The organism is Saccharicrinis aurantiacus (genome assembly GCF_001660705.2).
Lineage (GTDB): Bacteria > Bacteroidota > Bacteroidia > Bacteroidales > Marinilabiliaceae > Saccharicrinis > Saccharicrinis aurantiacus.
Window position 1 is genome coordinate 115,343 of the sequence record NZ_LYBV02000031.1, and the last position, 57,671, is coordinate 173,013.

Below are 57,671 nucleotides of genomic sequence, written 5' to 3' on the forward strand. Positions count from 1 at the left end.
CTTCTAATTATGGTAGGGCACATTATTTTGCTCCATATAAATTCTTCATGGGCGTTCGGATATCAACACCTTTGTTTAATGTGATAATTATTTGGTTGAGTACTTTGTTATTATACTTCACGCTTTATGCTGATCTTTTAAGTAGAGTAATACGTCATTTCGAGAAGTTCAAGTTACGTAAGGCATTCCGCAAAAATGTGGATAGAGTTTAAGAAAGGATAATGGACTTTTGGTATAATAAAATAAAATAAGATTACTTTTGCCAAAAATAGAGTATTCATGAAGGTTTATTCCGATCCAAATAAGTATAACAATACAAGTACGGTTGTAACATTAGGTATGTTTGATGGTGTTCACTTAGGGCACAAACAGTTACTTTCTAAAGTTGTAACTACTGCACGTAATATCGATGCACGATCTGTTGTTGTTACCTTTTGGCCACACCCAAGGTTAGTACTCGGAAAGGATGCTGAAGACTTAAAATTTATTACTACTCTAGATGAAAAAATAGCGCTTTTAGAGAAGGAAGGAATTGACGATTTAATACTGCTCCCATTTAATTTAGAACTTGCAGCACTTAGCGCAAAAGAATTTATAGAGCAAGTATTGATGGCTAAGTTTGGAATGCAACACCTTATTATGGGTTATAATCATCGTTTTGGAAAAGATAGAATCGATGATTATTCAGTATATCAGAGTATCGCCAATGAGAATCAATTTGGGATATCCAAAGTTGAAGCTGTAAAAGTTGGTTCAGTTAATGTAAGTTCAACAGTAGTAAGAAATGCCATTGAAACTGGCGATGTTGTTCTAGCTAAGGCATTATTATCATATACATTTTCATTAACAGGGAATGTGGTAAGTGGCCAACAGTTAGGCCGTACCATTGGGTTTCCAACGGCTAATATTGAGCCAAATGACTCCCATAAAATAATACCTCAAACTGGCGTATATGCCTGTAAGCTTCTTGTAAAAGGGAATAAATATGATGGAATGCTTAATGTAGGAATTAAGCCTACTGTTTCAAGTAAAACAAAACAAACCATTGAAGTACATATATTCAATTTTTCGGATGATATATATTCTGAAGAAGTAGTAATTGAATTTGTAGATAGAGTGCGTAACGAACAAAAATTCGAAAGTGTAGATGCACTCAAGGCTCAACTCAAAATTGATGAGCAAACTGTAAAAAAACTATTGAGTTAGTCATTTTTTGTGTAAACTGTTTATTGCAAATAGCTTAGAAGATTACGTAAAAAAACTACCTTTGCAAAAAATAATTAAAAGCATATTAGTATGTCAGAGAATTTAGTTGACAACCTTCCTTATAAAATTGCCGATATCACATTGGCTGATTTCGGAAGAAAAGAGTTGGATTTAGCAGAAATTGAAATGCCTGGTTTAATGGCATTGCGCGAAGAATATAAAGGCAAAAAACCTTTGGCAGGAGCTAAAATTATGGGTTCTCTGCATATGACAGTACAAACTGCCATATTAATTGAAACTTTAGTTGAATTAGGTGCCGATGTACGTTGGGTTTCTTGTAATATTTTCTCTACTCAAGATCACGCTGCTGCTGCAGTTGTTGTTGGTAAAGAAGGTACAGAGGAGGCTCCTAAAGGTATTCCGGTTTACGCTTGGAAAGGCGAAACTTTAGAGGAATATTGGTGGTGTACAGCTCAGGCTTTAACTTGGCCTGATGGTTCTGGTCCGAATCTTATTTTAGATGACGGTGGTGATGCTACAATGCTTGTGGTAAAAGGTGCTGAATTTGAAGCTGCGGGTGAAGTTCCTGCTTTTGATGAAAATGTACATTCAGAAGAAGAAGGGGTGTTTTTAGAGCTTTGCAGAAAAACATTAAAAGAAAACCCTACTTGTTGGGCTACAAAAAGAGAAGCCATTCGTGGTGTTTCTGAGGAAACTACAACAGGTGTACACCGTTTATATCAATTAGCTGAGCAAGGTAAATTACCTTTCCCTGCAATTAATGTAAACGATTCTGTTACTAAATCGAAGTTTGATAACTTATACGGATGTCGTCACTCACTTACCGATGGTATTATGCGTGCTTCAGATGTTATGTTGGCTGGTAAAGTAGCTGTTGTATGTGGTTATGGTGATGTTGGTAAGGGTTGTGCACAATCTTTAAAAGGTCAAGGAGCTCGTGTAATTATCACAGAAATTGATCCTATTTGTGCTTTACAAGCAGCAATGGAAGGTTACCAAGTATTACCAGTTGAGGATACTTTATCGTACGCTGATTTATTTGTAACAACTACAGGTAATAAAGATATTATTACTGCAGACCATATGTCTAAAATGAAGAATATGGCTATTGTAGGTAACATTGGTCACTTTGATAACGAAATTCAAATGGCTGAGTTATACAAAGTAGAAGGTATTGTTCGTACTAACATTAAACCTCAGTACGATAAATGGACTTTTGCTGATGGACATTCTGTTCTTATTCTTGCTGAAGGTCGTTTATTAAACTTAGGTTGTGCAACAGGTCACCCAAGTTTTGTGATGTCTGCATCATTTACTAACCAAGTATTGGCGCAAATTGAGTTACATTTAGATGCTGATAAATACGAAAATCAAGTGTACACATTACCTAAAGCATTAGACGAAAAGGTAGCGCGTTTACACCTTGATAAATTAGGCGTTAAATTAACTACATTATCACAAGAGCAAGCGGATTATTTAGGGATACCTGTTGAGGGTCCATATAAACCAGAACATTACAGATACTAATATTTGTAAAGTGATATATGAAAGCCTGATACTTTTTGTGTCAGGCTTTTTTTATTTATAAATCTAGTAAGGACTCTTTGGGAGAAAGGTCGAGAATAGTTGTAATAGGGTAATGATCAGAATAACCAACTTTGGTTCGTTCAAAATTATAGGCTTTAAATATCTTATCATGAAAAATAAAATCTATCCTGAAGGATGGCAATTTTCCGTGATAGGTACCGCCAAATCCACTGCCCGACTCTACAAAAGCATCTTGTAATTTACCTCTAACAGTTCTGTAAACATACGAAACCGGTGTATCATTAAAATCGCCACAAACTATAGCCGGAAATGGTGAGTTTTCAACATGTCGGCCAATACTCTCAGCCTGAAACGATCGGCTATCAAAAGCCTCATTCATTTTGGTAAATATAGCTTTAACCCCTTCTCTACGTTCTGTTTCATTAAGGTAAGTAATGCTATCTATAAAATGATAATTTTCGGCTTTAAGCCGGATAGACTCTAAATGATTATTAAAAACTCTCACTTTAGTTCCATTAATAACTATATCGGTTTGGATACTAAAGTTACTTGTGTTTTTAAAATATAAAGGTTGTTTTCGAGTAATCGGAAATTTTGAAAATGTAGCTAGTCCGAACTTACGACCAGTTTTAGTTTCAACATTATACTCAATGTGCTTGTATCTGTATTGCTTAAATTTTGATAAGATATTGGCCTCGGAATAGTGTGGGATCTTATTATTAACAAAGAACTCTTGCACACATAAAATATCAGGATTCTCATCTTTAAAAAACTGATATACTTTATTGGGTGTTTCTTTATCTCCAGTCCAGTTGTAACGATCAAACATCCTAACATTATACGACATAATGCTTACTGGCATGGTAAGGCTTGTTTTATCGGTAACCTTAACTGATTGAAGTTGGAAAACATCTTCCCACTGCGACCAGGATATGAGTAAGGCTAAAATAGAGAAAATTACACGTTTGCGTAATTTGGCAAGCCATAAAAAGCCAAATAGCGCATTGGCTATAAATAGCAAGGGAAATGCAAAGCCAATAAACGAAAGAAAACTAGAATGAACAGGTGATACTTTAGAGCCTAAAACACTTAATAAAAGTAGGGTAACTATAATTACATTTACTAAAAATACTATGTTTCGGAGTAGCTTTCTCAAAATAAGGATGGTTTAGTTTTTATCGCTTGCGTCGAATAATGTTCTTTTCTCTTCGTCAGATAAGCTGTCATATCCCTTACTCTTAATTTTATCTAGGATACGATCTACATTATGTTGGTTGTTATTTTTACGTGAGTTATATTCCATATCCGACATTGGACGCTTCTTGCTGGAATGGGTAACCTTCATATGGTTTTTTCGAGAGAATAAGGTTACCACCTTATCCATCCATCTATTGAATCTCAATGTCGTATCCTTTCCCTTTTGCAGTCTTGAGGCATAAAATACACCAAATAGAGCACCTCCAATATGTGCCAAATGCCCACCAGTGTTCGACATGCTCGAAATACTAATTAAATCGAGAATAAATAAAACTAGTGCTATATGCATTAATTTTACTGGCCCTAAAAACATTAAATGTACTTTTACATTAGGTGCGTATCGGGCTGTAGCAAACAGAATAGCCATTACAGAAGCAGAAGCACCCATCATTACCGCACTTGGTGCTACACTATTTAAACCAGGAAAAATATTATATGACAGAATGTAAAGAGCAGCACCAGCTATACCTCCCATAAAATAAACGCCTAATAGTTGGCGAGGATTAAAATAGTTGAGAAATAAGCGACCAAACCAGTATAGGTAAAGCATATTAAATAATATATGCAGAAAATCGTAGTGCAAAAACATGTAAGTAATAATTGTCCATGGTCTGAACAATAGTGCACTAGGATGTGCAGGAACTGATAACCAAGAAATGATTAAATCACCTAAGTCACCACCACCCATTAAGGCTAGTATGGCATAAATAACTCTGATAACCACAAAAACACCAAGATTAATATAAATTAATCGGGTTAGTGCACCACCTTGTTTAAACGACTCTTTTATTTCATCAACTATCGACATATCAGTAAAACTAATAATATTAAGAAGAGTTTAAAATACTTAGAAACTGGTTTTTCGCCAATGTCTAATTAAGAAGAACCCAAATAACATTCCACCTAAGTGCGCCAAGTGCGCCACGTTATCTCCGGGTTGGTTCATAATGCTATAATACAACTCTAATGCACCGTAACCAATAACAAACCATTTCGCTTTAAGCGGAATAAGCATATATAAGTATATTTTTTCTTCAGGAAATAGCATACCGAAGGCCAATAATAGTCCGAATATTGATCCAGACGCACCAACCATTGGTATGTTTATCAATTCGTTTAATGTCGCTAAAGATGCATCAACATAGTTCTGATTCCCCAATAAAATACTTTGTCCTTTTTGGTAAACTTCAGCAACAGCTTCAGGAGGTAAATCAGCGCTTACCATTTTTACTCTTATAAACGACATCACTACATTGATTAGACCTGCCCCTATTCCAGTAACAAAATAATAGAATAAAAACTTTTGTGGTCCCCATACTTGTTCTAAAATCCGCCCAAACATGAACAAGGCAAACATATTAAAGAAAATATGTGTCATGCTGCCATGCATAAACATGTAGGTGATGTATTGGAAAAAGTGAAAGTGCTCACTGCCCGGTGTGTATAGACCCAGAATCTTATTTAAGTCTAAACGAATAAAACCTAGCCCAGGTAAATTAATGCCTTGTTTCATTAAAAACATGGCAAAAAATGCAAGTGCATTAATAATTAAGAGATTCTTAACGACTGGAGGTATATTACCAAACAATGATCTTTGCTGAAACATAATCTTTATTTTTTACCAAGTGTACAAGCATCAAGCCAAAATGAATTGATGCCATTGTGTCATTGTATTCTGTGCTTCATTTATTTAAAGCGCGTTTCTATTTCGTCGGTAGTTAAAATAGAAATGATAGTTTTGCCATCGGGCGAAAAGTTGGGAACTTGGCATGTGAAAAGCTGTCCCACTATTTCATCCATTTCATCTATTGATAAAACCTGACCCGATTGTATTGCAGATTGCTTCGCTATAGAACGTGCAATTCTGTCTTTTAAGTCAGCTTCTAAATCAACTTCGCTGGTTTTAAAACTCTCTAAAATACCATCAATTAAGGCCTTCATGCTTATGTTTTGCATATCGGCAGGTGTGCCTTTAACCTCAAAGTTATCATTATCATCCACACTAAGGTCTAAACCAAAAGCTAAAAGTTCTGGCATCAGTTCCTTAACAACCATAGTATCTTCAGCATTGAAGTTCAGTTGTTCAGGATATAAGCATTGCTGTGTCATGGCTTTGCCTACGTTAATAGAAGCCATTAACTGTTCGTATAAGATACGCTCATGTGCCCTTCTTTGGTCAATCATCATTAAACCTGATTTACCCGAAGTAAGGATATATCTATTTTTTAATTGAAAGCATGAAGATGTTGCTGCAACACTGCCTTCTGACATCTGCATGGTTTGTTGAACCGGTTCAGCACTTGCTATTGTAGTGGTTTCAACTCCCGTTTCAAACGGATTAAATGGAGCTTGTTCTGCAGGGGCACTATTTTGTGTAGCAACTTGCGATTCAGCTTCAAAACCTTCGTAGAGTTTCTCCCAACCTTGCGTACTTTGCTTTTCTTGTGGCGTATACGATCCTCCGCTACCCGCAGAAGAACCACTACTTTGAGAAACGCTCTGACTTGGTTCAAAGGGATTAAAGAAAGGGTTTACCTCTACTTTAGGAGCTTCCTTTGATGACTCATCTATGCCTGTAGGTATTTCTGGTCTACCAGCAGTATCAAAATCAATAGTCGGAATCATATTATGCTTTCCGAGGCTCTCACGAATGGTTGCATTCATAATCTGCCAAATGGCACGTTCATCCTCAAACTTGATTTCAGTTTTGGTAGGATGAATATTGATATCTATAATTTTAGGATCAACCTCAAGAAATAAAAAGTAAGCGGGTATTGCTCCTGTAGCCACTAAATTTTCATAAGGCTCCGTAACTGCTTTGTGCAGATAAGGGTGTTTCATGAAACGTTGGTTCACAAAAAAGAATTGATCACCAGCTGATTTGCGAGCAGATGCAGGCTTGCCGATAAAACCATGAATCTTAATTAGTACAGTTGAAGTTTCAACAGATACCAATTGCGATAGCATATTTTTACCAACCATATTAACAATTCGCTGCTTTATGTTGGTAACGGGCAAGCTAAACATTGGCATGTCGTTGTGAGTTAAATGAAAACTCACATCAGGGTTAGCCAAAACAATCCGCTGAAACTCGTTAATAATATGGCGGAGTTCAGTGCTATCCTTTTTTAGGAATTTGCGTCGGGCCGGAACATTGAAAAATAAATTTTTAACAGAAAAGTTACTTCCTTCAGGACAAGAAATGGCTTCTTGATTATCTACATGTGATCCTGCCAAAGAAATTAATGTACCAAGCTCATCGCCCGTTTTACGGGTTTTTAATTCCACTTGCGCAACAGCGGCAATAGATGCCAAAGCTTCACCTCTAAAGCCCATTGTTCGTATGGCATATAGGTCGTTGGCTTCTCTAATTTTTGAAGTAGCATGTCGCTCAAAAGATAAACGGGCATCGGTGGCTGACATTCCGCAGCCATTATCCACTATTTGAATAAGTGTTCTTCCGGCATCTTTAACTACTATTTTTATATCGGTACTACCCGCATCAATTGCATTTTCAACCAATTCTTTAACTACCGAAGCAGGACGTTGAATAACTTCTCCTGCTGCTATTTGGTTGGCAACAGAATCGGGCAATAATTGAATTATATCTGACATAAATGAATTCTATTTGCGAAGCACGAAATTTACAATCGCATTCTTTAAACGAAATTTTGTAGATGAAGTGTTAGTTGAAATTATAAGTATTCTAAGATCCATTCAGAACTACTATATAAAAGGTAATAAAAGAACATAAGAAGTATGGCAATAATCACAACAATACGGAGTGTTGATTTACGTTTCTCTTTACGAGATACATCAAAGGTAGTTTGTTGCATACGGCGGTTCATTTTACCTTTAATTCTATCTGCATGCGTAGACCCATCATCTTCTATATCTAAGCCCAACTCCTCGCGAACAGCACGCTTGCGCTCATCTAACTCTTCTTTAGCCTCATCGTAAAAAACAGGCTTATAGTTAAAAACCCTATGTTGCTGATTTTTTATAAAAGTAAACTTCATCTTTATTCTATGTGTGTTCCCTTTCAAATTTATTGAAAGAGTAATTGTGTAACAAAGATACAAGTAATTACTGAGTCTTAAAATACAGAGGCTAGTTTAACTATAGTTTAACAGCTTAAGTTATAATTATCAGTTTAATAAGTTATCAACAATGGTTAGTAATACCTTAGATTTTAGCTAAGGATAGCCGAATTGTTATTCAAAAGTTTTTGCAGAATCAGAAACCAAACGGTTAATTTCTTTGAGCTCTTTTTTTGTAATATTTCGCCATTTGCCAACGGGTACATCTAACTCAATGTTCATAATTCGGGTACGTTTCAATTTTGTTACATTGTAACCGAGGTATTCACTCATTCTTCTAATTTGTCGATTAAGGCCTTGAGTAAGAATGATCCTGAATTCAAACTTACCTGTTTGTTCAACAAAACACTTGCGTGTTACTGTATCTAAAATAGGAACTCCGGCACCCATCTTTTTAATAAATCCAGCGTTAATTGGCTTATCTACTGAAACGATATATTCTTTCTCGTGATTGTTTCGAGCGCGTAATATTTTATTCACAATATCGCCATCGTTGGTTAAAAAGATAAGACCTTCACTTGGTTTATCTAATCTTCCGATAGGAAATATACGTGTTGGATATTTAATGAAATCAATGATGTTATTTTTCTCCACTTTCGTGTCGGTAGTACAAACAATGCCTACGGGTTTGTTAAAAGCAATATAAACCGGCTTTTCTTTTTGTTGACCAACTAATTTTCCTTTTACACGAACCTCGTCGCCATCTTGCACTTTAGTACCCATTTCAGGAACCTTACCATTAATGGTTACTTTTTTAGCATCAATTAATTTATCGGCCTCTCTGCGAGAGCAGTATCCAATTTCACTTAGGTATTTATTAATTCTAACAGGCTGTTCTAACTTCATAAAATAACAAAATTACAGATGCATATAGCAAGTAATAATTCAATAATATGCAAAAGTACACTACTTTTGCCAATAAAAGAATTATGCAATTATATAAGATTGAAACCGGCAATTTTATGGCCGATGGAGGTGCGTTGTTTGGTGTTGTACCCAAAGTAATATGGGAAAAAAGATACCCGTGTAACGATCAGAATTATTGTAACCTAAGCATGCGATGTTTGCTTATAAAAACTGAAGGTAGAGTAATTTTAATTGATACAGGTGTAGGTAATAAACAATCAGAACAGTTTTTTTCGTATCAACATTTGAATGGAGATGATAGTTTACATCAATCGTTTGCTAATGTGGAGGTTGGACTTCACGAAGTGACTGATGTTGTTTTAACTCATCTACATTTCGATCATTGTGGAGGAGCTGTTGAAAAGGACGAAAAAGGTGTATTAAAAGCAACTTTTCCCAATGCAAAATATTGGGCCGCACAATCGCAATGGGATAATTATTTGAGTTCGAATGTTAGAGAAGGTTCGGTATATTTTAAGGAAAATATGATGCCTATATTTGAATCAGGAAACCTTGAGTTGATTGATGAAAATACTGAATTATGCCCAGGCATTGAGCTAAGAATATTTAATGGGCATACCAAAGGACAAGTTATTCCTTTTATCAAATATAAAAATACCACTATAGTTTACACCGGTGATTTAATACCGGTTATGGCTAGTTTACCAACTGCATGGGTTTCGGCCTATGATACAGATCCGATTACATCAATGGAAGAGAAAACCGCGTTTTTAAGTGAAGCGGCGGATAATAATTATACCTTATTTTTTGAGCACGATTTATACAATGAGTGCTGCACTTTGTTGAAAACCGAGAGGGGAATAAAGAGTAAAGAATCCTTCAAATTAGAAGAAATTGATAACTATTTATAAAGGAGTATTCTCTTATTCTGATAGGGAGTTTATTCGAAACTGGGTCGCATTAAACTCAAACTAAACTCATACCAAATTCAATTTAAACTCATATTAAATTCGATATTTATCGAGTTTAGTATGTATTAAGTGTGTTTTTAGTTTGGATGAATTCCGAAGCAGGTACCACTGTGTTGCGAAGATGAGCCTTTAATGCTTGGTTTATTTAAAGGCATAAAAACAAAGCTTAGAGTGCATTGTTTTATTTTAAAATTGATGCGATGTTAAGAGATTTATCCAAAATAAGAAAGGACTTTGATAAAGCCAAACTTGATGAAAATGATATTGGTGCTTCGCCAATAGATACTTTTAAAATGTGGTTGAGTGATGCAATAGAAAATGCCTGTGTTGAACCAACTGCAATGACTCTTTCAACAGTTTCTAAAGATGGTATCCCATCTTCAAGAATTCTGTTATTAAAGAATATCAGTGATAGTGGCGATTTTTGGTTTTATACCAATTATGGTAGTCGGAAGGGTAATGAATTAAAGGATAAACCTTATGCTGCACTAAACTTTTTTTGGCCGCAATTAGAACGTCAGGTTCGAATTGTTGGAATGGCCTCTAAGTTAAAGGAGAAGGAAAGTGATGATTATTTTAATTCTCGTCCAAAGGATAGTCAGCTTAGTGCGATAATATCTCCGCAGAGCCAGGTTGTTGAAAGTAGAGAGCAGTTAGAAAAGTGGTATGAAGAGGCTATGGAGTCCAATAAAAGTATTAAGCGTCCGAGTAATTGGGGAGGTTATAAATTGATTCCTACTGAAATAGAATTTTGGCAAGGAAGAGTTGGGCGTTTGCACGATAGAATAAGGTTTAAACTAAATCAAGGAGATTGGCTTAAGGAGAGGTTAGCGCCTTGATAACAATATAGTTAAAAAAGTAAACGCCCTGAATTAAGTATCCAGAGCGTTTGTTTTTCTATATCTTTTTTAAGAATTTCTGTATTGTTGATTTTATATTGGGAGTGCCTAATTCTTGAAATTGCGACCTAACTTTCACAATGGGTTTATTAATTCTTAGGGCTTTATTCATATTAAAAGGAGTATCCATAAGTACTAAATCACAATTTGCTTGGTTTAAGTAATCTTGCAATTTATTGAGCTCGCTAGTTTCAAACTTTGTAACAGGGTATATCTTCGAATTCTCATACATTAGTACATCAGATGCTCCGTACTTATCCGCAGCAATGCAGGTTGAAAATTGAGTTTTCGACTTGTTTGTAAATTCTACCAAAGCTACTTTTTTCTCCCAAATTAGTTCAAAGTCATCTGCTTCAATTGGTGATGCAGCTTCAATTATTACCGCTTTGTTATTTAATTCGAGTACTTTCTTTCGTAATTTAAGAATTGTAGAAGGTTCAGCTATGCATACCTTATCTATAATAACTACATCTGAAAGACTAATATTAACATCTATGGGTTGATTAAAAGAACCATCAATTAGTTTATCAGGATTAATTATAGTTATCAACAAGTCTGGTTTAAAAAAAGGCATGTCTTCATTGGCATTTTCCCAAACTATAATGTCGCAATCAGCAGAATCTTTATCAATTTTATTTAAAACATCATGGTAATCAATGCCTGTATAAACATTGGTTCCATTGGCAATTTGTTGTTTTATTTCTTCTTTCTCAATGCTCGAATACGGAGAGTACTCCAAGTCAGATAGCTTTGAGAAGCTTTGCGTAATTTTTTCTTTTATGTCGCCTTCAGGTACTGGGTGTTTAACTACTACACTTTTTAGTCCTGCTAGTTTTAATTGCTCTACTACTTTACAGGATACTTGAGTTTTAGTAGCATCTGATCCGCAAACTGCAATTACAGGTTTCAAGTGTTTTAACATGGTAGTATTAGCCCCTAAAATTTTAAAGTCGGCTCCGGCAGCTTGTATTTCTGTGGCTAAAGTAATTATTTGTTTTTGAGAGTAATTGCTTTTGGCAATAACACATTCTTCAATGTCATACCTTTTAATTACCGAGTGTAATTCATCTTCTTTATAGATAGGAATACCTAAAGGATACGCCTTTCCTGTGAGTTGAATTGGGTAGTTCTGGTTTAATATAAGGTTTGCTTGATCTGATAAAAAAGCAATAACTTTATAATTAGGGTTATTCTTAAAATAAACGTTAAAACTATGAAATGCTCTCCCTAAATCACCAATAATTAATACGTTCCTCATGAGGTTTATTTTACAAATTAATTTGTACTTTGAAGTAGCAATAATGCAGGCTTCTGAACAACTTTAATCAGCCGTAGTTTTACTATTACATACGGCTATCAGCGTCGGAATAAAAATACTCAATAATTAAGGGAACAAACTAACCATAAGTAAGGTATAAGTATCCTTTTATCAAAAAACAGTTTTGCTCAATGAATTTTCTGGCCCATATATATTTATCAGGTAATAATCAGCAAATAATGTTGGGTAACTTTATTGCCGATTATGTAAAAGGTAATCAATATGAGAAGTATGCACCTGAGGTTCAGAAGGGGATATTACTGCACCGAAAAATTGATGGCTTTACAGATAAACACCCTATTGTTAAGCAAAGTGCTCAGCGATTTAAAGAAAGCTACGGACGATACTCATCTGTAGTAATTGATGTGGTTTATGATCATTATTTAGCTAATGCTTGGCCGAATTATTCTTCGGTTCCTCTTGGTGAGTTTGTAAGTAAAACCCATCAATATTTAATGAAGAATTACTTTATGCTTCCTGCTAGAGTAAAAGGGTTTTTACCATTTTTAATTAAAAGTCGGAGGCTTGAAAATTATAAGAACTTGCAAGATATAGAGCGGTCGCTAGCCATAATGGCAAAAAACACTTCGCTTCCTGATAAATCAGAAGAAGCCATTGAAGTAATGAGTAATCATTATCCTCTATTTGAAGATGAATTTGCCTTATTTTTTAGTGAGATGCGTCAGATGGTGTATGCTGAACTAAACCCATAACTCAGCATAATTCCAATATACGATATGGTTAAATTAGGTATTGAAATAAATCGGGTCTCTCATTCAGGTATTCCGCAACAAAACCATTTTCAAGCATTCTTTCCTGTAATCCTTCAAAATCATCTTTGTGCTGTAACTCTATACCAATTAAGGCAGGACCACGTTCTCGACTTGTTTTTTTACGGTATTCAAAATGGGTAATATCATCAGTAGGCCCTAATACACGATCAACAAAATCGCGCAAAGCACCAGAACGTTGTGGGAAACGAACAATAAAATAGTGTTTTAGGCCTTCGTAAAGTAGCGAGCGTTCCTTAATTTCTTCGGTACGCGTAATGTCGTTATTACTTCCGCTAACAATACAAATTACATTTTTGCCTTTTATTTCTTTCTCATAAAACTTAAGAGCAGCAATACTCAATGCACCCGCAGGTTCAACCACAATGGCATCGTAGTTATACAGTTCTAATATTTTAGTGCATATCTTACCTTCAGGAACTAAAACAATATCATCCACTACCTTTTTGCATATATCAAAGGTAATCTCTCCTACTCTTTGCACGGCTGCACCATCAACAAACTTATCAATATTTTCGAGGGTAACCAGTTCGCCTGCAGCAATAGAATCCTTCATGGCAGGTGCTCCGGCAGGTTCAACGCCAATAATTTTTGTTTCAGGATGAATTTGTTTCATATAACTTCCCAAACCAGAAATTAAACCACCACCACCAATGGGAGCAAAAATATAATCAATTGGCTTATCGGTTTGCATGTCAATTTCAAGACCAACCGTGGCTTGCCCCTCAATTATTTTTGCATCATCAAATGGATGGATAAATGTTTTACCACTTTGAGTACATTCTGCCATGGCCGATTTGTAAGCATCGTCAAAAGTATCTCCGGTAAGTACCACTTTAGCAAAATCCTGACCGAACATACGTACCTGATTTACTTTCTGTTTAGGCGTAGTAGTTGGCATATAAATAACCCCATGTATACCAAGTTTGTGACACGAATAGGCAACACCCTGAGCATGGTTTCCGGCGCTGGCACATACAATACCGGCCTTTGATTGATTCTCAGAAAGGCTTTTCATTTTATTATAAGCACCTCTAATCTTATAGGATCTAACCACATGCAAGTCTTCGCGCTTTAGCATTATGTTAGAATCAAACTTTAGCGATAGCTGCCTATTTTCCATTAAAGGTGTATTTTCTATTACATCATTTAATGTTGATTTAGCAGCAATGATTTCTTCTATACGCGGAAAATATGTAGTCATCTTATTATAATAAAATTTAAAGCAATGTAGCTTTTTAATGGAGATAGGTATTAGCAGTTATTTATAATAATATGGAAAACCATCGAGCAATATCTTGATCTAATTGGCCTCAGCTTAAAATCAATTTGTCACTCTCGTAATTCCTCTAAAATCATAAATAACTTGTTGCAAATATAGGCATTTAGCTAAGATGCAGCTTTAAATTCTGTTAATTTGGTGAAATGCTTCAAGCAAGAATAGTACATTAAAATGACAAGCACAGCTTCAGTTATTTTGTATGGTTTGTTTCTTTCTGCTATTTTAGTCCTCCATTCAAAAAAGAGTTAAAGCCGTCTATGATATCAGCATCTGTAAAAAAAATAAGTCTTGTGTTAGGTTTGTTCTTAACCTGCTGTATGGCTTCTATTTATGCACAGCAAAATAGTAGTGCCCTTATTTTTTCTGATGATTTATACCACATGGCTAAACATGTGGATGGACTGCAGCCCATTGCAGATGATGCTGTGCGGCCATCAGTTGTTGCATTTATTCCGAATAAGGAAGCCTTACAGATTAATAACTCCCGCAAGGATGCGATTTCTGTATCACTTTGGTTTTGTCCTCAAAATATCAAAGCACATCCAGGTACACTGTTTGGCGAGAATGAGAATTTTTATTTTAGATACCTATCTAATAATCAATTGCAGTTTAATCTTTATTTGCGCCATGATATTAACACAGATGCTTTGGTGAATGAAGGCCAGTGGCAGCATGCCGGTTTTACCATTACCAAAGATGGTGAACTGAGTATTTATTATAATGGCGATTTGGTTTTGCAGGATACCCTAAGAGTGGATTGGAATCAAAAGAAGAGTTCGTTTATTGTGGGCAACGATAAATACAATATGGGAGCTGAGGGTAAGCTTGACAAGTTGAATGTTTGGGACACGGTGTTAACACCCGAAGAAATGAAGGCCATTTACACGCGTCAGTTAATTGATCCTGTGCTCGATTATAAATTACAAGCCTATCTGCCTTTAAAAGAAAATGCCATTGATGTTTCCAATAATGCATGCAAAACAGATAAAATACAAAACATATTATTTGAAGAGGATAAAGAACGTGGATCGGTTGCTCATTTTACGAGTGATAGCTCGCTGATTAAATTCTCAGGTGTTACGCTAGGCAAACAGCAAACGGTGGCTCTTTGGGTAAAACCTAAAAACGACAGATATGTTGCTGCATTGGTTGGGAACAATGATTTTAGTTTACGTTACTCCTATACAAAAGGACAACTTTGGTACTCGGTGCCTCTGTTGTATTTGCTAGAATCGGAGCGGTTTAAGGTAAAAAAAGATAATTGGATGCACGTAGCAGTAACGCTTAGCTACAATCATAAAATATCTTTTTATTTAAATGGAGTACTGCTTAGCGAGCATTCTATAGCGGATCAAACAGGAGGAGCTAATTTTATTGAATTAGGAAGGAGCCTTTGGAATGCAGGTGATTCGTACAAAGGTGCTATGTCGGAGGTATTGATATGGGATCGCTTATTGAGTGCTAACGAGATAAAGGATGTGTATAACGGGAAGCTTAAGTTGGCACAGAAGCAGAAATCATACTTAGCTTATTACTTTGCTTTAGTCTTGGTTTGTATGCTTTTATTGGCATTGCTCATTATCAAAAAACGCAGAAATAAGAAAACTATCGGTAATCAGAATATTAAAAGAGAGTTGCTCCTTCCGAAACAAAATGCCATTTATTTTTACGATAAGTTTAGGGCTTTTGATGCTGATGGCAACAATGTTTCAGCAGAATTTACACCAACCTTAATTCGATTATTCACCTTGTTTATTTTATACCCAAAAGTGTATAATAGGAATGTTACTTCGGCCGAAATATCTTCCATTTTATGGGATGCGGATACTGCTAGTCAGCAAAAAAATAACAGAAATACAAATGTGCATCGCTTGCGCGCGATTTTTAAGAAGATGGGAGGAATACAACTTTTGTTTCAGGATAAAAGTTGGTTTATTGAAACATCAGAGGCTACTTATATTGATGTTAACCAGTTTGAGCATCACTTATCTAATACTACAGATAAGATTGCCTTACAGAGCTTAAGATTGGACTCAAATTTACACAACGATGGGTTTGATGCTATTATTTCGTTATTGAATGATCAGCATTTAAAGTTACTTGCAGAACTTTGTGAAGGGGCCTCTGAAGGCAAGAATTATGTGCGAATGGCTCATCTTTCCTTACTTTGGTTAAGTGTGGATTCTCTTTCTGATACTGCTTTGAGATACAGAATAAGAGCCTTATTGCACTTACAGCAAAAGCAAAATGCTTTGAATGCTTATCAACAATTTTGTAAAAACTATCAACAGATGCTTCACGAGGCTTTTGAAATAAGGTTTGATGAGTTGATAAAATAAAGTTGTATTATCCCTCTAAAAAGTAACCACTCTCGCTCAACTCAGCTTCAATTTTACTGGAGTTGAGAATACCAATTTTTTTGCCTTTGGTGCTTACCAAGCCTTCTTTTTTGAGGGCTGATATTACCCGAATGACTTGCTCTTGAGAGGTGCCAGCAAATTCAGCAATATCCTTACGAGAGAACGTGAGATTAAAGAACTCATTATCCTGTCCGAATTTACGTTGTATAAAAAGCAGGCCATTAATTACCTTATCCTTCACGGTCATACGCCCAAATAGCTTGGCATTTGATTCACTCTTTTGAAGCTGGTCGGCATAAAAAAGCATAAAATCGTACATCAGCTCCGGTGTTTTGTGCAGCATATCTATTAATATATCCGATTGAAAGTGACACAAAATGGTATCCTGCATGGCACTTGCACTAATATCGTAAACATAGTTTGTTCCAAAACCTCGGTGCCCTACTATCTCGCCATCTTTTGAAAGGCGTATTATCTGACTACTACTATCATCGATGCTTTTATAAACTTTAACAGCACCCTGAAAGATAAAGTATAAACCACTTACAGGTGCACCCTCGAGAATAAACTGTTGCCCATTTTGGCATTTAAACGTGCTTTTACGTTCAATATAGCTTTGCATACTCTCTCGTTCAATGTGCTTTTTTATTAAGCAATTGTTATTGGTACATTCTTTACAAGTGGTTTTATTCATAATCGACTTATTTTATTAGGTCTTATTGATGGCACAATTTTACAAGTTATAATATGCCTCCCTTAATGGCACCGCGAAATGATTGTAAAATTGTTTGATGTGTTTTATTTGTATAAACCTTAGAAAATTAATTTTTATAGGTATATCATTTGTACAAATCTTCAAAAAATATTTTTTCTCGCTTTGTACAAGCTGATAAGTATGAAAAACTAATTTTTCTATAAATAGCATCTCGCCATTGGTAGAAAAATTGATTTTTCTGTTAATATACATTTGTATAAAGGCCAAAAAACTATTTTTTGTATGAATTATATGTGATAATTAATTTTTGGCTACATGTATTAACTTTATTTAGTAACAATATCTCTTTGCTTGCTAGTGATCCAAAAAGTTCAATAGATACTGGCGGTATTCATAAAATCGAGGATCTTCAATGGTGGTTTTACGATGGCGCGGACGCTCTATTTCTATGTGTGCCACATCGCCAACTTTAGCATATGGACCACCTGTCATCATAATAACTCTATCGGATAAAAGGATGGCCTCATCCACATCGTGTGTTACCATTACCGCAGTAATTTTTTCCTTGGCCCAAACGTCAATTAGTACATCTTGTAGTTCAACACGCGTCATTGAATCGAGCATCCCGAAAGGCTCATCTAACAATAACACCTTTGGTTTAAGCGCAAATGCGCGGGCTATACCAACACGCTGCTGCATACCTTGCGAAAGACTGCTGGCACGTTGGTGAAACGAATCGCCTAAGCCTACCTTATCTAAATAATACTTACAAATATCTTCGCGTTGCTTTTTGGTGCCGTGTGCAAAAACTTGTTTCACGCCAATCATTACATTCTCCATGGCGGTCATCCAAGGGAATAAACTAGGCGATTGAAATACCACTGCCCTATCTGGTCCAGCGCCTTGAATACGATTGGCATCCACAATAATATTTCCTTCGGTGATGTCGTTTAATCCGGCAATCATGGTTAAAAGTGTTGATTTACCACAACCAGAATGACCAATAATAGATATAAATTCTTCTTCTTTTATTTTGAGTTGAAAATCTTCGAGCACAACAAAATCGCCCTTAGGAGTTGGATAAGCTTTTTTAAGATTAACACACTCCAGCATTGTTTTTTTAGCAGTAACTGTTTCCATAATTCAAGCTTTATCGGTTAATCCTCTTCAGTTTATTTACTTTAATAATTGGCTGTAAGTCGGGCAATGCATAGGCCTCACCTTTACTTCCTGAGCGATGCATACCTACTTCATCTAGATATTTAATAATTGCATTTCGTTCCTTTTTAAAGTTTGAATCAGCATTAATTGCTGCCTTATCACGCGGACGCGAAAAGCCGATTTTAAATTCTTCGCCCAATGTAGCATTGGGGCCCGGAGTAAGTGGAATTACTCTATCTGCCAATAAAATACCTTCGTCAACATCGTTGGTAATTAGCATTACTGTTTTTTTCGATTCATTCCAGATGCGCTCAATTTCTATCTGAAGCGATCCACGTGTTAATGCATCCAGCGCACTGAGTGGTTCATCCATTAAAAGAATCTCAGGGTCCATGGCCAATGCACGAGCCACCGATACACGCTGACGCATTCCACCTGATAGTTGTGATGGATTTTTTTGTAAGGCTGGTGTTAGGTTTACCATTTCGATAAACTTACGCGAGTGATTTACTCGATCTATTTTGCTCATTTTAGGAAACACTTGCTTTACGGCAAGCTCCACATTACCTTGTACCGATAGCCAAGGCAGTAAAGAGTAGTTCTGAAATACCACTCCTCTATCGGGTCCAGGACCCGTAATCTTTTTACCCTTTAGTAAAACTTCGCCCTCATCGGGCTCAATTAATCCAGAGATGAGGCTTATCAAAGTAGTTTTACCACTTCCGGTGAAACCTACAATGGCTATAAACTCGCCTTCTTCAATGGTGAGGTTGATGTTTTTGAGTACTTCAACCTTTTTATCGCCTGTACCGTATGATTTAGATACATTGCGTAATTCTAAAAATGCCGCCATAATTGTTGGTTTTAAGGTTGAAATTATTTCGCTTCGAAGCTGATTAACTTCTGAATAAACATCATCACTCTATCAAGCATAAAGCCGATAAAACCAATAACGAACATGGCCACTATTATTTTTGCATTGGAGTCGTTGGCTCCATTCTGAAACTCTTCCCAAACAAAAGATCCTAAACCAGGACTTTGTGCTAATAACTCAATGGCAATTAATACCATCCAGGCCACTGAAAGTGTAATGCGTAAACCCGTAAAAATCATTGGAATTGAAGCTGGTAATATCACTTTAAAGATATTGCTGAAAACACTTAAGCGTAATACTTTTGATACGTTAATGTAATCGGGATTTACTGATGATACACCCATGGTAGTGTTTACCAATGTGGCCCACATACTACAAAATCCTACACTAATAAAGGATATGATAAAGGCTTTATCAGAATCGGAATTAGCCATAACCGTTTTTACAACCATTGAAACCAATAGTAACCAAACTACAGGAGAAACAGGTTTTAGAATTTGAATAATCCAGTTGATTGAGCTGCGTAAGGTTTCGCTTAAACCCAATACAATTCCTACCGGGATGGCAAAAAATGCGGCCAACAGAAAGCCCGCAAAAACCGTTTTTAAACTGGTTATAATTTGATCAACAAACGAAGGGCGACCCGTGTAGGTAATGGCTTTTAGGCCTTGCTCTTTACGTTGTTTGTTTATGGCTGCCGTTTTTTCTTTAAAGGCCGATTTCTTTTCCGAGATCATTTTATGATCGTTCCATAACGAGATGGCGCCTTGTTTAACATCAGCTGGAGAAGGCAATGAGTTAGGCTTACAGCTTAAATCACTAGAATCGATACACTCGGCCATTTGTGCTGCCGCAGCATCGCCTTGAACCGATCTTGTTTTTTCAATTTTAATATCTCGTTCCTTGTTATAAAGGTAGGATGCGCCAAAATTACAAACGCCTAGGAATATAAATACCGATAGCACCGGAACCACAATTTGCCTTAGCACCAATCTAATATTTTTATCTTTTTCTTTGCCCTGAATTAATTTGATTAGTGGCTCAAGAAATCCTAAACCACTCCATTTTAAGGCATTTAATATTTTTGTTTCCATATTGATTTTATTAGTTGGATTTGTTTTGAAAATCTATTGCTGTTTTAGTTGAAGAAAAAGTGCATGAAACTTCCGGAAAGCATGCACCTTTTCTTTCTTTCCAACTAAAAAAACAATAGTGAAATAATTGTTTATTTTTTCTAACTAGTTTGATTTTGCTAGTGTTTTAGCATCCTTATTACCAATAGCGAACTTGGTTAAATATTCGTTTGGCTTAGTTCCATCAAACTCAATACCATCAATAAAGTCGGGTGTTATTGCCTTATATCCATTGGTAGAAGGAATATCTGATGCCGGTATTTTACCTTCTGCCACAAGAGCTTCAGCGGCTTTTGTCCATACATCTGGTCGGTAAACTTTCTTGGCTGTTTCTGCATACCACTCATCCGATTTAGGTTCTGAAATTTGTCCCCATCTACGCATTTGCGTTAAAAACCAAACGGCATCAGAGTAGAAAGGATAAGTTGCATTGTGCTTATAGAAAACATTAAAATCAGGAAGATCGCGCTTGTCGCCTTTTTCAAATTCGAAAGTACCTGTCATAGAGTTCGCAATTACGATAGAATCAGCTCCCACATAATCCGACATGGCTAAAATACCAACGGCTTTTGCTCTGTTAGATGGATTGTCTAACCATTTTCCTGCCCTAATTAGAGCTTTGGTTACCGCCACTGCTGTATTTGGATTCTCAGAGATGAATTTCTCAGTCATTACAAATACCTTTTCAGGGTTGTTTTTCCAGATCTCGTAGTTGGTAACCACGGGTACACCAATTTGCTTAAATACGGCTTGTTGGTTCCAAGGCTCTCCAACGCAATAACCATAAATAGTTCCTGCTTCTAAGGTTGCTGGCATTTGTGGCGGTGGTGTTACCGATAATAACACATCAGCATCAACCTGACCTTGAATATTGCTAGCAGTGTACATGCCAGGGTGAATTCCGGCAGCTGCTAACCAATAACGGATTTCGTAATTATGAGTGGATACCGGAAATACCATGCCCATTTTAAATGGCGTTCCGTTGTTTTTATATTCCGTAACAACTGGTTTTAAAGCATCGGCAGAAATTGGGTGAATAGGTTTGCCTTCGGCATCTTTAGGTACATTCGATTTCATTTTATCCCAAATGGCATTGGATACCGTAATGGCATTTCCATTTAAATCCATCGAGAATGGTGTAACCAAGTTGGCTTGACGACCAAATCCTGCAGCAGCAGCAATAGGCTGGCCTGCTAACATGTGCGAGCCATCTAATTCGCCATCAATAACTCTATCTAATACATTTTTCCAGTTACTTTGCGCTTCGATGGTAACGAATAAACCTTCGTCTTCAAAGTATCCTAACTCTTTAGCTATTGCTAGAGGCGCCATATCCGTCAGTTTAATAAAACCAAAAGTAAGCTGAGGCTTTTCAACCAACAGGGCACTTTTAGAAGTGGAGCTTTCGCTTGATTTCGCTGACTTGGAAGAAGAACTTCCTCCACAAGAGGATAATAATACTAAGGCTGTAGCGAATATTGTAGTCGCTTTTAATATGTTTGAAATCTTCATTTTACTACGTTTTTATCGTTAAAAAAGGCATGTAGAATCCCTATACCACTTAAATATGCAAGTGGTGCTATCTACATTTCAACATTTTTTATCTGATTGAATAACTTATCTGATAAGCTATTATTTAGGGATGTTCTATTTAGGTAAAGTGCCAAATGCTAGTACCAACTTGACACCTTACCTATTAAGTTGTTATAAGAATTTAGGTGAGAATGAAACCTGTAACCAAGCCCAAGACTGCATTCCTTGAGTTGAGGCATCAGGAGCCATTCCTTTTAAAACCTTCATTGTTTCACTAATACCAAACATATGTGAGTATCCTACTTGTAAGGATAACTCCTTCGCTAATTTGCGAGTATATACAAGATCTAATTCAGTTCCTAAAGAGCCATCATAAGCTTCGCCCATGTAGGTGCGTTCTTGTGCCGACATGAAATAATGTAAGTGGCCTGCTAGCGAACTCTTCTCGCCAAATTTAAATGCTGTTTTTAAATAAATATCAACCAAACCAGCACTGCGTTCGTTTTGTCCTCCATGCCCATTACCAACATAGAAGTAATCCATGAAACCATAAAATTTATGGTTGGTTCCATATTTAGGAGACCATCCTTCTACTTCGCTTGTACTTTCGTCATCACCACTTAAATAATCAATACCCAATAGTGGTGCACCTGTAACTTTTGGTGCCTGAATAAATAAGTTAACCATATAACCTGAAAGTTCAGTTTTGTACTCTTGTCCTGCAGCTGTTAAACCTTTGTCAATTGCGCCACCAGTATAGAAGAACTGACCACCAAACTTAAGTGCTCCAACAGCAAATTTAGGAGATAAACCAACAGTGAAGTTGCTATATGCAGTATCAGGACTAGAATTATAAATATCATTTTCGATCATTATACCAATACTACCAGCATCAAAGGTCTTCTTAAAATATACCATTTGTTGACTCTTTGGTAATTCAAGATTGAAAATTCGTGTATTTTCGACACCACCTCCATTTGTAGTTTCATAGTAATTACCTGTTAAATTAGCGGGTTCGGGTGCTCCATCACCATAGCCTACTTGATTCCAAGATACCATTGCATCAAAATCAAAACCATCACCTTTATGCATATATCTTAATGCATCAAAAGAACGACCTTGCATTGCCCAGTCTAGGCTACCAATGAAACGGTGATCGTCATAAATCATTTCCTGACGTCCGATTCTAAAAGTAGATTTATCTGTGGCGTAGTAATCACCATAAGCTTCGTGTGCGCTTAATAATTGGTCTGACTTATTAATTTGCCCTGTTTCTCCCCAGATGCGGACATCTTGAATGGAAGCCTTAAATCCAACTTTATCTTTTTTATAACCTACAATTAATCGAGCTCTATGCTCTACAAATGCAGCAGGTTCAGTATTCTCCATTATAGGAGCTTTAAATCCATTTCTCATTTCACCTCTGGCACGATACTGGCCTGTGAAAGTAACTTGAGCATTCATTGTTGCGAAACTTGCAATTGCTAGTAAGAGAGTTAATAACTTTTTCATCTTCAATTAGAGTTTAAACGTTAAACCAGCCAAAATCAATCTTAGGTTAATTTGATTTTGACCTGTTCTGAAATAAAACATCCTCTCAAATAAGTGATAATATAACCGTTGTTATTATTAGTCTTATTTGAATTACCATAATACCGTTGTATGATGGATTTTACACTTACTTACTTTTTGATGTTTGATTCTGATGTAAAGGTATGGTGTATCAAACATCAATTTTATGTAAATGGAGAGGATTAAAGCGGTTTTTTACCATAGTATATTAGGCTTTAAGGTATAAAAAAACCTGCGTAAAAGCAGGTTTTGAATGTAATTATATTAAAGTCAGTGGTATACTAGCTCTGAATAAAGTAGTGATGTTCGTCTATTTCGTCCTTTAATACTTGTATGTTGGGTATTCCAATCTTCTTACCGGCGCTTTTTATGACCTTATCTTTTTTTAATGCAGACAGAATTCTGATCACCTGTTCTTCTGTAGTTCCTGCAAAGTCTGCAATATCTCTTCTGCTTAATTGTATGTCAAGGAAACCATTCTTTTGTCCAAATTTACGGTGCATATATAATAAGGCATCAATTACTTTTTCACGCACTGTCATATGCGCAAACATGCGAACCTTACTTTCTGTACGGTTTAATTCCTCAGCGTAGTAAACCATAAAATCAAAGGCTAATTTCGGATGGGTTTGTAACATGGTTTTCATGGTATCTAAAGTAAAATGACACATGATGGTTTCATCCAAAGCCAATGCGCCGCTAGGATAGGTCTGGCGCGAACTAAAAACACGCTGCCCAAGTACCTCGCCGCTAGTTGCAATACGCATAATTTGCTCTCTCCCGTTAATTCCTGTACTAAAAACCTTAACCTTTCCATCTTTTACAAAGTAAATTCCATGTATAGGAGAACCTTCAATAATAATACTTTGTCCCTTACGACATCGCATTGTATTCTTTTGCTCAAGTAACACAGTTAGCGCAAGGTCGTTACTGTACTTTTTCATAATACAATGTTTGTTTTCACAATCGATACAGCTAGTGGATTTTATCATTTACGAGTTCTTTTGTAATAGTTTTATAGGGTTGGTGCAGCTGCAAATTGTTTTTTTATGTGCTTCTATCTAAAAATAGGTAGGTTCAAATTTTGAAACCATTATTCGCTGATTATAGGAGTAAACAATAAAGCACTACAATCGTTCATTATTAAAACTATATTTGAAGTTTAATTACTACTTTTTATTCCTACGAAGTAAATATGCAATGTTTTAGCATTATATGAGTACAGATAATAGATCTTTTAAAAAATTGAGAATCAGTTTAACTGATACTTGTAACATGGCTTGTACTTACTGTGTACCAGATGGTGATGCGAGCGGTATTAGAGCACAGCTAAAACCGCGACTAGAGGTTTCTGAAATGATTGAGTTGCTTGCAAAGCTTCATAAAGAGTTAGGTTTAAAAAAGGTTAGAATAACAGGAGGAGAACCACTGTTGTTTCCTGGGATTGTTAAGTTAGTTGCTGAAATTAAGCATTTGGGAATTGATGACATTGCCATTACCACCAATGCCTTTTACTTGGCAAAGTTAGCTCCTCGTTTAAAAGAAGCGGGTTTAAAATCAATCAATGTGTCCTTAGATGCTTTAGATAGTGAAGTTTTTAAGGCCATTACCCGAAAGGATATGTTACAGCAATGTTTACTCGGTATTGATGAAGCCATAAAACAAGGAATTAAATTAAAAATAAACAGTGTAATCATAAAGGGGGTTAATGAGAACCAGATATTACCTTTAATTGCCTTTGGCATTCAAAAACAAGTGAAAGTGCGTTTTCTTGAGCTTATGAAAATGGGTTATCTGCATAATAACTATTTACAACACTTTGTTTCGCAGAACGAGATTATTGAAATTATTAAAGGAGCGTATACCATTGAAAAACAGTTAAGGGTTCCATCGGCCACAGCCAATTATTGGAAACTTGAGGAAGAGGATTACGCCTTTGGCATCATAGCTAACGAATCGGAACCGTTTTGTAAAGATTGCGATAGATTAAGGTTAGATAGCTATGGGAAGATTTATGGTTGTATCAGTGCTACAAAAGGTATTGATATTAAAGGAAAGTTAGATTTAAAACCATTGCTTACTGAGGCTATACAACAAAAACAACGCTTTAAGTTTATAGGAAATCAAATGAGCATGCAGTTTATAGGAGGATGATTTATGATTAAAGTACATTTTTTTGCTGCCCTAAAGCAGTATTTTACAGATAGCATTAGTGTTGAGTTTATTGAGAATGAAACCGTAACGGATTTTATTCAGCGTTTGGCTCAATTTTATCCTGATGCAGCAGAACCTCTTACTAAATGTAGGGTAGCCATTAACGAAGAGTTTGTTTCTTTTTCAGATACCATCCAGTCGCAAACAGAAGTATACGTAATACCACCTTCAAGTGGAGGGTAAATTAAATTATTAATGATTTAATAGCTTCGTTAAAGTTCGCTTTTTTCATTGCGATAATGTAACATCAATAATCCTCATCTTATGCAACATATCACACAACAAGAAATAAACGTTTGTGCTGAGTACAATAAAGCAAAGCATCCTGAGTCGGGCGCTATTGTGATGTTTTCGGGCGATGTACGCAACCACAATAAAGGCCAAAAAGTAAAGTACATTGATTACGAAGCTTATGATGCCTTGGCCGATAAAACCATAGCTAAGATATTAACGGAAGCCAAAGAAAAGTGGGATTTGCAATATGCCGAGTGTATTCATCGTATAGGTAAGGTAGGCATATGCGAAACAGCAGTTGTGGTGTTGGTTTCAAGCGTGCACCGGAAGGAAGCCTACGATGCCAACCGTTTTATTATTGATCAAGTAAAAGCGCTAGCTCCAATTTGGAAACACGAGTTCTTTGAGGATGGCACAAGCAAATGGGGCGCTAATTGCGATTGTGCTAGTGAAGATCATGAGCACCTGCACCACCATCATTAAGTAATACCAAAAACATCATCAAATGATTGATATAAATTACTTCTATTGTGTTTCAACTTCTTTATAAAATATCAATGTAGCTATGGCTATACATCTATTTTACTCATCGTAGAAACCCAATATAATTCAATTTATATCAATCATTTAATAATGCATTTGGTATAAGTCCGACCATCGGACTACATAAGGACACACTGTCGGACCTTACCTATCCCGACTGTCTGTCCTTACCTATCCCGATAACCTGTCTAAGTAAGGACAAGTAATCGGACCTTACCTAGTCCGATTGTGTGGATAGGTAAGGGCATAAAAATAAAACTTACAGGTTCCGTTGAATTAAGTACTTAATCTGTTCACCCATATTTTTTTCTGTAAACTCATTACCAGCAGATACCACCAAGTCAGCCTCATCAATTAAATGTGCATTTTTTTCCGAACTACCTGCCTTCACGAATAACATTAAATCGGGCTTTAGGATTCTCGATAGCGTGGCCGATTCGCATACCACAATAGCTTCCTCAGCAATTTCCTGCTGAACGGTATGGTAGCAATGCAATAAATACTCGGATTTGCACTGTATATAAAAACTTTTATCGGCACCAGCCTGGAGGTGCAGTGAGCTATCTTTATGGGTAATATTCCTTTCCTCAATAATATCAAAGTCCTCACCTTGTAATAATAAATGCTCGTTACCATTTAATGGATGCATGTGGCTCGATGTTTTAATACTACATACCCTTTTGCCCTTCTCTTTAAGAAAACGAATGACGTGCTGCGTTAAGGTGGTTTTACCCACATTCTGACCATTACCACATATCATGATAGTGGTATTTTTATTGCCTACTTTACGAAGTGTATCCATATCATTAATATTTTTAAAAGCATCAAGCTCATCAAAAACAAGCTGCTTTGCCCCTATTTCGTCTAAAAAGCGCATCATCGAAAAGTGCCCTTTCTCCAATTTATCCTGAATAATAGGCACCAAATTTTTGTGATAAATCCCAATTAAAGGATGAACTTTCCCATTGCCATCAACAGCAATTACCGCTTTTGCGGATGCCGATGCTTCTATTAAACGTTCAATTACTTGTAACGAAACAAAGGGCGTATCGCAAGCCAATACAATATTGTAATCGTGTTTACTTCTTAATAATGAGGCGTAAATTCCAGCTAGTGGACCTTCCCCAATAATATCCTCAACCAATGTATCGCCATAAATACTGTGCTTGCCATTGTTACTGCTGATTATAAGCTCAGAACAGAAATGCTTTAACAGTTCAGCCGACCATTCAGCCATGGGTTTTCCTTTTACAAGAATTGAGGCCTTATCAGAATCCATTCTTCTGCTTTTTCCACCACTTAAAAGTATTCCACCCCATATTTTTACATCGCTCTTGCTCATTTTCACATTTTTTATGATTCATACCCTATCCCTTAATGGGTGTAGTGTTCAGATATATTAATTAAGTAGTTTGTTGCTTAATTAAAAAATTACTACCTCAATTTAAGAACATATTACAGAATAATTAGTTTACTTTACACTTACTTACTTTTTGAGTTGATTCTGATTTAAATCGATATCGACAGTTTAGTTTTAGTTATAAACTATAATTAAACCATCGATGGATTAATGGATAATCAGATGGAGAAATATCAGTCAACTTGTTCTTATTGTGGTGTGGGCTGCGGCGTAAACATCACCAAATCAAAAAACAATAGTATCACGGTTAGCGGTAATAAAACTTACCCTGTTAACAAAGGTATGCTTTGCTCTAAGGGCCTTGGATTAGGTCATGTGGTAAACGATACCAGTGATCGTCTGTTATTTCCAACTGTACGCAACACATTTACTGGTGCACTCGAAAGGGCAAGCTGGGATACTGCATTAGATAAGGTAGCCAAACAGTTCTCTGATTCCATTTCTAAATACGGACCCGATTCGGTTGGCTTTTATGTCTCTGGGCAATGCCTTACCGAAGAGTACTACATTATTAATAAAATGGCAAAGGCCTACATTGGCACCAACAACATCGATACAAATTCGCGTTTGTGTATGAGTAGCGCTGTGGTTGGTTATAAAATGGCTTTGGGCGAGGATTCTGTGCCAATTTCGTATAACGATATTGAGTTGGCCGATTGTTTTTTGATCACGGGAGCTAATCCTGCTTGGTGTCATCCCATTCTTTTCAGAAGAATAGAACAGCATAAGGCAGCTAACCCCGATGTGAAAATAATTGTGGTTGATCCGCGCAAAACGCAAACTTGTTACTTGGCCGATATTCATTTGCAATTAAAGCCCGGTACCGATGTTTATTTAAATCATGCCATAGCCAAATGTATTATTGATAATGGATTTACCGATACTGATTTTATTAAAAACCATGTAAGAGGTTATGATGACTTAGAAGCCTTATTAGCAAAATCGAGTCTTGAAGAATTGGCTGATGCCTGCGACGTTCCTGTTTATCTGATTGAAGAAACGGCAGCATACATCGGGCAATCAAAGGGTTTTATTTCTATGTGGGCCATGGGTTTAAACCAAAGTAGTATTGGTGTTAATAAAAATCTATCCTTACTTAACTTATCGTTGATAACTGGTAAAATTGGCAAACCAGGTAATGGTCCATTTTCATTAACAGGTCAGCCCAATGCCATGGGTGGCCGCGAGGTTGGTGGAATGGCAAATTTATTACCTGCGCATCGCGATTTAGCCAATGCCGAGCACCGTAAAGAAGTGGCCGATTATTGGAAGGTTGATGATGTACCTGCCGCACCAGGCTTAACTGCCACGCAAATGGTGGATGCCTTATTGGATGGCAAACTAAAGGTAATTTGGATTATTTGTACCAACCCTTTGGTGAGCTTACCGAATGCACGTAGGGTCGAAGAGGCTTTAAAGAAAGCCGATATGGTTATTGTGCAAGATATCTCAGCAAATGCAGCTACGGCTGAGTTGGCAGATATAGTTTTACCTGCCGCCGGATGGGCCGAGAAAGAAGGTACTATGACTAACTCCGATCGTAGAATTAGTTATCTGCCCAAAGTGATTGATGCACCGGGCGAAGCTCGTCCTGATATTGATATATTAATCGATTTTGGAAAGCGCATGGGCTATGCCAATATGAATTACGCTGGGGCGGAGGATTTATTTAACGAGCACAAAGGATTAACTAAAGGTACTAATATTGATATTAGCGGGTTGAGTTATGCACACCTAAAGCAAAAAGGATCTGCACAATGGCCCTTTGTGGCTGGTGCCGATAAAGGAGCAGAACGTTTATTTACCGACTTCAAGTTTTATACTCCGGATACAAAAGCGCATGTTTTTGCATCCGAAGTGCAAAACGAATCTGAAGCATTAAGTAAAGATGCTCCTCTGATTCTTACCACGGGTAGAATTCGCGACCAGTGGCATACCATGACGCGTACTGGCAAACTATCGAAACTCAATAAGCATATTGCCGAAGCTTTCCTAGAGATTCATCCTGCGGATGCAGAAAAAAGAAGCATCCGTAATGGCGAAACGGTACAGATTTTCAATTCTCGCGGCAGTGTTAAGGTAAAAGCCGAAGTCACAGATAATATTAAAGAAGGTGTGGTTTTTCTGCCGATGCATTGGGGCAAGGTGTTTAAATCCGATTTGTCGCGAGCCAATAATTTAACCAGTGATATTGTAGATCCTAAATCAAAGGAGCCTGATTTTAAGTATGCCTCAGTAGAAGTTAAAAAGATCACTAAGACCACCGAAACTATAGCTATTGTTGGTGCTGGTGCTGCAGCTTATCAGTTTGTATCGGAATACCGAAAATACAATACCGAGGATACCATTAAGGTTTTCTCTAAGGAGGAGTTTCCTTTCTACAACCGTATTTTATTACCCGAATATCTGACTGAAGAGAAATCGTGGGAGGATATTCAAAAGCATAGCGATAGTGATATTGAAAAGTGGGGAATAGAATTACACAGAAATTCTGAGATTGTTAAAATCAATAAAGAACACCAAAGCATAACCAATGCTAAGGGCGAAGTTTTCAGTTACGATAAGCTGATACTTTGTACTGGTTCAAGACCGAATGTTCCACGTGGAGTGCATATCGATTTTAAAAGTACATTTACTATTCGCAGTCGCGAAGATGCTGATAAACTGAAAGAAAGACTAGCGGGCAGAAGCAAAACTACCATAGTTGGTGGAGGTTTATTGGGCTTAGAAATTGCGAGTTCGCTATTGGAATTCGGTATTGAGGTAGACATTATCCATCGCAACGAGCGATTAATGAACACCCAGCTTGATGAAATATCAAGCGAAATGCTCAGTGATATCATTGCTGAAATGGATGTCAATCTTTATTTAAAAGAAGAAATTGAAAGTACCAACGCGTATAGCGATGAGATTAATGTTGTATTAAAATCGGGCAAAAGCTTTACAACAAAGGCACTAATTTATGCCATCGGCACTAAGCCTAATATTGAGTTGGCACAAGAAGCTGGTTTAGATGTAAACAGAGGCGTGGTGATTGATGAGCGTATGTGTTCGTCTGTTAATAACATTTATGCCATGGGCGAAATTGCCGAATACAAAGGCAATGTGTATGGTATTACTACAGCAGCTGAACAGCAAGCATCGGTATTAGCCAAAAATATGAGTGGTGATACAACCGCATTCTACACGGGGTCAATCCCTATGAATATCTTAAAGTTCCCAGGTATCGAGTTGGCCTCTGTAGGTTTAACTATTACTCCTGATGATGATGACTATGAAGAAGTGAGTGTGCTCGATAAAGCACATCGTTACTATAAAAAGTGCATTATCCATAATGATAGAATGGTAGGCACAGTACTAATGGGTGACAGAACAGAGTTTTCCGAATACAAAGGCCTGATACAATCAGGAATGGAATTGTTCGCCAAACGAAAAACATTATTCCGTGGAGGTCAAGCTGCCACACCTGTTAAAGGAAAACTAGTTTGCTCGTGCAACAATGTGGGCGAAGGAAATATACTCGATGTTGTTAAAACCGGAATTACCGACCTGAGTATGGTTTGCGAAAAAACCAATGCCGGAACTGGCTGCGGCAGTTGCAAACCCGAAGTAAAACTAATAATTGAACAAAGTTTATCAAGTGTTGATGTTAAGGAGATAGCTAATTAAGCGCCATGGTTTCGGCTTAGACTATGTAGTTTGGGACCCACTGATTGAAATTGATGTAAAGACAGAAAGCTGTTTGAGCGCAGCGAGTTCTTTCTGTTTCATCAATGAAACCTTAGTGGGTAAATGAAGAGTCAGCCGACGGTCTTCTTTGTTTACTTTCTTCGACTGAAGGAAGAAAGTAAAAGCCTCTGCGGCTTGAGCAGATGAACAACTAAAAAACAATGATTATGAGTGAAAAGAAAAAAATTATAGTAGTTGGTAACGGAATGACTGGCTACAAGTTCTGCGAAAAGTTTATAGAGAAAGGATTAAATAATATATATAGCATTACAGTTTTTGGTGAGGAGCCATGGGCTGCCTACGATAGAGTGCATCTTACCGATTACTATACGGGTACCGATGTGCACGATTTGAAAATGGCACCACGTGCATGGTACGAAGAGAATGGCATAGAACTCAGAACGAGTTATAAAATTACCTCAATCAACCGCGAAGCAAAACAAGTCATTAATGTGCATGGCGATGCTTTTGATTACGATGCTTTGGTTTTAGCCACAGGGTCATCGGCCTTTGTGCCTCCTATCCCAGGTGTGGATAAAAAAGGGGTATTCGTTTACCGAACCATCGAAGACTTAGATGCCATAAAGGCTTACATACCACAAGCAAAAAGTGCAGCTGTAATCGGTGGTGGACTTTTGGGTTTGGAAGCTGCTAAGGCTGTGATGGATGATGGTTTAAAAACATCTGTAGTTGAGTTTGCACCTCGCTTAATGCCGCGTCAGTTAGATGAGGCAGGTGGTGAAATGTTGAAAAGTGAACTTGAGAAACTAGACCTAGATATACTACTGAATAAGGCTACCAAGAATATTTGTGGAAACGGAAAAGTTACCAACATGCAGTTTGCTGACGATAGCACACTAGATACTGATATGGTAGTAATATCAGCTGGTATTAGGCCGCGCGATGAATTAGCCCGTGAAAGTGGTTTAACTGTTGGTGAAAGAGGTGGTATTTTAGTCAGTGATGATATGCTTACTTCTGATCCTAATATTTATGCCATTGGCGAGTGTGCTTTGGCACAAGGTGCTATTTGGGGCCTAGTAGCGCCCTGTTATGATATGGCCGATGTTTGTGCTGAAACTTTATTGGGTAAAGAGGCCGCCTTTACGGGAGCTGATTTATCAACAAAACTAAAGTTGATTGGTATAGAGGTAGCTAGTTTTGGCGATGCCTTTGGCGTTACCGAGGGTGCTATTCCAATTGTTTATCACAATATAGTGAGTGGCATTTACAAAAAGATATATGTATCTGCCGATGGGCAATATCTTCTAGGGGGTATTTTAGTTGGCGATGCTGAGGATTATAACATGTTGTACCAAACCTACAACTCCAAAATAAAACTACCGAAGAATCCTGAAGGCTTAATTATTAAAGGTACTGATGGAGGATTTGAATTAAGTGTATTAGATTTACCCGATGAGGCCGTTATTTGTTCTTGTGAGAATGTAACCAAGAAAAGCTTAATTGAGGCTGTTGATGAGTTCGACTTTACGCAAGTAAGTCAGCTTAAAAAAGCTACAAAGGCCGGTACTGGCTGTGGCGGTTGTGTTCCAATGCTCGACGACTTATTAACAGCCAAGCTTGAAGCCAGCGGCAAGGTGGTTAAAAAGGTAATTTGTGAACACTTTGATTATACGCGTCAAGAGCTATTTGATTTAATTAAGGTAGGTGAAATTAAAAGCTTCTCTGCCCTACTCGAAAAATATGGCAAAGGGAAAGGCTGCGAGATATGCAAACCTCTTTCGGCCTCTTTATTAGCCAGTATTTGGAACGAGCATATTACGGAGCATGCCAATATACAAGATACCAACGATCGCTTTTTAGCCAACATTCAAAAGGGAGGAACATATTCTGTAGTGCCTAGAATTCCTGGTGGAGAAATTACACCTGATAAATTAATTGTGATTGGTCAGGTAGCTAAAAAATACGATTTGTACACTAAAATTACGGGAGGTCAGCGTGTTGATTTATTTGGCGCTAGAGTTGATCAACTGCCTGATATCTGGAAAGAACTAATTGATGCAGGTATGGAAAGTGGGCATGCCTACGGTAAATCATTGCGTACGGTAAAAAGTTGTGTGGGTTCTGCATGGTGTCGTTATGGTCAGCAAGATTCTGTTTCATTTGCCATAAAAGTTGAGGAACGCTACAAGGGGTTACGCTCACCGCATAAATTAAAAGGTGGCGTGTCGGGTTGTATCCGCGAATGCGCTGAAGCTAGAGGAAAAGATTTCGGTATTATCGCTACTGACAAAGGTTACAACCTATTGGTTTGTGGTAATGGTGGTGCAAACCCAAAACATGCTTTATTATTTGCCACTGATGTGGATGAGGAGACTTGCATCAAATACCTCGATCGCTTTTTAATGTATTACATTAAAACTGCTACCCCACTAACTCGTACATCTAAGTGGTTAGAGCAATTAGATGGTGGAATCGAGTATCTAAAAGAAGTAGTTATAGAAGATTCATTAGGTATAGCAGCTCAGTTAGAAGAAGACATGCAGCAGACTGTAAACACCTTTGCCTGCGAATGGAAAAAGGTAATTGAGAGCCCTGAATTACTGAAAAAGTTTAAACCCTTTGCCAATACAGAAGCTGTTGATGATACCATCCAGTTTGTACCAATGCGCGAAATGAAAAAACCAGCTAATTGGGGATAAAGCTTTTTAGTATAAAGTATTAAGACAAAAGTATAAAGATTATTAATGGTGTTTTTATGGTCGGGTGCTGATTGGCCTCTTTTAAAATGGTTTATGTTTTAATAGAAAGCTTTAGTAAGACCAAGAAGTTGAGAGCTTGGCTCGAAAATCACTTGGCCGCACTTAAGCTTGATTTAAAATAAAAAGCAATTTTAAAAGCAGCCTTGATTTTCTTTGCTTACTTTCTTTTATCAAGAAAAGAAAAGTAAGTCTGGTTTGGGCGAAGCGCCAATACAACGATTAATAATTTATCCAAAATATTATCATAAAAAAGATAAAGCCATGCAAGATATACAAGAAGTACAAGAATGGGTAGCAACCGTACCCGCCACTGAATTTGAAACAAATGGAAGCAATGCTGTTTTGGTAAACGGAAAACAGATAGCCATATATTATTTTGCCGACACACAAGAGTGGTACGCCACTGATAATGAATGTCCGCATCAAAAACAACAAGCCTTGTCTAGAGGTATAATAGGTAGTGAAGGTGATGAGCCAAAAGTGGCTTGTCCCTTCCATAAAAAAAGCTTCTCGTTAAAAACGGGGCAATGCCTATCAGGAGAAGATTATAAAGTAAATACCTATCCTGTTAAAGTAGAAGATGGGGTGGTTTATTTGGGTATATAAATAAAAGATAACTAAGGAATGGGTTTTAGCTCATTCCTTTTTTTATTGCGTTAATCCCCTAAAGATATCCTCCATGGATTGATGCTCTTGATTTAAGGTTAGCAGTTGTTTGTTCTGGGCTACTGTCCATGCAAACAATTCTTTTCTTATATCTTTATTAGCATTAATCTTAAAGAAATTATCTGAAACGCATTCTATCGAGTTTATTCCCTCAATAGCTCTAAGTTCTTCTGAATTAACGGGGCTAGCAAATTCAATACTTATGGTATGTCCTTTACCTGAAACCAAAGCATCTAAATTGGAAACTTTCTCGTTAGCCACTAAGTTTCCTTTATTAATAATTATTACGCGTTCGCAGATAGCTTGTACTTCCTGCATAATATGAGTAGATAGCATGATGGTCTTCTTCTCGCCAACTTGCTTTATTAAATCTCTTACCTCAACAATTTGGTTGGGGTCTAAACCCGTAGTGGGTTCATCTAAAATCAGTACTTCAGGATCGGGTAATAAGGCTTGCGCTAATCCAACACGCTGACGGTATCCCTTTGATAAAGCGCCAATCTTTTTTGTGCTTTCAGGCGATAGTCCTGTAATACCTATTATTTCGTTTATGCGTTTAGTGGCGTGTTTACCCAACTTATAAATGCCAGCTACATGCTTCAGGTATTCTTTTACATACATATCCAAATACAAAGGGTTATGCTCAGGCAGATAACCAATTTTATTGCGATACTCTAATGAATCATCAGTAACATCTAAACCACATACCTTTACTACACCACTAGTTTGCGGCAAATATCCGGTGATAATTTTCATCATTGTAGATTTTCCCGCACCATTAGGACCTAAAAAACCTACAACTTCTCCTGCAGCAATTTCAAAAGAAACATTATTTAAAGCCTTTTGAGCTCCATACATACGGGTAACACCAGAAATAGATATTGACATACTTAAATTATTTATCGGCCAAAGTTAAAAAAAATGCATCATCTATTAAGATATGAGTTAATGTTGTACTTTTGCCCTGTAAAATTATAGCACACAATTATGAGCAACTATTGCATTGATATTTTTGAGTTTGGAAGACATAAGACCCAAGAAGTTACTATAGGTGATGTTAAGATGGGAGCCTCTAATCCTATTGTAGTTCAGTCAATGACTACCACAAATACTAATGAGACTGAAGAAACGGTTGCTCAAATAAAGACTATAATTGATGCCGGTGGGCAAATGGTTCGAATGACAACTCAAGGTCAACGCGAAGCAAAAAACTTAGAGCACATAAAGGCGCAATTAGTTAAGGAAGGTTATAATCAGCCCCTGGTTGCTGATATTCATTATAACCCTAATGCAGCTAATATTGCCGCTTTGCATATTGAAAAGGTGCGTATTAACCCAGGTAATTTTGTTGATGGCGCAAAAAAGTTTGAGAATATCGACTATACCAATGAATCGTATCTTGAGGAGTTAGAGCAAGTAAAAAAGAAACTCATCCCCTTATTAAATATATGTAAGCAAAATAAAACTGCAATACGTATTGGTACCAACCATGGCTCTTTGTCTGATCGGATAATGAGTAGGTATGGCGATACGCCACAGGGTATGGTTGAAGCTTGTATGGAATTTTTAAGAATCTGTAAGGATGAGAAATTCTTCAATATTGTATTAAGTATCAAGGCCAGTAATGCTCGAATTATGGTGCATACCGTTCGTCTGTTAGTTCAAAAGATGAACGAAGAGGATATGTATTTTCCTCTGCATCTAGGCGTAACTGAAGCAGGCGAAGGAGAAGATGGGCGAATAAGATCTGCAGTTGGTATTGGTACATTATTAATGGATGGAATAGGGGATACCATTAGGGTTTCCTTAACGGAGAATCCTGAAAAAGAGATTCCTGTTGCCAATCAAATAATTGATTATATCAATACAAAAGAGGGGCATGATGCTATTAAAAAAGTAGACACTGATAATTACTCTCCTTTTAAATACACGCGTCATCAGACCAATGCAGTAAAAAATATTGGCGGTAACAATGTGCCTGTTGTTATAGGAAATAACCATTTCACAAAAGATTCGGATTATAGCTATATTGCTGATTCTAGTGTAATTGTCTCTGCGGATAAGAAAGAATATCCAGTGGTAAAATACAGCAATTCAAATGAGTTTGATTTTAATAACCACGAACTTTGTTTTGTTAAAATAGCCTATTCCGATATGGATGATAGTGCAATCCAGTTCTTTAAACAACAGAATAACGTAGTAATATTACTAACAAGTAATAATAGTAACTCTACTATTGAGCAAAGAGCGGCTTTTCTACATTTAAGAAATCATCATGTTACCACTCCAGTAGTTATACATAAGTTGTATGATAGTGTATTTGATGCAAATACGCAGATTCAGGCATCATGTGATATAGGACCATTGTTTATTGATGGGTTTGGCGATGGCATCTTTATTGAAAATAATACTGAGAATCAATCGCTAGTTATCAATACAATGTTTGCCGTTTTGCAGGCTTCAAGAGTTCGTTTTTCACGTCCTGATTATATATCCTGTCCGGGTTGCGGACGTACGCTTTTTGGGTTACAGGATACAACTGTATTGGTGAAAGAAAAAACAGCCCATCTAAAAGGATTGAAGATTGCTGTTATGGGATGCATCGTAAATGGACCAGGAGAAATGGCTGATGCGGATTATGGTTATGTAGGGTCAGGCCCAGGTAAGGTTACATTATATCATCAACGGGAGGTTGTTAAAAAGAACATCAACCAAGAAGATGCTATAGGAGAGTTAGTTGCACTTATCAAGGAAAATGGCGACTGGGTTGAACCCAGTTAATTAAAACTATTTATTATTAACCCTTTTATGTTCAGCTTGAAAAATATACGATTAATCATGTATTATGAATAAATAGTGTATTTTTCATCATGTATGCATCGCTTTCTTTGCAATGGTAATTATGTTTTTCTAAATTGCGTATTCCTAAATCAATATGCTTATATATACATGAAACAGCTATTTATAACATTACTACTTCTTATGGCAGTTACATCTGTTACAAAAGCAGATGAAATTGAACTGAAGGGCACATTTCAGGGTGATAACCTATTTGTGAAAAATCCGTTTGCACAAAGTGGTGTAGGTTTCTGTGTTTACGAGGTTACAGTTAACGGTTTAACTACAACCGATGAGATAAACTCAAGTGCTTTTGAAGTCGATTTATCTGTATATGGCTTTAAAATTGGCGAACCTTTAATAATTGCGATTAAGTATAAAGAGGATTGCAAACCAATGGTTTTAAATGCTGAAACTCTAAAGCCTAGATCTACATTTGAAATAGTTTCGCTTTCAGTTGATGAGGATAATATCAAATGGAAGACAAAGAAAGAAGCTGGTAGCCTCGATTTTAATGTTCAGCAATTTAGATGGAATAAATGGGTGAATGTTGGTACCGTAACAGGTAAAGGAACTCCTGACGGAGGTACTTATTCGGCAAAAGTTCGTTTACATTCTGGTCAGAATAGATTTAGATTAAAGCAAACAGATCACCGTGGTAAGCCTAGGTACTCAAAAGAAACCTCAATTACATCATCAAAGCAAGCAGTTACTTTCTCTCCTAGTAGGGTTGATGATATCATTACTTTTTCGGATGAAACTATGTACGAGATTTATGATGTATATGGTGGAATCATGTTTAAGGGATATGGGAAAGAGATTAAAGTAAATGGTTTAGCCAAAGGAAAATATTACCTGAATATGGATAATAAATTAACCACATTCAATAAGAAGTAATACCTCGATCTAATTATATGACTAAGGGGCTGTCAATTTTGTTGATGGCCCTTTTTCAATGTGCTCCACCCGATAGCATTTTTAATGAATGCAATACTGTTGGTAATATTTCTTTTAGATACTCTTTAACAGCCTTCGGACTTCCGGGAATGGCATAGATAAGAGTTGAGTCAATTACTCCTGCAATGGCGCGACTTAACAGGGCATTCGGAAATTTCATGCCGTACTTTACTCGTATCATTTCCATGATGCCAGTTATTTCTTTACTTAGCATAGGCTTTATTACATCAGGGGTTATATCTCTAGGTCCAATTCCAGTACCACCCGAAACACATATAATATGTTTCTCTTTTGCGAATGCCAGCAATTGCTTACGAAGTTTTTCTTCCGAGTCGGGTAAAATAATACGTTCAATTGAAGGTTTTTCACCTTTCTCACTAAAGAAGTTATCAAACAAATCAGCAGCTAAAGGTCCGCTTTTATCCGTATACTCACCTACAGAAGCTCTATCGCTCATTGTTATTATTCCAATTTTAATGGTACTACTCATTATATCTTTTCTTTCTTAAGTAATCTTACATCTGTTATCTCCATGCTATTATCAACTGCCTTACACATGTCGTATATAGTTAAACATGCAATATTAACAGCGGTAAGAGCTTCCATTTCAACACCTGTTTTACCATTACATTTTGTTTGGGACGTCACTTTAATTCCATTCTCAAGTATATTAAAGTCAACAGTTACTTGGTTTAATAATAAAGTATGGCATAGCGGAATAAGTGTAGGGGTTTGCTTTGCTGCCTGAATACCTGCTATTCTTGCCGTAGCAAGTACATCACCTTTCTTAATGTTGTTTTCTTGTATTAATTGAAGGGTATCTTTGCATAGTTTTATAAATCCTTCAGCAACAGCAATACGTTTTTGAATGGCCTTCTCCCCCACATCTACCATTTGGGCACTTCCACTTTTATCTATATGTGTTAGTTTTTCGCTCATAAAATACTTTTTAAAAAGGACGAACTTGAACCATTGTGCCAGATTCTAACTCTGAAGTTCCTATTGGCACTTCAATAAAGCAACTCGCATTTGATAAGGCATTAATGTGAGCTGAACCATTGAAGAGGATTGGTTCAACTTGATTATCCGAATTAATAATTGCCGGAGTAAATAAGTGACGTCCGGCATTTTTACGCTTAAAGTGATTTGCCAAGGGTAAATTAAACAGAAGTGGCTTATAGTTTAAACCTTGTAAAGCATATAAAAAAGGTTTCGCATATAGCTCAAACTGTATAAAAGATGCCACAGGATTTCCTGATAATCCAAAGAAATATTTGCCCTCTTTATGTGCAAATACCATAGGTTTTCCAGGCTGGATTGCCGTTTTATTAAGCTCAATACTAAAGCCAAGCCCCTCAATTATTTTGGGTATTAAATCGAAGTCTCCTACAGAGACTCCTCCACTCATAATTAAAACATCAGATTTATTAAAAGCACTCCTCATGCTTTCCTTTAAATTAGTTTCGTCATCCTTTATAACTCCTAAATATTCATAAGGCAATTTTAAAGCTTCTAATTGGGCTTGAATTTGCGTTGCGTTACTATTTCTTATTTGATGGGCTAAAGGCTTTTCAGAAGGTTCTACCAGCTCTGTACCACTTGTAATTATCTTTATTTGTGGCTTCTTATATACCTTTAATTTGGCATATCCGGCACCTGCTAATAATGGTGTTTGTTTCGCCTCTATTAAAATATTTTTAGATAATACAACAGAACCTTTAGTAACATCCTCTCCACAAAAACAGATATTGCCTTTGGCATTGATATCAGAGCATGTAATAGTTTCATCAGAATTCACAATTGCATCCTCCTGTTTAAAAACCATATCAGCACCAATTGGTACTGGTGCACCGGTCATTATTTTAGAGCACTCCCCCTTTTGTAATTTCTTTTCGGGCTGTTTGCCTGCATGAATAGTTTCTACTAATACAAGGTTTAGTGATAAATCTTTTCGGGCACAAGCATAGCCATCCATGGCAGATTTATCAAAGGGAGGCATATTAATATCATAAACAATATCTTCAGCAATTACACGGCCTAAAGCCTTTTTCAACGGAATAGTTTCAATTGCTAGTCTGTTGGCTACTTTTGCAATTTGTTGTTGTGCCTGAAGGTATGTTATCATGATACAATTATTAATAGATATAGGTATATGATGTTTTTAATTATCAAGTATAAGTGATATTCCCCTATTTTGTTTGATAAGAATTCTGTTAAATTATGCTATCCCTTTTAGCATTCTGTCTTTACCAAATAAATCTTTTCGCAGTTCAACATTATTGAATCCTAAATTATTTAGTAAATCAATCATTTCTTTGCCAAGGGCCTCATTGATCTCAAAATAAAGCGCTCCGCCAGACTTTAAGTTTGCTTTAGCCAATTGGGCTATTTTTCGGTAAAAAATTAATGGGTCAGAATCTGATACAAACAAAGCCAAATGTGGTTCATGATCTAAAACATTATCATGCATCCACTCTTTTTCTAGTTCCCTAATGTAGGGAGGGTTACTAACAACAACATCTAATTGATTAGGAAGTGCTCCATCGAATTTTAAAACATCTTGATGCTCAAAAGCAACCTCGGTATTATTAATCATAGCATTGTGGTTTGCTATCTCTAAAGCATTTTCAGATATATCCCACGAAGTAACTTTAGCATCGGGTAAATGCTGCTTTAAAGTAATAGGAATACAACCACTGCCTGTGCCAATATCTAATATGTTAATATGTTTGTTCGTATTGTCTTTTAAAATCCACTCCACAAGCTCCTCCGTTTCTGGTCGTGGTATTAAAACATCTTTGGAAACCTTAAAGGGTAAACCATAAAATTCGGTTTCACCAGTAATTTGTTGGATAGGAATGTTTTGTTCAAGTTTCTCAAGCGAATGCTTAAAGAAGTCAGCATCGGATTTATTTAATTCATTTGACGCATTCATCATGCAATCAATTTTTGTATAACCTAATTCGTACAATGCGAGTATCGTAACAAAATTTCTGATTTCATTCTCGTCGTATATCGATTGTAATCGGTTTTTGTAAGTGCTGGTAATCTGTTGAAGCGTATTATACACAATAATATATTTAGTGAGCAAATATCTGTAAATATTGAGGAATAACCTCATTCATAAATGAATTATTAATACAGATTATCTATTTTTGTTTAATAACTTTTATGGTGATGAGTAGAGATGAGATTTATATGCAACGTTGTTTGCAATTGGCTTCGGTAGGATTAGGAAATACTTATTCTAATCCCATGGTGGGTTCTGTAATTGTAAACAATGGAAAGATTATTGGCGAAGGCTTTCATCATAAATCTGGCGAACCGCACGCAGAGGTTAATGCGGTAAACTCAGTTAAAGATAAAGATTTACTACTCTCTTCTACTCTTTACGTAAATCTAGAACCCTGTGCACATTATGGGAAAACGCCACCTTGTGCAAAACTAATTATTGATAGTAAAATACCAAATGTGATGATTGGTTGTATCGACTCATTTTCTGAAGTAGCAGGCAAGGGAATTGAGATGATGGAAAAAGAAGGCATTAACGTAAAGGTTGGTGTGCTCGAACAGGAGAGCTTAAATTTGAATGCCCGATTTTTTACCTTCCATAATAAAAAGCGACCGTATGTTATATTAAAATGGGCTCAAACTCAAGATGGCTTAATTGATATTGATAGGACAGAAAATAATTTTGGACAGCCAACTTGGATTACTAATAAGCATGCCCGTCAATTGGTGCACAAATGGAGAAGTGAAGAGCAGGCTATATTGGTTGGTACAGAAACAGCGATTAAGGATAATCCATCATTAACCGTAAGAGATTGGTCAGGTAAAAGCCCAACACGTTTTTTAATTGATAGAACTTGCCGTGTTTCAGAATCGCATCAGATTCTAGATCGGAAACATAGTACCTATATATTCACAGGTAAAGCGCAAAAAGCCACTACTAATTGTAAATATATTACACTTGATTTTAGCAAGAATATAATACCCCAATTACTTAGTGAAGTGTATAAATTAGGCTTACAGTCCATCATTATTGAAGGCGGAAGACAAGTACTTCAGAGTTTTATTGATGCAAACTTATGGGATGAGGCGCGGGTGTTTATTGGAGATAAGTGGTTTATTGAAGGTACGCCAGCACCAAAATTAAATTTGAGACCTGACGAAATAAAAACAGTTGGTAATAGTGAGTTACTATATTTTACGAATAGCAAATTGTAACATTGTTCTAAACTAAATTATTAACTACATTGTTGGTAAATATTAGCCTAAATTTATATGTGGTTTACCGAATACTTTACATCTATACTTTCCGGTATTTTTACATCAGCATACTTAATTAGTGTATTGCTAATTATTGGTGTAATGATGCTTGAAAACCGCAGTCCTGTTAAAACATTATCATGGATATTGGTACTGTTATTAATTCCATTTGCAGGGGTGGTTCTATATATATTCTTTGGGCAAAACTTTAGAAAGCAAAAGATTATTCGTCGTAAAGGACTTAAAAATCATACTCAAATTCAAAAGCTTGCACACGCTCAAAGTATCAATTTTCCGAAGAGTGAGTTATCGCGTCATGAAATTTTAAAAGCCCAGTATGGCCTCATTTTATTACAACTGAACAACAGTAACTCGGTGGTTAAATTTGGCAATCGTGTAAAGTTATTATTAAACGGGGCATCAAAATTTGAATCTTTAAAAGCTGATTTACTTAAAGCCAAACAGTTTATTCATATGCAGTATTATATTTTGGCAGAAGATAATATTGGTAATGAAATGGTGGCTATACTTAAGAATAAGGCCAAAGAGGGAGTTGAAGTAAGAGTAATTGTAGATGATGTGGGCTCCTGGGATTTAAAATCAGATTACTTTGATGATTTACGATCTTATGGGATTGAGATATTTACATTTTTAAAAGTTAGGTTTCCTGGCTTTACAAGTAAAGTAAACTACAGAAATCATAGAAAAATTGTAATTATTGATGGAGAAGTGGCTTACCTTGGCGGGATAAATATTGCTGATAGATACATTCACGGGTCGAAAAAATTAGGAGCTTGGCGCGATACCCATTTAAAAATTGAAGGAGAAGCTGTAAGCTCACTACAAACGATATTTTCAATCGATTGGTATTTTGTGAGTCAAAAAGAGTTGATTGATAGTAAATATTATCCTCCTGTTAAAGCCATTGAAAATAAGGTTCTTCAAATAAGCACCTCCGGACCAGATAGTGATTGGCCAGCCATAATGATGGGGTTTCTGAAACTGATATCTACTGCTAAAGATTATGTATATATTGCTTCGCCATACTTTATGCCTACAGAAAGTATTCTGATGGCACTAAAAGTTGCAGCCATGGGCGGTGTTGATGTTAGAATTGTGATACCTGATAAATCGGATGCTCACATAACCAAGTATTCTTCTCGTTCCTATGTAAAGGAAATGATCAATGCAGGAGTAAAAGTTTACCTTTATCAAGCAGGATTTATTCATAGCAAAGTAATTGTGTCTGATGATGCTGTAGCTTCTGTGGGCTCAAGTAATATGGATTTTAGGAGTTTTGAGCAGAACTTTGAAGTAACTGCTTTTGTTTATGATAAAGCATTTGCAGTGGAGGTGCGTGAATCTCTCGAAAATGATTTTAGTAATAGTAAAATTGTATTGCCGCACGAATGGAAAAAACGACCGTTAAGTCAGAAGGCGAAGGAGTCTTTTGCTCGACTATTTAGTCCATTATTGTAGTATTAAACATCTAAAAATAAAAGAAACAAGAGTTCAGATATTTTTCTACTTTTGTCACAAATTAAACGAAACATCTTTATGCGTCAATATCTTGAGTTATGTGATCGAGTGATCAACGAAGGAGTTCAAAAAGGAGATAGAACAGGTACTGGTACTATTAGTGTTTTTGGTCATCAAATGCGATTTAATTTGCAAGATGGCTTTCCTATGGTTACAACTAAAAAACTACATTTAAAATCAATTATACACGAGCTTATTTGGTTTTTAAAGGGTAGTACAAATGTTAAGTATCTTCAAGATAATGGTGTACGAATTTGGAACGAATGGGCTAAAGAAGATGGAGAATTAGGACCTATTTATGGTTATCAGTGGCGCTCGTGGCCAACTGCAAACAAAACATATATCGATCAAATTAAGCAAGTAATAGATTCTATCAAAAGTAATCCAGATTCTCGACGCCATATTGTAAGTGCTTGGAATGTTGGTCAGCTTGAAGATATGCAATTACCACCATGTCATATCTTATTTCAATTTTATGTGGCTGATGGTAAATTATCATGCCAGTTGTATCAACGTAGTGCCGATTTATTTTTAGGCGTTCCGTTTAATATTGCTTCATATGCTTTATTAACCATGATGGTAGCTCAAGCAACCGACTTAGAACTTGGCGAATTTGTGCATACACTTGGCGATGTACATATTTACAACAATCACATCGATCAAGTAAAGTTGCAGTTATCACGTGAGCCAATGGAATTGCCAACAATGACTTTAAATCCCGAAGTTAAAAATATTGACGATTTTACTTTCGACGATTTTACTTTAAACGATTATCAATCGCACCCGCATATTAAAGGTGCTATTTCTGTATAATACAAAAACTAAATTAATGCCAAACATTGCTATAATAGTTGCCATTGCTGATCACAATGCCATAGGTCGTAAAAATGATTTATTAACGTACATATCTTCTGATTTAAAGCGATTCAAAGCTTTAACAACAGGACATACCATAATTATGGGTCGTAAAACTTTTGATTCTTTGCCAAAAGGAGCGTTACCCAATAGAAGAAATGTTGTGATTTCACGTAATACCGATTTGCAAATTGAAGGAGCTGAGGTTGTTAATAGTCCTGAAGCAGCACTGAGCTTATGTAGCGCTGATGAAAAAGTTTTTGTTATTGGAGGAGCCACGATTTATGATGCCTTTTTACCTAAGGCAGATATTTTAAACCTAACTGTTATTGATTATTTCTTTAATGATGCAGACACTTTCTTCCCTGAGATTAATTATGATGACTGGGATGTGGTAAATAAAGAAGTTGTTGAAGACGATGAAAAAACAAACTTCACATATTCGTTTATAGACTTACAACGAAAATAGACAAAAAGCTTACTGATTCAGTAAGCTTTTTTTTGCTTAGTATGGCCCAAGATATAGACACTTACTGTAGATATTACCATTAATAAATATTGTAGGTGCTTTGTTTGAGGTGCCTAATTTTGTAGCAGTAAGTTTAGTCAAATAAAGGCATAAAAAAAGACCTGAAGGGCAATACAGGTCTTTTTTGCGTTTTTTTTCATCTGATTCTAAGAGAAAAGGTTAAATAACTTTCCCACTGCTAATATATACAAAATATTAAAATAATTAACATTTATTTACGTATTTTTAATTTTAGTTACATAGTGAACTTGTTTTAATTGGTAATTCGTCATCAAGAATAGCATCCTTTTTAACACAATATTGATTGCATTTGTCATTTAATTATGAATACAGAATAAAACAATTGTATTTTGGTATTGAAGCTAATTTCTAAACAGATACTGCATACCCATGTTATTTAACTCATTTGAATTCGCACTTTTCTTACCACTATGTTTTGTCATATATTGGTTTGTTCTGCAGCGGAATTTAAAAGCTCAAAATCTATTTATTCTAGCATCAAGTTATTTTTTTTATGGTTGGTGGGATTATCGTTTCCTAAGTTTAATTGCATTCAGCACCTTAGTAGATTTTCTAATAGGAATACAGCTTTCAAAAGTAAAAGAGAGAGTTCGTAGAAGACTATTATTAACGGCTAGCCTCCTTATAAACCTCGGTTTTCTGGGCTTCTTTAAGTATTACAACTTTTTTATCGATAGTTTAGTCGATTCGTTTACCTTCTTTGGAGCATCAATCAATCCTGATCGTCTTTCGATTATTTTACCTGTGGGTATTAGTTTTTATACATTCCAGACCTTAAGCTATTCAATTGACGTATACCGAAAGAAGCTCACTGCGAGTAAAGATTTTATTTCATTTGCTGCATTTGTAAGTTTTTTTCCTCAACTGGTTGCCGGTCCAATTGAACGTGCTACTCACCTATTACCACAATTCTATAAAAAGAGAACCTTCTCATATAATTCGGGAATTTTAGGATTGAAACTGATTTTATGGGGAATGTTTAAGAAAGTTGTTGTGGCAGATACATGTGCTTATTTTGTTGATATAGTATACTCAGATGTAGGATCATATTCATGGCAGAGTTTGTCAATTGCGGCTATTTTATTTTCTTTTCAAATATATGGTGATTTCTCAGGGTACTCTGATATTGCACGTGGCGTGGCAAAATTATTTGGCTTCGAATTAATGATCAACTTTCGCTACCCCTATTTTTCGCGTAATATTGCTGAGTTCTGGAGAAGATGGCATATTTCACTCTCAACTTGGTTTCGAGATTACCTATATATCCCCTTAGGCGGTAGCAGAGGCGGTATTAAGATTAAGATTAGGAACACTATAATTATTTTTGTGGTAAGCGGTTTCTGGCATGGAGCAAACTGGACTTTTATGGTTTGGGGTTTCTTGCATGCTTTGGCATTTCTGCCCCTTTTGATGAGTAAAAATAATAGAAATTATATTGATGATTTTGGTGCAGAAACAAGGTCATTCGAGAATCTGTTTAAGGTGCTACTGTGTTTTATATTGGTAACTATATTATGGGTTTTCTTTAGAGCAGATAACATTCATATTGCCAATCAAATATTATATAGAATATCTACTTTCTCATCGGGTAAAGCTATTAATATCTCACTTATAGTAATAGTACCTCTTGTTATACAATTAACTATCGAATGGTTTGGTAAAACTTTGGAGTGCCCAATGGATATATTTAAAAGCCGATTAGCAAGCTATACCATTTCTTTTGTGCTAGCTGTTTTCGTTTTAATTTATTTCGATAGCAACAATAACTCTTTTATTTATTTTCAATTCTAATGAAAACGTTTTTAAAGAAAATATCAATAATCATTTTAGTTGCTGTGCTATTAATTGCTGTTAGCTCACATTTGATTTATTGGCATATACAAAAAAAGCAGGTGAATTACCTGAAGTATGAGAGTGGATTAATATACACGCAATATAAGCATCTTGATAATAAGCAATATAATACTATGTTTCTTGGTACAAGTAAGATGTATAGACAGGTTGACCCTTTAGTGATTGATTCTATTGTTGCTAATACGAAGAGTATTAATATGGGAGTTAATAATTTATATCCCTTCCGATCTTTTGATTTTGAAAGGTTTATTTCTCCTAAATGTGACTCTATAAAAACAATTCTTTATGAAATTAGAACCCCTGGTTTAATAGGGAAGAATTATAATTCGGTAAGGACTTTAATCTCCATATCAGGTAAGCGTAATCAGCAACTTCTGAATTATTTAATTAGTGCAGATTATTCTTTTAAACTAAAAGTAAAGTCAATAATTAACTACTTAAAGATGTTTCTTTATAAGTCTTTTGGCATTGGTTTGCGCAGGCTGATAGAAATGGAAGAACCACAAGAATATTATGAGTTTGGGGGACCTACTGAACAAGGTTATTATGCCTTAGAGGATCAAATGAAAAAAGAAATGGAACACGGACATAATAGCGGAGCTGTAAGTGATTATAATAACTTTAAAGATTGGCTACAATCTAATACAATTGCCAATTACTTTTCCATTAACAGAGATATATTGTTAAATAAAGAATTTAAATACTCTGCTTTTAGTAAGATTACAGTTGACCATTTGAAAAGATATTTTCCTAATGCACGTATTATCTTTGTGATTCCACCTCATACAAATTCTTCATTTTATCCAATATTATTTAATGAAGGAAGGAACTATGAGAAGTTAGGCTATTCCGTTTTGGATTATACTTATCAGGATAAATATCCGCAGCTTTATGAAGATATAACCTCCTTTGATATAGGGCATCTTAATAGTGTTGGAGCAGCAATTTATTCAGCGTATTTGGCTAATGATATAAAGCTAACTACTAACCAAAAAATAAATATCCAATTACAATTGCAGCAATAATACCTGCAAAATCGGCCAACAATCCGCAGCCAATTGCATGGCGAGTATTCTTAATACCAACTGAGCCAAAATAAACGGCTACAATATAAAAAGTAGTATCAGTAGCTCCTTGCACTGTAGATGCAATTTTGGCAGCAAAAGAATCTACGCCGAAATTTGGGTTGTCAAATAATTCTAACATCATTCCGCGCGCTCCAGAGCCACTTAAAGGCTTCATTAGCGCCGTAGGTAGGGCATCAACAAACCTTGTATCTAAACCCAAAGCACTTACCGCATATTTAATTCCATCTGTAAGGTAATCCATTGCACCAACGGTTCTGAAAACGCCAATGGCTACTAATATTGCTACTAAGAATGGTATAATTTTTATGGCTATTTGGAAACCCTCTTTTGCTCCTTCTACAAATGCATCGTAAACATTTATTTTTTTTATGGCGGCCATTACAATAAATAATATCATAATGGAGAATAGGATTAAGTTGCTTCCAACATTGGAAACTAGTTTAATCTGTTCCTTGTCCAATTGAGATAATCCCCAAATTAATCCAATTACAAAGAGGGTCATCCCGCCAAGGTAGGCGATTACAATTGGATTGTTAAGTTTAATCTTTTGAACGTAAGAAACGGATAGCAATCCCACTATTGTGGAAAAGAATGTAGCCAGAAGTATAGGTAAGAAAATATCAGCAGGGTTGGCAGCTCCAAACTGTGCCCGATACACCATTACACTAACCGGGATTATGGTTAAGCCAGAGGTGTTTAGTACTAAAAACATTATTTGTGCATTGCTTGCAGTATCTTTCTTTTGGTTTTCTTCTTGCAGTTGCTCCATGGCCTTTAATCCCATTGGAGTGGCAGCATTATCGAGCCCAAGCATATTGGCCGATAAATTCATAATCATGGTTCCGAATGCAGGATGATTTTTTGGTAGCGTTGGGAACAGTCGGTTGAATAAGGGCGATATTAATCGACTTAAAGCACTTACCATTCCTCCCTTCTCTCCTATCTTCATGAGGCCTAACCAAAGTGTTAATACACCGGTTAAACCTAGTGAAATTTCGAAACCTGATTTTGCAAAATCGAACGTGGCTTTAACTATTTCAGGAAACACTTCAACATCCCCAAAGAAAATAAGGCGAATTAAAGCTATTACAAAAGTGATGAGAAAAAATGCAATCCAAATATAATTAAGAACCATGCTTAGGTAATTATTAATTGTTAATTATCAGTTGTTTTACAGCTTGCTAACTCTTCTATCTTATAAACTACAATTAGAAAGAGCGCTTTACAGTATCATCACCTTGATACTTCTCGTGAGGTGCACCAAACTCTTTACAAGTTACCTTATCAATTGGTACTTCCCATATTTTTACGTTTTTAATAGCCGGATCAGAATATTTAAATTCCTTATCAGAGTATTGCTTCATTAAGATATTTAGGGCCTCTACTTTTTTATCAAAATCTTCTTGAAATTGAACCTTCCCCCACGCCACAACGCTTTGAGATTTCATTCGGTAACTACAAGCTACTTCAGGGTGTTGAAAAGCCAATTCATGACCGGTACTAAAGGTGATACAAATATTTGCGTTCTTTTCAAGAATATCAACAATACGACCTTCTGGAGCTGAATGCAGATAAATAATGTTGTTGTGGTATCCAAAATTCATAGGAAGTACGTAAGGCATATCGCCATCAACAACGCCAATAAAACATACATCACATTTTTTAATAATTTCCTCTATTCGTTTGTCGTTTAAATGCTCAACAGTTTTCATTATATATCTTTTATTATTTACAATATTGTTCTGCCACCTAGTTCTTTCGAAAGTGCAGTTTGTATGGTTTGCAGTTTGCTAATCATCTGCATGGTATTTAAAAGCTTTTCTTCGTCTCTGGCTTCTTGAGCAGTCTTCAAAATAGCTCTTTGTTCTTCAATAAATCGTTTTACCTTTTTTAGTTTTAACTCGTGTACTAATTTAGGTACTAACCAACTTACCGAATCACCTTCGTTAGTTACCTTAGATCCGAAGCGAGAATGAATTTTACTTAGTTCAATTTCCTGACTAATTAAATCCGATGTTAGCTGGCTAACTTCCTTATCCATGCTAGCCGCGAAAAATTTTGGTGCATCAAAATCTTCATTCTGATAATTGGCCTCGTACAATTCCATTATTTTTTTATATAAAGGATTTGCACTTTCTAATTCATCCTCTTGAAACTGAGCTAGAATAAATGCACCAACAGTTGTGTTTTCTTCACCTTCGCCTAATTCTTCTTCTTCAAAAAGATTAAAGTGTCCATGCTTTATCATGAATCGAATAATCTCTCGTTCTTCAACTTCATAAGGATTGAGAGATGTGAAGTTACTTGCAGGGGCTTGTTGGCTTGGCGGAGGAGTTGGAGCTTGTTGGTAAGCTGCTTTATATTGCTCATCTCTCGATTGTTTTCCTTTTTTTGATAACTCTGCGTAAATAATAGGCTCCTCTACACCCATTAAAGTGCTACACTCCTTCACGTATTCAGAGCGTATAATATTATCAGGAATAACTGAAATGGTACGTACGATATCTTGTAATAATTGAGCTCTCTTTACAGGATCAGTTTTTGCATCCTCAAGTAATAAACTCGTTTTAAACTTGATAAAATCGCCTTCGTTTGCAGCAATGTATTTTTCAAGTTCCTCGGCATTTCTGTTTTTTGAGAACGAATCCGGATCTTCTCCTTCAGGAAGTAAAAGAACTTTAACATTCATGCCCTGCTCAAGTACCAAATCAATTCCTCGCAACGAAGCTTTTATACCAGCAGGGTCACCATCATAAATAATGGTAATGTTTTGCGTAAAACGCCCTATTAGTCTTATTTGATCTACCGTTAATGCTGTTCCCGATGAGGCCACAACATTAAAAACCCCTGCCTGATGAAATGAAATTACATCGGTATAACCTTCAACTAAGAAGCATCGATCCTTGCGAGTGATCTCTTGTTTGGCCTGGTAAATTCCGTATAAGATCTTACTTTTGTGATATATTTCAGATTCGGGCGAATTTAAGTATTTGGCAGTTTTTGCATCGGCTTTTAAAACCCTACCTCCAAAAGCAGTAGGTTTACCAGAGATCCCATGTATGGGAAAAATTACTCTTCCTCTGAAACGATCGGCCTTGTAGGTGTCTCTAACAATGGTTAATCCTGTTTTCTCTAAAAATTCTACTTTGAAGGAATTTTTAAGAGCTTCATCTGTTAATGCCGACCTTGATTCAGGTGAGTACCCCAGCTGAAACTTCTCAATAATATCATCTCTAAATCCTCTACTTCGTAAATAGGATAGGCCAACAGACCTACCTTCGTCGGATTTATGAAGTGTATTTGTAAAATATTTTTGAGCAAATGCTGATACAGCCATCATACTCTCTCTGTCATCCTTTACTTGTTGTTGTTCAGGACTTAATTCTACCTCCTCAATATGTATATTAAACTTCTTTCCTAAATGACGAATGGCTTCGATGTAGTTAATTTGCTCTACATCCATTAAAAAGTTAACGGCATTACCACCTTTTCCACAACCAAAGCACTTGTAAATTCCCTTGTGGGGAGATACAGTAAATGAAGGTGTTTTCTCGTTATGAAACGGGCAATTACCAATATAGTTAATGCCTCGTTTACGAAGTGATACAAACTCCGAAACCACATCAACAATTTGTGCTTGAGCACTTTCAAATACTCTATCTACCGTTCCCTGATCTATCATTTATTTATACACCTAATTTCTTGCGAGCTCAAAGATACACAATAAGCTTTTATCTTTTCATGCTAAACTATTTTAGCTTTTATACTTGAGCTGATTTTGTACCAGAAATTTTTATAATCGACATTATTAAGTACTCAAGAGCTTGAATAAGACTTATATATTAAACTCTTTAATACTAAATTGGTATTGCTTTAACTTTATTATACTTTTGAAAAAAAAAATAAATGAAATCAGCAAAGCATATTGCCATTATTCCCCTTAGGGCTGGATCTAAAGGTATTCCGAATAAGAACAAACGTAAAATATTGGGTCGCCCTTTATTTAGTTGGGTACTTACTGAAGCAGTAGAATCTAAGCTTGATAAAGTTTATGTTTTTACAGACGATAAGGAAATTGAAAATTATATTATTGCCGAATATACTTGGACAAATAAGATAGTCGTTATTGAGCGTAGTGAAGAAAGTGCCTCTGATACAGCTAGCACGGAGCAGGGTATGATTGAATTAGCTGAGAAGCTGAATTATGATTTTGACTTTTACTATCTGTTGCAAGCTACTTCTCCATTAACATCCTCAGCTGATATCAATAATGTTATTGAAGAACTAGTTACTACAAAATCAGACTCTGTTTTAACGGCAGTAAAAACGCATCGTTTTATTTGGAATAAGGATGGTAAATCAATTAACTATGATTATTTAAATAGGCCAAGGAGACAAGATTTTGAAGGTCTTATTATTGAAAATGGCGCTGTTTATGGTTGTACCAAGGATTCATTTTTAAAAACCAAAAACAGATTAGGAGGTAAAATATCCGTGGTTGAAATGGCTGAAGATACCTTAACTGAGATTGATGAGCCATCTGATATGATCATTATCGAACAACTATTGAAAACTAGGTTGTTAACCTTTAAAGCTCCAGTTCAAAAGATAAAATATTTGGTTTTAGATGTTGATGGTGTTTTTACTCAGGCAGATGTTACTTATACTGAAAATGGCGAATTCTCTAAAACATTTAGTTTCGTTGATGGTATGGGATTAGAAATTCTTAGAAACAATGGTATCGAACCTATTGTAATGACCTCGGAGAATAGTAAGCTTGTAAAACAAAGAATGGATAAATTGAAGATTAAACATTGCTATTTAGGTGTTAGAGATAAATTTTCACTGCTTAATAACCTTTTACCAGATTTAAATGCTTCACGAAATGAATTGGCTTATATTGGTGATGATATTAACGATTTAGCAAATATTTTATCAGTAGGTTGGGGTGCTTGTCCTGCAAATGCAACTAAAGATGTAAGAGCTGCTGCTGATTTACAATTAAACAATGAAGGCGGTAAAGGCGCAATAAGAGAATTGGTTGAATTCTTAATTCAGTTTAATCAGCGATTTTAAATAAGAGTGAACATTTACTATGCTTATTCGTAGTAAAGTCAGTAAATAAAATTTTAAATAAAGAGCATAGAATTTTAATGCTAACAATTGCTTACATAAATTAGTTATATCAACTTTTTAAAAGGCATAATGCATTGATATTTAATCAAAATTATATGAAAGAAGCTAAGGTAATTGCAGAAATAGGGTGTAATCATAAGGGAGATATAGAAATTGCTAAAGAGTTAATCAAAGTAGCAAAGATATTCTGTGGCGCTGATGTGGTAAAGTTTCAGAAGCGAAATAATAGAGAATTACTTACCGAAGAACAATATAATACGCCCCACCCAAATCCTAGTAACTCTTATGGAGATACTTATGGCGCACATAGAGAGTTTTTGGAGTTTAATCTCGAAGAAAATAGAGAATTAAAAGAATATTGTGAAGATCTGGGGATTGTGTATTCAACTTCAACTTGGGACTTAACTTCAGCTAAAGAAATAGCTTCGCTAGAACCTGAGCTTATTAAAATACCTTCTGCATGTAATAATAACTATGAAATGTTAGGATGGCTTTGCGAGAATTATAAAGGCGAAATACATGCCTCAACAGGAATGACATCTAAACAAGAAATTGAAGATTTAGTATCTTTTTTTGAGAGTAAGGGGAGGAATAAAGATTTAGTATTATACAATTGTACATCAGGGTACCCTGTACCATTTGAAGATGTATGTTTACTCGAAATTACTCGATTAAAAGAGGAATATGGTAGCCGAGTAAAAGAAATTGGTTTCTCAGGGCACCACTTAGGAATTTCGGTTGATATTGCAGCATTTACCCTTGGCGCAAAATGGATTGAAAGACATTATACTCTAGATAGAACCTGGAAAGGAACCGATCATGCAGCTTCACTTGAACCAGAAGGTGTAAGACGATTAGTAAGGGATCTGAAAGCTGTTAATAAAGCACTTCAATTTAAAGAAAAAGATATTTTAGATATTGAACAGGTTCAGCGTGAAAAACTGAAGTTTAGAAAATAATGGTAAAAAATATATTTTATATCCATCGCTTCCCTTTTAATAGGGAAGCATATATAAGAGATGAATTTGATTTCTTGCTTTCAGAAGGGTATAATGTTAAATACTTGGATATATCTCACCTTTTAAAGAAAAAGCAATTTGTTACTAATTACAGAGAAGATTTAAAGCAACATATATTATATTTTTCTACACAAAAAGAGTTTAATAGTTTTATTGGTGAAAAAAAAGATCGCTCTGTTATTATTACAGATGTTGGTTTACTTGCTAATAGTGCATGGATGTATTTACCAATTTTTAAAAATAGAATTCCATACATTTTATTCGAAAATTCAGTTTTACCAAAAATTAAATCTACCACTAAATCAGAAGTTGCGAGTTCGGGTTTGAAACGAGTTAGCCTTGCCAAGGTGCTCAATAAACCAACTCAATTAGGTCAGCTGTTTTTAGCAAAGAGAACAATAAATTATCCCAATCTTATTGTAAGTTCAAAGCCTAAGTTAAGCTCAGAAAAGAGGTCTCTTTGTTCAAAATTAACCACCATTAAGAAAGTTGCCTCACTCGATTATTTTGCTGCTGAAGAAACTGTTTTAAATTCATTAATTGATGAACCCTACGTAGTATTTATTGACCAATATTTTGTACATCACCCCGATTTTAAGTCAAAGCATATAATAGATTCTTTTACTGCGGAGCAATACTATACAGAACTGAATAACTATTTAATAGCATACGAAAATAACAATAAAATAAAAGTTATAGTAGCTTGTCATCCAAGACGCAGCAAAGAGCAAGAGAGTGATTTTGATAAAAGATTCTCATTAGTTTACAATCAAACAGCTAATCTTGTAAAATTTGCAGACCTTGTATTAGTACATTTTTCTACAGCTATTAACTATGCAGTAATATTCAATAAGCCATTTATTCTTCTCAGCTCAAACCTTTTCAACGGAGGTAATATAATTCCCAAGATACAGATGTTTGCAACATATTTTGAAAAGGAATGTATTAATATTAGTGATATTACTTCAGATACGAAAATAGCTACAAGTATTAATACTCATGTTGATACAAATACTTATAAGAAGTATTATGAAATGTTTGTGAATCCCCAAAATTCAGTTAATAAGACATTTAGGGGATTAATAACTGAGGAACTTGCTAAATTATAGTTTATCATCTTTTAAACTTTTAGTAATATTTATAATAATATTAGAAAAAGATAGAGATGTACTCGCCTTAGGATGTTTAAGGTAGGTATTGATATAATTATTATAAATATCTGAATCTACAACAGAGTCTTCATGTGAATAGCTCTCGTAGTCGTCCATTGAAACTGTTTCTTTATTAAAGTATCTAGCAAAACCTGATATCTTTTTGCCAATTGTTCCATCAGCAAACATCTTGGAGTCAAGCAGCAAAAAAGGTTTATTAAAGATAACCGTAAAACTAATTGCTGTTGAGAAGTGCTGTAAAACAAAATCTGAATCCTTAATTAGTTTTGGTGTAAGATTAAAGAATAATTCGAACCTTTTATCAAAATCATTTAATTGGTAGTTACATCTTCTAGGGTGGCAGGCAATAACTACTTTTAAGCCAGATTCATCACTGAACTTATGTAAGAACTTATTTAGTAAGGTATAGTATTCCTTTGCTGTAAATGAGTGAAGTATCTGGTGAGATTTAAAATCAATATGGTGACAGAAGTACTGGTCTACAAAAACTGCGTATGGTTCATCTATAATTGCTCTATCAGTAAGGTCCATTGACTGGCTATAATCAGTGCCCACAGAATATATATCTTCAGTAGTCTCTGCTGTTAATTTTTTATTTTGCCATTTTAGGCTTTCTTTTGAGTGTATTGCAATATCGGCAGGAGCTAAAGATAATTTACCTAGGTTGTAGTAAATTTCAGAGATTGGTTTGTTGAGAAGTTTTTTAAAGTTTAGTCTTTTTACAGAACGTTTAACTGAGTCTAATTTCTTATTTGGAGTCTTGCAAAAATCAGGATATACATTTAGATTCAATACTATGTATCGCATTTTAGTTATAAATATCGCATAATATAACCATGCCGAGCTTGGAATGAATGGACATAATGTAATTACAATACTATCTGTGGATTTCTTTTTTATAAAGTGTTTAACGTTATTCTTTGTTTTGAAAAAAAGAACGTGTTCTTTTAGGTGCTCAGGTATTTCTGTTTCAAATTCAGCTCCTTTTAATAGGCTTGTTAGGTTAAGGAATTTAACATTATAGCCAAACTGGATTAATTTATCAAATTCAAATTTAGTATAGAAATCTTGATTGAATGTAGGTCTATCTACAAAATATATATTTTTTATCATAAAGAATATTGCCAAAGTTACTTTAGCATATAACTATTTAATATTGGTGTTTTTAAAGTACTTTTTTAGCACTAAAGTTGAGATAAGATCTTCTCTCTTTTTATCTCTGAATTGATTTATATAGTTGTTGGCATTAATCCTTAT

At 35.8% G+C, this 57,671-nt stretch carries 50 protein-coding genes (2 of these 50 running past the window's edge); 24 read left to right on the forward strand and 26 right to left on the reverse strand.

The window, feature by feature from the left end; translation table 11 throughout:
* The 3 genes from A8B35_RS14460 to ahcY all read left to right on the forward strand — a co-directional run.
* A protein-coding gene (locus tag A8B35_RS14460; protein WP_075603268.1) for an ATP-binding cassette domain-containing protein crosses the window boundary here: on the forward strand, positions 1–212 show its final stretch. Its footprint begins 2,908 nt before the window's first position; the window shows 212 of its 3,120 coding nt (coding positions 2,909–3,120); the start codon falls outside the window, past its left edge; its stop codon occupies positions 210–212.
* A 67-nt stretch (positions 213–279) separates the two neighbouring features.
* Complete coding sequence (locus A8B35_RS14465; RefSeq protein ID WP_075603269.1) at positions 280–1,206, forward strand: bifunctional riboflavin kinase/FAD synthetase; 927 nt, start codon at positions 280–282, stop codon at positions 1,204–1,206.
* A gap of 90 nt (positions 1,207–1,296) precedes the next feature.
* A complete protein-coding gene (ahcY, locus tag A8B35_RS14470) occupies positions 1,297–2,754 on the forward strand; it encodes an adenosylhomocysteinase (protein ID WP_075603270.1) in 1,458 nt (485 codons plus the stop codon).
* Positions 2,755–2,809: 55 nt separating this feature from the next.
* Here the strand turns inward: ahcY and A8B35_RS14475 are convergent, their stop codons facing one another.
* From A8B35_RS14475 to rluF, 6 genes are all read right to left on the reverse strand, one after another.
* Positions 2,810–3,931, reverse strand: coding sequence for an endonuclease/exonuclease/phosphatase family protein (locus A8B35_RS14475; protein ID WP_075603271.1), 1,122 nt, complete (start codon positions 3,929–3,931; stop codon positions 2,810–2,812).
* A gap of 12 nt (positions 3,932–3,943) precedes the next feature.
* A complete protein-coding gene (locus tag A8B35_RS14480; RefSeq protein ID WP_075603272.1) occupies positions 3,944–4,840 on the reverse strand; it encodes a rhomboid family intramembrane serine protease in 897 nt (298 codons plus the stop codon).
* A 39-nt stretch (positions 4,841–4,879) separates the two neighbouring features.
* Positions 4,880–5,638 (reverse strand): rhomboid family intramembrane serine protease, encoded by a 759-nt coding sequence (locus tag A8B35_RS14485; protein WP_075603273.1) that lies wholly within the window; start codon positions 5,636–5,638, stop codon positions 4,880–4,882.
* 80 nt (positions 5,639–5,718) lie between these two features.
* Complete coding sequence (gene mutL, locus A8B35_RS14490) at positions 5,719–7,647, reverse strand: DNA mismatch repair endonuclease MutL (RefSeq protein ID WP_075603274.1); 1,929 nt, start codon at positions 7,645–7,647, stop codon at positions 5,719–5,721.
* An 80-nt stretch (positions 7,648–7,727) separates the two neighbouring features.
* Complete coding sequence (locus tag A8B35_RS14495; RefSeq protein ID WP_075603275.1) at positions 7,728–8,051, reverse strand: hypothetical protein; 324 nt, start codon at positions 8,049–8,051, stop codon at positions 7,728–7,730.
* A 195-nt stretch (positions 8,052–8,246) separates the two neighbouring features.
* Positions 8,247–8,978: a 23S rRNA pseudouridine(2604) synthase RluF gene (gene rluF, locus A8B35_RS14500; RefSeq protein ID WP_075603276.1), complete on the reverse strand. Its 732-nt coding sequence runs from the start codon at positions 8,976–8,978 to the stop codon at positions 8,247–8,249.
* Between the two features lie 47 nt (positions 8,979–9,025).
* On the opposite strand from rluF, the gene A8B35_RS14505 reads away from it, so the two are divergent.
* The gene (locus A8B35_RS14505) at positions 9,026–9,910 is read left to right on the forward strand and encodes an MBL fold metallo-hydrolase (protein ID WP_222844161.1); all 885 of its coding nucleotides are present in this window, start codon (positions 9,026–9,028) and stop codon (positions 9,908–9,910) included.
* Between the two features lie 260 nt (positions 9,911–10,170).
* The gene (gene pdxH / locus A8B35_RS14510; protein ID WP_075603277.1) at positions 10,171–10,809 is read left to right on the forward strand and encodes a pyridoxamine 5'-phosphate oxidase; all 639 of its coding nucleotides are present in this window, start codon (positions 10,171–10,173) and stop codon (positions 10,807–10,809) included.
* Between the two features lie 58 nt (positions 10,810–10,867).
* On the opposite strand, the gene A8B35_RS14515 is transcribed toward pdxH, so the two are convergent.
* On the reverse strand, positions 10,868–12,127 hold the full coding sequence (locus tag A8B35_RS14515; protein WP_075603278.1) for a hypothetical protein: 1,260 nt from the start codon (positions 12,125–12,127) through the stop codon (positions 10,868–10,870).
* Positions 12,128–12,318: 191 nt separating this feature from the next.
* Here A8B35_RS14515 and A8B35_RS14520 point away from each other — a divergent pair, with 191 nt between their 5' ends.
* Positions 12,319–12,900, forward strand: a complete 582-nt coding sequence (locus A8B35_RS14520; RefSeq protein WP_075603279.1) for an acyl carrier protein phosphodiesterase — start codon at positions 12,319–12,321, stop codon at positions 12,898–12,900.
* Between the two features lie 28 nt (positions 12,901–12,928).
* On the opposite strand, the gene ilvA is transcribed toward A8B35_RS14520, so the two are convergent.
* A complete protein-coding gene (ilvA, locus tag A8B35_RS14525) occupies positions 12,929–14,182 on the reverse strand; it encodes a threonine ammonia-lyase (RefSeq protein WP_075603280.1) in 1,254 nt (417 codons plus the stop codon).
* 335 nt (positions 14,183–14,517) lie between these two features.
* Here ilvA and A8B35_RS14530 point away from each other — a divergent pair, with 335 nt between their 5' ends.
* The gene (locus tag A8B35_RS14530; protein ID WP_075603281.1) at positions 14,518–16,599 is read left to right on the forward strand and encodes a LamG domain-containing protein; all 2,082 of its coding nucleotides are present in this window, start codon (positions 14,518–14,520) and stop codon (positions 16,597–16,599) included.
* 7 nt (positions 16,600–16,606) lie between these two features.
* On the opposite strand, the gene A8B35_RS14535 is transcribed toward A8B35_RS14530, so the two are convergent.
* The 7 genes from A8B35_RS14535 to A8B35_RS14570 all read right to left on the reverse strand — a co-directional run bounded on the left by A8B35_RS14535 (position 16,607) and on the right by A8B35_RS14570 (position 24,552).
* The gene (locus A8B35_RS14535) at positions 16,607–17,314 is read right to left on the reverse strand and encodes a Crp/Fnr family transcriptional regulator (protein ID WP_075603282.1); all 708 of its coding nucleotides are present in this window, start codon (positions 17,312–17,314) and stop codon (positions 16,607–16,609) included.
* Between the two features lie 375 nt (positions 17,315–17,689).
* A complete protein-coding gene (locus A8B35_RS14545) occupies positions 17,690–18,475 on the reverse strand; it encodes an ABC transporter ATP-binding protein (RefSeq protein WP_075603284.1) in 786 nt (261 codons plus the stop codon).
* A 10-nt stretch (positions 18,476–18,485) separates the two neighbouring features.
* Complete coding sequence (locus A8B35_RS14550) at positions 18,486–19,349, reverse strand: ABC transporter ATP-binding protein (RefSeq protein ID WP_075603285.1); 864 nt, start codon at positions 19,347–19,349, stop codon at positions 18,486–18,488.
* Positions 19,350–19,372: 23 nt separating this feature from the next.
* Positions 19,373–20,464 carry an ABC transporter permease gene (locus A8B35_RS14555; RefSeq protein WP_075603286.1) on the reverse strand — a complete coding sequence of 364 codons (1,092 nt, stop codon included), beginning with the start codon at positions 20,462–20,464 and terminating at the stop codon, positions 19,373–19,375.
* Between the two features lie 144 nt (positions 20,465–20,608).
* Complete coding sequence (locus tag A8B35_RS14560; RefSeq protein WP_075603287.1) at positions 20,609–22,015, reverse strand: CmpA/NrtA family ABC transporter substrate-binding protein; 1,407 nt, start codon at positions 22,013–22,015, stop codon at positions 20,609–20,611.
* Positions 22,016–22,207: 192 nt separating this feature from the next.
* Positions 22,208–23,548, reverse strand: a complete 1,341-nt coding sequence (locus A8B35_RS14565; RefSeq protein ID WP_083634466.1) for an alginate export family protein — start codon at positions 23,546–23,548, stop codon at positions 22,208–22,210.
* A gap of 341 nt (positions 23,549–23,889) precedes the next feature.
* Positions 23,890–24,552 carry a Crp/Fnr family transcriptional regulator gene (locus A8B35_RS14570; RefSeq protein ID WP_222844162.1) on the reverse strand — a complete coding sequence of 221 codons (663 nt, stop codon included), beginning with the start codon at positions 24,550–24,552 and terminating at the stop codon, positions 23,890–23,892.
* 301 nt (positions 24,553–24,853) lie between these two features.
* Here A8B35_RS14570 and A8B35_RS14575 point away from each other — a divergent pair, with 301 nt between their 5' ends.
* The 3 genes from A8B35_RS14575 to A8B35_RS14585 all read left to right on the forward strand — a co-directional run bounded on the left by A8B35_RS14575 (position 24,854) and on the right by A8B35_RS14585 (position 26,539).
* Entirely contained in the window at positions 24,854–25,762 is a 909-nt protein-coding gene (locus A8B35_RS14575) for a GTP 3',8-cyclase MoaA (RefSeq protein ID WP_222844163.1), read from the forward strand.
* A 3-nt stretch (positions 25,763–25,765) separates the two neighbouring features.
* Entirely contained in the window at positions 25,766–26,005 is a 240-nt protein-coding gene (locus A8B35_RS14580; RefSeq protein WP_083634467.1) for a MoaD/ThiS family protein, read from the forward strand.
* Between the two features lie 81 nt (positions 26,006–26,086).
* Complete coding sequence (locus tag A8B35_RS14585) at positions 26,087–26,539, forward strand: molybdenum cofactor biosynthesis protein MoaE (protein ID WP_075603290.1); 453 nt, start codon at positions 26,087–26,089, stop codon at positions 26,537–26,539.
* A 319-nt stretch (positions 26,540–26,858) separates the two neighbouring features.
* On the opposite strand, the gene A8B35_RS14590 is transcribed toward A8B35_RS14585, so the two are convergent.
* A complete protein-coding gene (locus A8B35_RS14590) occupies positions 26,859–27,941 on the reverse strand; it encodes an NTP transferase domain-containing protein (protein WP_075603291.1) in 1,083 nt (360 codons plus the stop codon).
* Between the two features lie 228 nt (positions 27,942–28,169).
* Here A8B35_RS14590 and A8B35_RS14595 point away from each other — a divergent pair, with 228 nt between their 5' ends.
* From A8B35_RS14595 to nirD, 3 genes are all read left to right on the forward strand, one after another.
* Complete coding sequence (locus tag A8B35_RS14595; RefSeq protein ID WP_075603292.1) at positions 28,170–31,688, forward strand: nitrate reductase; 3,519 nt, start codon at positions 28,170–28,172, stop codon at positions 31,686–31,688.
* A gap of 227 nt (positions 31,689–31,915) precedes the next feature.
* Positions 31,916–34,411 carry a nitrite reductase large subunit NirB gene (gene nirB / locus A8B35_RS14600; protein ID WP_075603293.1) on the forward strand — a complete coding sequence of 832 codons (2,496 nt, stop codon included), beginning with the start codon at positions 31,916–31,918 and terminating at the stop codon, positions 34,409–34,411.
* Between the two features lie 321 nt (positions 34,412–34,732).
* Positions 34,733–35,077 carry a nitrite reductase small subunit NirD gene (gene nirD / locus A8B35_RS14605; RefSeq protein ID WP_075603435.1) on the forward strand — a complete coding sequence of 115 codons (345 nt, stop codon included), beginning with the start codon at positions 34,733–34,735 and terminating at the stop codon, positions 35,075–35,077.
* Between the two features lie 42 nt (positions 35,078–35,119).
* On the opposite strand, the gene gldA is transcribed toward nirD, so the two are convergent.
* Complete coding sequence (gene gldA, locus A8B35_RS14610) at positions 35,120–36,025, reverse strand: gliding motility-associated ABC transporter ATP-binding subunit GldA (protein WP_075603294.1); 906 nt, start codon at positions 36,023–36,025, stop codon at positions 35,120–35,122.
* Positions 36,026–36,124: 99 nt separating this feature from the next.
* On the opposite strand from gldA, the gene ispG reads away from it, so the two are divergent.
* Together ispG and A8B35_RS14620 are read left to right on the forward strand one after the other, a co-directional pair.
* Positions 36,125–37,918: a (E)-4-hydroxy-3-methylbut-2-enyl-diphosphate synthase gene (ispG, locus tag A8B35_RS14615; RefSeq protein WP_139314906.1), complete on the forward strand. Its 1,794-nt coding sequence runs from the start codon at positions 36,125–36,127 to the stop codon at positions 37,916–37,918.
* A gap of 201 nt (positions 37,919–38,119) precedes the next feature.
* Positions 38,120–38,872: a hypothetical protein gene (locus tag A8B35_RS14620; protein ID WP_245820794.1), complete on the forward strand. Its 753-nt coding sequence runs from the start codon at positions 38,120–38,122 to the stop codon at positions 38,870–38,872.
* A gap of 55 nt (positions 38,873–38,927) precedes the next feature.
* Here A8B35_RS14620 and A8B35_RS14625 read toward each other — a convergent pair whose 3' ends face one another.
* From A8B35_RS14625 to prmC, 4 genes are all read right to left on the reverse strand, one after another.
* Entirely contained in the window at positions 38,928–39,422 is a 495-nt protein-coding gene (locus A8B35_RS14625; RefSeq protein WP_075603296.1) for a MogA/MoaB family molybdenum cofactor biosynthesis protein, read from the reverse strand.
* Entirely contained in the window at positions 39,422–39,871 is a 450-nt protein-coding gene (gene moaC, locus A8B35_RS14630; protein ID WP_075603297.1) for a cyclic pyranopterin monophosphate synthase MoaC, read from the reverse strand. The genes A8B35_RS14625 and moaC overlap by 1 nt, the downstream gene beginning before the upstream one ends.
* A 10-nt stretch (positions 39,872–39,881) precedes the next feature.
* A complete protein-coding gene (locus A8B35_RS14635) occupies positions 39,882–41,057 on the reverse strand; it encodes a molybdopterin molybdotransferase MoeA (protein ID WP_075603298.1) in 1,176 nt (391 codons plus the stop codon).
* 93 nt (positions 41,058–41,150) lie between these two features.
* Complete coding sequence (gene prmC, locus A8B35_RS14640; protein WP_083634468.1) at positions 41,151–42,053, reverse strand: peptide chain release factor N(5)-glutamine methyltransferase; 903 nt, start codon at positions 42,051–42,053, stop codon at positions 41,151–41,153.
* A gap of 56 nt (positions 42,054–42,109) precedes the next feature.
* Between prmC and ribD the strand changes: the two genes are divergently transcribed.
* The 6 genes from ribD (at position 42,110) to A8B35_RS14670 (ending at position 49,024) form a co-directional block, all read left to right on the forward strand.
* On the forward strand, positions 42,110–43,159 hold the full coding sequence (gene ribD / locus A8B35_RS14645) for a bifunctional diaminohydroxyphosphoribosylaminopyrimidine deaminase/5-amino-6-(5-phosphoribosylamino)uracil reductase RibD (RefSeq protein WP_075603437.1): 1,050 nt from the start codon (positions 42,110–42,112) through the stop codon (positions 43,157–43,159).
* A 57-nt stretch (positions 43,160–43,216) separates the two neighbouring features.
* A complete protein-coding gene (gene cls / locus A8B35_RS14650; RefSeq protein ID WP_075603300.1) occupies positions 43,217–44,680 on the forward strand; it encodes a cardiolipin synthase in 1,464 nt (487 codons plus the stop codon).
* Between the two features lie 78 nt (positions 44,681–44,758).
* Positions 44,759–45,553 (forward strand): thymidylate synthase, encoded by a 795-nt coding sequence (locus A8B35_RS14655; RefSeq protein ID WP_075603301.1) that lies wholly within the window; start codon positions 44,759–44,761, stop codon positions 45,551–45,553.
* 16 nt (positions 45,554–45,569) lie between these two features.
* Positions 45,570–46,064 (forward strand): dihydrofolate reductase, encoded by a 495-nt coding sequence (locus tag A8B35_RS14660; protein WP_075603302.1) that lies wholly within the window; start codon positions 45,570–45,572, stop codon positions 46,062–46,064.
* A gap of 450 nt (positions 46,065–46,514) precedes the next feature.
* Positions 46,515–47,936: an MBOAT family O-acyltransferase gene (locus tag A8B35_RS14665; protein WP_075603303.1), complete on the forward strand. Its 1,422-nt coding sequence runs from the start codon at positions 46,515–46,517 to the stop codon at positions 47,934–47,936.
* Positions 47,936–49,024 (forward strand): hypothetical protein, encoded by a 1,089-nt coding sequence (locus A8B35_RS14670; RefSeq protein WP_075603304.1) that lies wholly within the window; start codon positions 47,936–47,938, stop codon positions 49,022–49,024. The genes A8B35_RS14665 and A8B35_RS14670 overlap by 1 nt, the downstream gene beginning before the upstream one ends.
* Here the strand turns inward: A8B35_RS14670 and A8B35_RS14675 are convergent.
* From A8B35_RS14675 to dnaG, 3 genes are all read right to left on the reverse strand, one after another.
* Positions 48,984–50,222 (reverse strand): nucleoside recognition domain-containing protein, encoded by a 1,239-nt coding sequence (locus tag A8B35_RS14675; protein ID WP_075603305.1) that lies wholly within the window; start codon positions 50,220–50,222, stop codon positions 48,984–48,986. The genes A8B35_RS14670 and A8B35_RS14675 overlap by 41 nt on opposite strands.
* 73 nt (positions 50,223–50,295) lie before the next feature.
* Positions 50,296–50,799, reverse strand: a complete 504-nt coding sequence (locus A8B35_RS14680) for a pyridoxamine 5'-phosphate oxidase family protein (RefSeq protein WP_075603306.1) — start codon at positions 50,797–50,799, stop codon at positions 50,296–50,298.
* A gap of 17 nt (positions 50,800–50,816) precedes the next feature.
* Entirely contained in the window at positions 50,817–52,769 is a 1,953-nt protein-coding gene (dnaG, locus tag A8B35_RS14685) for a DNA primase (RefSeq protein WP_075603307.1), read from the reverse strand.
* Between the two features lie 224 nt (positions 52,770–52,993).
* Between dnaG and A8B35_RS14690 the strand changes: the two genes are divergently transcribed.
* From A8B35_RS14690 to A8B35_RS14700, 3 genes are all read left to right on the forward strand, one after another.
* Entirely contained in the window at positions 52,994–54,163 is a 1,170-nt protein-coding gene (locus A8B35_RS14690; RefSeq protein WP_075603308.1) for an acylneuraminate cytidylyltransferase, read from the forward strand.
* Between the two features lie 155 nt (positions 54,164–54,318).
* Positions 54,319–55,182 (forward strand): N-acetylneuraminate synthase family protein, encoded by an 864-nt coding sequence (locus tag A8B35_RS14695; RefSeq protein WP_075603309.1) that lies wholly within the window; start codon positions 54,319–54,321, stop codon positions 55,180–55,182.
* Positions 55,182–56,351, forward strand: coding sequence for a hypothetical protein (locus tag A8B35_RS14700; RefSeq protein ID WP_075603310.1), 1,170 nt, complete (start codon positions 55,182–55,184; stop codon positions 56,349–56,351). Before A8B35_RS14695 ends, A8B35_RS14700 begins: the two co-directional genes overlap by 1 nt.
* Here A8B35_RS14700 and A8B35_RS14705 read toward each other — a convergent pair.
* Positions 56,346–57,527, reverse strand: coding sequence for a hypothetical protein (locus tag A8B35_RS14705; protein WP_075603311.1), 1,182 nt, complete (start codon positions 57,525–57,527; stop codon positions 56,346–56,348). The two genes, A8B35_RS14700 and A8B35_RS14705, sit on opposite strands and share 6 nt — an antisense overlap.
* A gap of 33 nt (positions 57,528–57,560) precedes the next feature.
* Positions 57,561–57,671: the 3' portion of a glycosyl transferase family 90 gene (locus tag A8B35_RS23040; RefSeq protein WP_171973219.1), read on the reverse strand. The gene runs 1,995 nt beyond the window's last position; the window shows 111 of its 2,106 coding nt (coding positions 1,996–2,106); its start codon lies beyond the right edge, outside the window — the gene reads right to left on this strand; its stop codon occupies positions 57,561–57,563.

Bases quoted from the DNA above. Each gene is read 5' to 3' on its own strand.
- A8B35_RS14465 (WP_075603269.1), top strand. From the start codon at position 280: ATGAAGGTTTATTCCGATCCAAATAAGTATAACAATACAAGTACGGTT.
- ahcY (WP_075603270.1), top strand. From the start codon at position 1,297: ATGTCAGAGAATTTAGTTGACAACCTTCCTTATAAAATTGCCGATATC.
- A8B35_RS14480 (WP_075603272.1), bottom strand. From the start codon at position 4,840: ATGTCGATAGTTGATGAAATAAAAGAGTCGTTTAAACAAGGTGGTGCA.
- A8B35_RS14485 (WP_075603273.1), bottom strand. From the start codon at position 5,638: ATGTTTCAGCAAAGATCATTGTTTGGTAATATACCTCCAGTCGTTAAG.
- mutL (WP_075603274.1), bottom strand. From the start codon at position 7,647: ATGTCAGATATAATTCAATTATTGCCCGATTCTGTTGCCAACCAAATA.
- A8B35_RS14495 (WP_075603275.1), bottom strand. From the start codon at position 8,051: ATGAAGTTTACTTTTATAAAAAATCAGCAACATAGGGTTTTTAACTAT.
- rluF (WP_075603276.1), bottom strand. From the start codon at position 8,978: ATGAAGTTAGAACAGCCTGTTAGAATTAATAAATACCTAAGTGAAATT.
- A8B35_RS14505 (WP_222844161.1), top strand. From the start codon at position 9,026: ATGCAAAAGTACACTACTTTTGCCAATAAAAGAATTATGCAATTATAT.
- pdxH (WP_075603277.1), top strand. From the start codon at position 10,171: ATGTTAAGAGATTTATCCAAAATAAGAAAGGACTTTGATAAAGCCAAA.
- A8B35_RS14515 (WP_075603278.1), bottom strand. From the start codon at position 12,127: ATGAGGAACGTATTAATTATTGGTGATTTAGGGAGAGCATTTCATAGT.
- A8B35_RS14520 (WP_075603279.1), top strand. From the start codon at position 12,319: ATGAATTTTCTGGCCCATATATATTTATCAGGTAATAATCAGCAAATA.
- ilvA (WP_075603280.1), bottom strand. From the start codon at position 14,182: ATGACTACATATTTTCCGCGTATAGAAGAAATCATTGCTGCTAAATCA.
- A8B35_RS14530 (WP_075603281.1), top strand. From the start codon at position 14,518: ATGATATCAGCATCTGTAAAAAAAATAAGTCTTGTGTTAGGTTTGTTC.
- A8B35_RS14535 (WP_075603282.1), bottom strand. From the start codon at position 17,314: ATGAATAAAACCACTTGTAAAGAATGTACCAATAACAATTGCTTAATA.
- A8B35_RS14545 (WP_075603284.1), bottom strand. From the start codon at position 18,475: ATGGAAACAGTTACTGCTAAAAAAACAATGCTGGAGTGTGTTAATCTT.
- A8B35_RS14550 (WP_075603285.1), bottom strand. From the start codon at position 19,349: ATGGCGGCATTTTTAGAATTACGCAATGTATCTAAATCATACGGTACA.
- A8B35_RS14555 (WP_075603286.1), bottom strand. From the start codon at position 20,464: ATGGAAACAAAAATATTAAATGCCTTAAAATGGAGTGGTTTAGGATTT.
- A8B35_RS14560 (WP_075603287.1), bottom strand. From the start codon at position 22,015: ATGAAGATTTCAAACATATTAAAAGCGACTACAATATTCGCTACAGCC.
- A8B35_RS14565 (WP_083634466.1), bottom strand. From the start codon at position 23,548: ATGAAAAAGTTATTAACTCTCTTACTAGCAATTGCAAGTTTCGCAACA.
- A8B35_RS14570 (WP_222844162.1), bottom strand. From the start codon at position 24,552: ATGAAAAAGTACAGTAACGACCTTGCGCTAACTGTGTTACTTGAGCAA.
- A8B35_RS14580 (WP_083634467.1), top strand. From the start codon at position 25,766: ATGATTAAAGTACATTTTTTTGCTGCCCTAAAGCAGTATTTTACAGAT.
- A8B35_RS14585 (WP_075603290.1), top strand. From the start codon at position 26,087: ATGCAACATATCACACAACAAGAAATAAACGTTTGTGCTGAGTACAAT.
- A8B35_RS14590 (WP_075603291.1), bottom strand. From the start codon at position 27,941: ATGAGCAAGAGCGATGTAAAAATATGGGGTGGAATACTTTTAAGTGGT.
- A8B35_RS14595 (WP_075603292.1), top strand. From the start codon at position 28,170: ATGGATAATCAGATGGAGAAATATCAGTCAACTTGTTCTTATTGTGGT.
- nirB (WP_075603293.1), top strand. From the start codon at position 31,916: ATGAGTGAAAAGAAAAAAATTATAGTAGTTGGTAACGGAATGACTGGC.
- nirD (WP_075603435.1), top strand. From the start codon at position 34,733: ATGCAAGATATACAAGAAGTACAAGAATGGGTAGCAACCGTACCCGCC.
- gldA (WP_075603294.1), bottom strand. From the start codon at position 36,025: ATGTCAATATCTATTTCTGGTGTTACCCGTATGTATGGAGCTCAAAAG.
- ispG (WP_139314906.1), top strand. From the start codon at position 36,125: ATGAGCAACTATTGCATTGATATTTTTGAGTTTGGAAGACATAAGACC.
- A8B35_RS14620 (WP_245820794.1), top strand. From the start codon at position 38,120: ATGGCAGTTACATCTGTTACAAAAGCAGATGAAATTGAACTGAAGGGC.
- A8B35_RS14625 (WP_075603296.1), bottom strand. From the start codon at position 39,422: ATGAGTAGTACCATTAAAATTGGAATAATAACAATGAGCGATAGAGCT.
- moaC (WP_075603297.1), bottom strand. From the start codon at position 39,871: ATGAGCGAAAAACTAACACATATAGATAAAAGTGGAAGTGCCCAAATG.
- A8B35_RS14635 (WP_075603298.1), bottom strand. From the start codon at position 41,057: ATGATAACATACCTTCAGGCACAACAACAAATTGCAAAAGTAGCCAAC.
- prmC (WP_083634468.1), bottom strand. From the start codon at position 42,053: ATGAGGTTATTCCTCAATATTTACAGATATTTGCTCACTAAATATATT.
- ribD (WP_075603437.1), top strand. From the start codon at position 42,110: ATGAGTAGAGATGAGATTTATATGCAACGTTGTTTGCAATTGGCTTCG.
- cls (WP_075603300.1), top strand. From the start codon at position 43,217: ATGTGGTTTACCGAATACTTTACATCTATACTTTCCGGTATTTTTACA.
- A8B35_RS14655 (WP_075603301.1), top strand. From the start codon at position 44,759: ATGCGTCAATATCTTGAGTTATGTGATCGAGTGATCAACGAAGGAGTT.
- A8B35_RS14660 (WP_075603302.1), top strand. From the start codon at position 45,570: ATGCCAAACATTGCTATAATAGTTGCCATTGCTGATCACAATGCCATA.
- A8B35_RS14665 (WP_075603303.1), top strand. From the start codon at position 46,515: ATGTTATTTAACTCATTTGAATTCGCACTTTTCTTACCACTATGTTTT.
- A8B35_RS14670 (WP_075603304.1), top strand. From the start codon at position 47,936: ATGAAAACGTTTTTAAAGAAAATATCAATAATCATTTTAGTTGCTGTG.
- A8B35_RS14675 (WP_075603305.1), bottom strand. From the start codon at position 50,222: ATGGTTCTTAATTATATTTGGATTGCATTTTTTCTCATCACTTTTGTA.
- A8B35_RS14680 (WP_075603306.1), bottom strand. From the start codon at position 50,799: ATGAAAACTGTTGAGCATTTAAACGACAAACGAATAGAGGAAATTATT.
- dnaG (WP_075603307.1), bottom strand. From the start codon at position 52,769: ATGATAGATCAGGGAACGGTAGATAGAGTATTTGAAAGTGCTCAAGCA.
- A8B35_RS14690 (WP_075603308.1), top strand. From the start codon at position 52,994: ATGAAATCAGCAAAGCATATTGCCATTATTCCCCTTAGGGCTGGATCT.
- A8B35_RS14695 (WP_075603309.1), top strand. From the start codon at position 54,319: ATGAAAGAAGCTAAGGTAATTGCAGAAATAGGGTGTAATCATAAGGGA.
- A8B35_RS14700 (WP_075603310.1), top strand. From the start codon at position 55,182: ATGGTAAAAAATATATTTTATATCCATCGCTTCCCTTTTAATAGGGAA.
- A8B35_RS14705 (WP_075603311.1), bottom strand. From the start codon at position 57,527: ATGATAAAAAATATATATTTTGTAGATAGACCTACATTCAATCAAGAT.